The sequence below is a fragment of the Streptomyces sp. NPDC102279 genome, assembly GCF_044766365.1.
Lineage (GTDB): Bacteria > Actinomycetota > Actinomycetes > Streptomycetales > Streptomycetaceae > Streptomyces.
Window position 1 is genome coordinate 1 of sequence record NZ_JBIWLU010000021.1, and the last position, 45423, is coordinate 45423.

Annotated in this window: 41 protein-coding genes and 1 riboswitch; of the genes, 24 read left to right on the forward strand and 17 right to left on the reverse strand. The window is 72.4% G+C overall.

Annotated elements, in window-relative coordinates; translation table 11 throughout:
- Positions 1–1031, reverse strand: a 1031-nt coding sequence (locus ACIRQH_RS38305) for an alpha/beta hydrolase family protein (protein WP_404229980.1), incomplete at its 3' end; no start/stop codon positions are given.
- Between the two features lie 221 nt (positions 1032–1252).
- Entirely contained in the window at positions 1253–2047 is a 795-nt protein-coding gene (locus tag ACIRQH_RS38310) for a class II aldolase/adducin family protein (protein ID WP_404229982.1), read from the reverse strand.
- A gap of 434 nt (positions 2048–2481) precedes the next feature.
- On the opposite strand from ACIRQH_RS38310, the gene ACIRQH_RS38315 reads away from it, so the two are divergent.
- The 10 genes from ACIRQH_RS38315 to cobI all read left to right on the forward strand — a co-directional run bounded on the left by ACIRQH_RS38315 (position 2482) and on the right by cobI (position 16194).
- Complete coding sequence (locus ACIRQH_RS38315) at positions 2482–3204, forward strand: lysozyme (protein ID WP_404229985.1); 723 nt, start codon at positions 2482–2484, stop codon at positions 3202–3204.
- 177 nt (positions 3205–3381) lie between these two features.
- The gene (locus tag ACIRQH_RS38320; protein ID WP_358822733.1) at positions 3382–4620 is read left to right on the forward strand and encodes an inorganic phosphate transporter; all 1239 of its coding nucleotides are present in this window, start codon (positions 3382–3384) and stop codon (positions 4618–4620) included.
- Positions 4621–4640: 20 nt separating this feature from the next.
- A complete protein-coding gene (locus ACIRQH_RS38325) occupies positions 4641–4859 on the forward strand; it encodes a hypothetical protein (RefSeq protein ID WP_358822734.1) in 219 nt (72 codons plus the stop codon).
- 137 nt (positions 4860–4996) lie between these two features.
- Positions 4997–5141, forward strand: a riboswitch (cobalamin riboswitch).
- Positions 5142–5244: 103 nt separating this feature from the next.
- The gene (locus ACIRQH_RS38330; RefSeq protein WP_358822258.1) at positions 5245–6192 is read left to right on the forward strand and encodes a cobalamin biosynthesis protein; all 948 of its coding nucleotides are present in this window, start codon (positions 5245–5247) and stop codon (positions 6190–6192) included.
- Positions 6189–7751: a cobyric acid synthase gene (locus ACIRQH_RS38335; RefSeq protein ID WP_388877639.1), complete on the forward strand. Its 1563-nt coding sequence runs from the start codon at positions 6189–6191 to the stop codon at positions 7749–7751. The genes ACIRQH_RS38330 and ACIRQH_RS38335 overlap by 4 nt, the downstream gene beginning before the upstream one ends.
- Positions 7748–11416, forward strand: a complete 3669-nt coding sequence (gene cobN, locus ACIRQH_RS38340; RefSeq protein WP_404229989.1) for a cobaltochelatase subunit CobN — start codon at positions 7748–7750, stop codon at positions 11414–11416. Before ACIRQH_RS38335 ends, cobN begins: the two co-directional genes overlap by 4 nt.
- Entirely contained in the window at positions 11413–13431 is a 2019-nt protein-coding gene (locus tag ACIRQH_RS38345) for a putative cobaltochelatase (RefSeq protein WP_358822261.1), read from the forward strand. Before cobN ends, ACIRQH_RS38345 begins: the two co-directional genes overlap by 4 nt.
- On the forward strand, positions 13431–14030 hold the full coding sequence (gene cobO, locus ACIRQH_RS38350) for a cob(I)yrinic acid a,c-diamide adenosyltransferase (RefSeq protein ID WP_358822262.1): 600 nt from the start codon (positions 13431–13433) through the stop codon (positions 14028–14030). Before ACIRQH_RS38345 ends, cobO begins: the two co-directional genes overlap by 1 nt.
- Entirely contained in the window at positions 14030–15466 is a 1437-nt protein-coding gene (locus ACIRQH_RS38355; protein ID WP_404229993.1) for a cobyrinate a,c-diamide synthase, read from the forward strand. The genes cobO and ACIRQH_RS38355 overlap by 1 nt, the downstream gene beginning before the upstream one ends.
- Positions 15463–16194: a precorrin-2 C(20)-methyltransferase gene (cobI, locus tag ACIRQH_RS38360; protein WP_358822264.1), complete on the forward strand. Its 732-nt coding sequence runs from the start codon at positions 15463–15465 to the stop codon at positions 16192–16194. Before ACIRQH_RS38355 ends, cobI begins: the two co-directional genes overlap by 4 nt.
- 38 nt (positions 16195–16232) lie before the next feature.
- Here the strand turns inward: cobI and ACIRQH_RS38365 are convergent, their stop codons facing one another.
- Positions 16233–16961 (reverse strand): ZIP family metal transporter, encoded by a 729-nt coding sequence (locus ACIRQH_RS38365; RefSeq protein ID WP_358822265.1) that lies wholly within the window; start codon positions 16959–16961, stop codon positions 16233–16235.
- A 108-nt stretch (positions 16962–17069) separates the two neighbouring features.
- Between ACIRQH_RS38365 and cobM the strand changes: the two genes are divergently transcribed.
- The 6 genes from cobM to cobC all read left to right on the forward strand — a co-directional run bounded on the left by cobM (position 17070) and on the right by cobC (position 23240).
- Positions 17070–17906: a precorrin-4 C(11)-methyltransferase gene (gene cobM / locus ACIRQH_RS38370; protein WP_358822266.1), complete on the forward strand. Its 837-nt coding sequence runs from the start codon at positions 17070–17072 to the stop codon at positions 17904–17906.
- Positions 17907–17968: 62 nt separating this feature from the next.
- A complete protein-coding gene (gene cbiE, locus ACIRQH_RS38375) occupies positions 17969–19228 on the forward strand; it encodes a precorrin-6y C5,15-methyltransferase (decarboxylating) subunit CbiE (RefSeq protein WP_388877763.1) in 1260 nt (419 codons plus the stop codon).
- Positions 19225–20931 (forward strand): precorrin-3B C(17)-methyltransferase, encoded by a 1707-nt coding sequence (gene cobJ / locus ACIRQH_RS38380; protein ID WP_388877625.1) that lies wholly within the window; start codon positions 19225–19227, stop codon positions 20929–20931. Before cbiE ends, cobJ begins: the two co-directional genes overlap by 4 nt.
- Positions 20928–21242 (forward strand): precorrin-8X methylmutase, encoded by a 315-nt coding sequence (locus ACIRQH_RS38385; protein WP_404229997.1) that lies wholly within the window; start codon positions 20928–20930, stop codon positions 21240–21242. Before cobJ ends, ACIRQH_RS38385 begins: the two co-directional genes overlap by 4 nt.
- The gene (locus ACIRQH_RS38390) at positions 21239–22171 is read left to right on the forward strand and encodes a sirohydrochlorin chelatase (RefSeq protein ID WP_388877622.1); all 933 of its coding nucleotides are present in this window, start codon (positions 21239–21241) and stop codon (positions 22169–22171) included. The genes ACIRQH_RS38385 and ACIRQH_RS38390 overlap by 4 nt, the downstream gene beginning before the upstream one ends.
- The gene (gene cobC / locus ACIRQH_RS38395; protein ID WP_388877620.1) at positions 22161–23240 is read left to right on the forward strand and encodes an Rv2231c family pyridoxal phosphate-dependent protein CobC; all 1080 of its coding nucleotides are present in this window, start codon (positions 22161–22163) and stop codon (positions 23238–23240) included. The genes ACIRQH_RS38390 and cobC overlap by 11 nt, the downstream gene beginning before the upstream one ends.
- Positions 23241–23339: 99 nt before the next feature.
- Here cobC and ACIRQH_RS38400 read toward each other — a convergent pair whose 3' ends face one another.
- The 5 genes from ACIRQH_RS38400 to ACIRQH_RS38420 all read right to left on the reverse strand — a co-directional run bounded on the left by ACIRQH_RS38400 (position 23340) and on the right by ACIRQH_RS38420 (position 28190).
- Positions 23340–24254, reverse strand: a complete 915-nt coding sequence (locus ACIRQH_RS38400) for an SCO1860 family LAETG-anchored protein (protein ID WP_404230001.1) — start codon at positions 24252–24254, stop codon at positions 23340–23342.
- A 308-nt stretch (positions 24255–24562) separates the two neighbouring features.
- On the reverse strand, positions 24563–25654 hold the full coding sequence (locus ACIRQH_RS38405; RefSeq protein ID WP_404230005.1) for an amidohydrolase family protein: 1092 nt from the start codon (positions 25652–25654) through the stop codon (positions 24563–24565).
- 78 nt (positions 25655–25732) lie between these two features.
- Entirely contained in the window at positions 25733–26521 is a 789-nt protein-coding gene (locus ACIRQH_RS38410) for an amino acid ABC transporter ATP-binding protein (protein ID WP_388877614.1), read from the reverse strand.
- Complete coding sequence (locus tag ACIRQH_RS38415; protein WP_358822676.1) at positions 26518–27348, reverse strand: amino acid ABC transporter permease; 831 nt, start codon at positions 27346–27348, stop codon at positions 26518–26520. The genes ACIRQH_RS38410 and ACIRQH_RS38415 overlap by 4 nt, the downstream gene beginning before the upstream one ends.
- A complete protein-coding gene (locus tag ACIRQH_RS38420; RefSeq protein ID WP_358822675.1) occupies positions 27345–28190 on the reverse strand; it encodes a basic amino acid ABC transporter substrate-binding protein in 846 nt (281 codons plus the stop codon). The genes ACIRQH_RS38415 and ACIRQH_RS38420 overlap by 4 nt, the downstream gene beginning before the upstream one ends.
- A gap of 174 nt (positions 28191–28364) precedes the next feature.
- On the opposite strand from ACIRQH_RS38420, the gene ACIRQH_RS38425 reads away from it, so the two are divergent.
- The 5 genes from ACIRQH_RS38425 (at position 28365) to thpD (ending at position 33166) form a co-directional block, all read left to right on the forward strand.
- The gene (locus ACIRQH_RS38425; protein WP_388877609.1) at positions 28365–29465 is read left to right on the forward strand and encodes a pyridoxal-phosphate-dependent aminotransferase family protein; all 1101 of its coding nucleotides are present in this window, start codon (positions 28365–28367) and stop codon (positions 29463–29465) included.
- A gap of 482 nt (positions 29466–29947) precedes the next feature.
- The gene (gene ectA / locus ACIRQH_RS38430; RefSeq protein WP_358822673.1) at positions 29948–30487 is read left to right on the forward strand and encodes a diaminobutyrate acetyltransferase; all 540 of its coding nucleotides are present in this window, start codon (positions 29948–29950) and stop codon (positions 30485–30487) included.
- A gap of 57 nt (positions 30488–30544) precedes the next feature.
- Positions 30545–31816, forward strand: a complete 1272-nt coding sequence (ectB, locus tag ACIRQH_RS38435) for a diaminobutyrate--2-oxoglutarate transaminase (protein WP_388877604.1) — start codon at positions 30545–30547, stop codon at positions 31814–31816.
- Between the two features lie 50 nt (positions 31817–31866).
- Positions 31867–32271 (forward strand): ectoine synthase, encoded by a 405-nt coding sequence (locus ACIRQH_RS38440; RefSeq protein WP_356174011.1) that lies wholly within the window; start codon positions 31867–31869, stop codon positions 32269–32271.
- A gap of 7 nt (positions 32272–32278) precedes the next feature.
- Positions 32279–33166, forward strand: coding sequence for an ectoine hydroxylase (thpD, locus tag ACIRQH_RS38445; RefSeq protein WP_358822671.1), 888 nt, complete (start codon positions 32279–32281; stop codon positions 33164–33166).
- Positions 33167–33256: 90 nt separating this feature from the next.
- Here thpD and ACIRQH_RS38450 read toward each other — a convergent pair whose 3' ends face one another.
- The 4 genes from ACIRQH_RS38450 to ACIRQH_RS38465 all read right to left on the reverse strand — a co-directional run bounded on the left by ACIRQH_RS38450 (position 33257) and on the right by ACIRQH_RS38465 (position 35881).
- Positions 33257–34306, reverse strand: coding sequence for an aminotransferase class V-fold PLP-dependent enzyme (locus tag ACIRQH_RS38450; protein ID WP_404230012.1), 1050 nt, complete (start codon positions 34304–34306; stop codon positions 33257–33259).
- A 97-nt stretch (positions 34307–34403) separates the two neighbouring features.
- Positions 34404–35132 (reverse strand): DsbA family oxidoreductase, encoded by a 729-nt coding sequence (locus ACIRQH_RS38455; protein ID WP_388877596.1) that lies wholly within the window; start codon positions 35130–35132, stop codon positions 34404–34406.
- Positions 35133–35210: 78 nt separating this feature from the next.
- Complete coding sequence (locus ACIRQH_RS38460) at positions 35211–35681, reverse strand: GNAT family N-acetyltransferase (protein ID WP_358822602.1); 471 nt, start codon at positions 35679–35681, stop codon at positions 35211–35213.
- Positions 35682–35710: 29 nt separating this feature from the next.
- On the reverse strand, positions 35711–35881 hold the full coding sequence (locus tag ACIRQH_RS38465; protein ID WP_388877592.1) for a hypothetical protein: 171 nt from the start codon (positions 35879–35881) through the stop codon (positions 35711–35713).
- 179 nt (positions 35882–36060) lie between these two features.
- Between ACIRQH_RS38465 and ACIRQH_RS38470 the strand changes: the two genes are divergently transcribed.
- Positions 36061–36402 carry a hypothetical protein gene (locus ACIRQH_RS38470; RefSeq protein ID WP_404230015.1) on the forward strand — a complete coding sequence of 114 codons (342 nt, stop codon included), beginning with the start codon at positions 36061–36063 and terminating at the stop codon, positions 36400–36402.
- A gap of 33 nt (positions 36403–36435) precedes the next feature.
- On the opposite strand, the gene ACIRQH_RS38475 is transcribed toward ACIRQH_RS38470, so the two are convergent.
- Positions 36436–37044 carry a DUF1349 domain-containing protein gene (locus ACIRQH_RS38475; RefSeq protein ID WP_388877587.1) on the reverse strand — a complete coding sequence of 203 codons (609 nt, stop codon included), beginning with the start codon at positions 37042–37044 and terminating at the stop codon, positions 36436–36438.
- Between the two features lie 101 nt (positions 37045–37145).
- Positions 37146–38675 (reverse strand): aldehyde dehydrogenase (NADP(+)), encoded by a 1530-nt coding sequence (locus ACIRQH_RS38480; RefSeq protein WP_404230018.1) that lies wholly within the window; start codon positions 38673–38675, stop codon positions 37146–37148.
- 132 nt (positions 38676–38807) lie between these two features.
- On the opposite strand from ACIRQH_RS38480, the gene ACIRQH_RS38485 reads away from it, so the two are divergent.
- Together ACIRQH_RS38485 and ACIRQH_RS38490 are read left to right on the forward strand one after the other, a co-directional pair.
- Positions 38808–39581 (forward strand): IclR family transcriptional regulator, encoded by a 774-nt coding sequence (locus tag ACIRQH_RS38485; protein ID WP_081223720.1) that lies wholly within the window; start codon positions 38808–38810, stop codon positions 39579–39581.
- A gap of 96 nt (positions 39582–39677) precedes the next feature.
- Positions 39678–41129 carry a peptidoglycan D,D-transpeptidase FtsI family protein gene (locus ACIRQH_RS38490; RefSeq protein WP_388877582.1) on the forward strand — a complete coding sequence of 484 codons (1452 nt, stop codon included), beginning with the start codon at positions 39678–39680 and terminating at the stop codon, positions 41127–41129.
- Between the two features lie 132 nt (positions 41130–41261).
- On the opposite strand, the gene ACIRQH_RS38495 is transcribed toward ACIRQH_RS38490, so the two are convergent.
- The 3 genes from ACIRQH_RS38495 to ACIRQH_RS38505 all read right to left on the reverse strand — a co-directional run bounded on the left by ACIRQH_RS38495 (position 41262) and on the right by ACIRQH_RS38505 (position 45225).
- Complete coding sequence (locus ACIRQH_RS38495) at positions 41262–42713, reverse strand: NCS2 family permease (RefSeq protein ID WP_388934244.1); 1452 nt, start codon at positions 42711–42713, stop codon at positions 41262–41264.
- A gap of 229 nt (positions 42714–42942) precedes the next feature.
- The gene (locus ACIRQH_RS38500) at positions 42943–43737 is read right to left on the reverse strand and encodes an HAD family acid phosphatase (RefSeq protein WP_358822594.1); all 795 of its coding nucleotides are present in this window, start codon (positions 43735–43737) and stop codon (positions 42943–42945) included.
- A 159-nt stretch (positions 43738–43896) separates the two neighbouring features.
- On the reverse strand, positions 43897–45225 hold the full coding sequence (locus tag ACIRQH_RS38505) for a polysaccharide lyase family 1 protein (protein ID WP_404230022.1): 1329 nt from the start codon (positions 45223–45225) through the stop codon (positions 43897–43899).
- Between the last annotated feature and the right edge of the window lie 198 nt (positions 45226–45423).

Below are 45423 nucleotides of genomic sequence, written 5' to 3' on the forward strand. Positions count from 1 at the left end.
GGAGGCCGGGCGCGCCGACAGCGCGCTGGGCGGCCGGGGGGGGGGGGGGGGGGCGGGGGGGGGCGGGCGGGGGGGGGCGGGGGGGGGGGGGGGGGGGGGGGGGGGGGGGGGGGGCCGCCCCCCCCCCCCACCCCGGTGCGGCCCTGGGCGGCGCGTACGGCCAGGGGCAGCAGGAAGTTCGGGGTGTGGCGCGCTCCGGCCAGGGCGCGCAGCGTGGCCTCCCAGTCGAGGACCGGGGAGTCCAGGATCAGGCCGGAGATCCGCTCGCGGAGTGCGGAGTGGGCGGCGGCGCGCAGCGCCATGGTGGCGCCGGTGGACCAGCCGTACAGGATGATCCGCCGGGCGCCGTATCGCACGGCGTAGCGGATGGCCGCGTCGAGGTCGCGCCACTCGGTCTCGCCGAGGTGGTTCAGGCCGTCCGGGGAGCGCGGGGCGCCGAGGTCGCCGCGGTAGGCGAGGTCGAGCACCGGGAAGTGCCGCTCGTTCAGGAACCTCATCACGTTCATCGGGTGTTCCCGGGTGGCGCCCAGGCCGTGCACGGTGATGATCCAGGTGTCGCGCACGGCCGGGACGAACCAGGCGGGCAGTGCGCCGAGTTCGCCGGGTACGTCGACGTCGGCGTGCTCCAGGCCGAGGGCGGACTGCGGGTCACCGACGTACAGGTTCGGGACGAGCCAGACCTTGTCGCCGGGTTCCAGGGAGCCGTGGGTGACGCTGTCCAGTCGGCGGACGACGGTGTCGGCGGTGTGCGGGGTGGCGTCCTGGACCGGGCCGACGACGGCGTGGGTGCCGTCGCCCGCGAGGCCGTAGGTGCCGGGGCGCCGCGAGGCCAGGGCGCGGGTCAGGGTGATCCCGCCGGCCGTCGTGGCGTGCACGGTGAGCCGGGGTTCGGTGGGCAGGGGCTTGCCGGGACGCGTTTTCAGCGCGGCGTCGCTGGCGAACCGGCCCGCGGCCACGGAGGCCGCGCCGGCGGCTGTGGCGACGGCTGTGGCGACAGTTACGGCCGCGGCCGTCGCTCTTAGGGTGCGCACCCGACCAGTCTCCCGGTGGAGCCCGCCATCGGCCAGTGGGAGGGGGCCGGCGGTGACGGCCCTCTCGGGAGTGTTCTCGCGGCGGCCGGTTCGTCCCGAGGGTTCTTCCGGCCCTTGGGTCCCTCGCCTCGCGGCCGGTCCGGATCCGCCCGGTGCGAGGCCTCGTGCGTGCTCCTCGTGCGTGCTCCGCGCACGCGTCCGCCCGGTGCCGCGCAGGCCCGCTAGCCCTGCTGTCCGTAGCCGCGCAGGCGGTCCCCGGCCTCCTGGAGCCGGGCGGGTGAGAGCAGGTGGGGGGTCAGGCCCGGGACCGAGGAGGACAGGAGCCAGACGCGGCACATCCACTCCAGTTGGGCCGTGCGGTCGTAGGCCTGGTCCAGTGAGGCTCCGTGGGCGAGCGTGCCGTGGTTCTGCAGGAGGCAGGCGGTGCGGCCGTCGAGCGCCCGGAGCACGTTCGCGGCCAGCTCCGGGGTGCCGTAGGTCGCGTAGTCGGCGACGCGGACCGGGCCTCCGAGCGCACCGGCCATGTAGTGGATCAGGGGCAGTTCGGGGACGAGGGCCGACACGGCCGTGGCGTGCGCGGCGTGGGTGTGGACGATGGCCCGGGCGTCGGTCTCGCGGTAGACGGTGAGGTGCATCGGCAGCTCGCTGGTCGGACGCAGTGACCCGAGGACCCGGCGGCCGTCGAGGTCGACGCCGACGGCGTCGGAGGGGTTCAGCCGGTCGTAGGGCACGCCGGTGGGGGTGACCAGGACGGTGTCTCCGACGCGGACGGACACGTTCCCCGAGGTTCCGACGACGAGCCCGTCGGCCACCGTGCGGCGGGCCGTCGCGACGAGCTCGTCCCATGCCGCCGCGATCACGGCGTCCCGCCCCTCCCCCGGGACGTCAGTGGCCTCGGTGACCGCGGCCGGCGGGTCGTCCCGCGCGTCACCGCGCTGGAGTCGTTCACCGTGCACGTCAGCCGGGTAGCGCCCGGCCTCATCGCGCCGGTCCTGCCCGTCACGCCGATCCGTCATCCGTGCGTCCTCCCGTCGTCCCGCCCGCATGGCCCGCGGCGCTTGAGCTGTCCGTCTGCCGTCCCGTCCGTCGCCTCGCCGGTCCGTTCGGGCATGCCGCGATCCTGCCAGTCGACGGCGTCAACGCCCCGCGGGCGAACCCACTTCGGAGCGAACGGCGTCCGCGCGCTCGGGAGCCCGGGCACCTGCTCGTGTTCCGTTCGTCACGCCTTGCGCGGCGAGAGAAGGAGATCAGAGGAGATCGGAGGAGATCGGAGGAGATCGTGCGAGATCGACCGGTATGGGAAGCGTCACCCGATATTCGAGTAGCCTCCGGGGGTTTGCCGCGTACGCAGCCGTTCCGGGGGGACGACGCATGGCCCGTGATCACCATCTGTTCCGTCGGCGCGCCCGGGCCGTCGTGACCGCCGTCGCGGCGGCGCTCACCGTCGGGGGTGCCGCTCTCGCCGCCCTCCCCGCCCCAGGCCCAAGCACCCGCCCGTCCCGATGCCGAGCCCCGGTCCCAGAGCCCGAGCCGGCCCGCCGCCGGCGTCGAAGGGCACGACGTCTCCTCGCATCAGAGGGACGTCGACTGGCGGAGCGCGGAGACGAAGGGCGCCCGGTTCGTCTATGTGAAGGCGACCGAGTCCACGGCCTACCGCAACCCCTACTTCGCCCGTCAGTACGACGGAGCGGGAGCGGCCGGCCTGCTGCGGGGCGCCTATCACTTCGCGCTGCCGGACACGTCGTCCGGCAACGCCCAGGCCGCGTACTTCGTGCGCAACGGCGGAGCCTGGCGCGCGGACGGCCGGACGCTGCCGCCCGCGCTGGACATCGAGTACGACCCGTACGCCCGGCGCCGCGCCTGCTACGGGCTGAGCCCGGCCGCCATGGTGCGCTGGATCAAGGACTTCAGCGACGAGGTCGAGCGGGAGACGGGCCGGACGCCGGTCTACGCGACCACGCACTGGTGGAACACCCGCACCGGTTCCAGCCGCGCCTTCGCCGCGCGGCACGCCCTCTGGCCGGCGCGCTACGACGCGGCCGCCCCGGGGGTACTTCCCGCAGGCTGGTCCACCTGGACCTTCTGGCAGCACGACACCACCGGCAGCGTGCCGGGTGACCAGGATCTCTTCCACGGGTCCCCGGCCGGTCTCGACCGACTCGCGCGCGGCTAGCGACCCGTCCTGGAGCCCGACATTCCGCCTCCGTTCGAACCCCGACATCTCCCCCGGAGACAAGCGGAACGCGGATTCGCCGTTCGGGACACCACAAAGCCCGACCCAGTTCACCTTCCGTTCATCCAGGTTGCTTACGGTCCACCTGCCACTGACGTCCAACAGAAGCCTGGGTAAATGGAACACATCACGCTCCTCCTCGGAATCGTGATCGTTACCGCTCTCGTGTTCGATTTCACGAACGGTTTCCACGACACCGCCAACGCGATGGCCACCACCATCTCGACCGGCGCACTCAAGCCCAAGGTCGCGGTGGCCATGTCCGCCGTGCTGAACCTTGTCGGCGCCTTCCTCTCGGTGGAGGTCGCCAACACGATCTCCAAAGGCCTCGTCGACGAGTCCGGCATCCAGCCCGAAGTGATCTTCGCCGCCCTGGTGGGCGCGATCCTCTGGAACCTGGTGACGTGGCTCATCGGACTCCCGTCCAGTTCTTCGCACGCCCTCATGGGTGGCCTGGTCGGCGCCACCATCGCCTCGGCCGGCACCGGCGCGGTGCACGGGGACGTCCTGGTCGGCAAGGTGCTCATACCCGCCGTCGCGGCCCCGATCGTGGCCGGTCTGGCCGCGATGCTGGCCACCCGGCTGTCGTACAAGCTCAGCAGCAACGCCGGTGGCAAGGCCACCGAGAAGGGGTACCGCGCCGGCCAGATAGCCTCCGCGGGCCTGGTCTCGCTGGCCCACGGCACCAACGACGCGCAGAAGACGATGGGCATCATCACCCTGGCGCTGGTCGCCGGTGGCGCCGTCGCCCCCGACTCCGACCCGCCGGTCTGGGTCATCCTCTCCGCCGGTCTCGCGATCGCGCTCGGCACCTACTGGGGCGGCTGGCGCATCATCCGCACCATGGGCAAGGGCCTGACCGACCTCCAGCCGCAGCAGGGCTTCGCCGCCCAGACCAGCGCCGCGACGGTCATCCTCGCCTCCGCACACATCGGCTTCTCCCTCTCCACCACCCACGCCGTCTCCGGCTCCGTGATGGGTGCGGGCCTCGGCCGCAAGGGCGGTGTGGTCCGCTGGTCCACCGCCACCCGGATGTTCGTCGCCTGGGCGCTCACCCTGCCCGCCGCCGCATTGGTCGGCGCGCTCGCCGAGTGGGTCACCGGCTTCGGCGCCTGGGGCACCACGCTCGTCGCCGTCTTCCTGGTCGCCTCCAGCCTCGCGATCTGGCGCCGCTCGCGCCGCGAGGTCATCGACCACACCAACGTGAACGCCGAGGAGCCCGCCGGCGTGGTCACCACGGCCATCGCCGCCGTCACCCCGCCCCCGGCCGGCACCGTGACCGACGAACTCACGGCCACCATCCCCGCACCCGCCGAGCCCACGGCGAACCCGTCGGCGCCGTCGCGCGTGGCCTGAGAACCGAAGGAAGAAACAGCATGCACATCGACTGGTCAGCCCTCGGGTCCGTCTTCGGGGTCAGTCTCGGAGCCACCGTCGTCCTCGTCGGCCTCTTCACCCTCGGCGTCGCCGGACTCTCCAAGAAGGAGTCGGGCCAGGGCGGTTCCGCCGTCGCGGCGGCCACCGGCGCCTACGTCTGCTTCGCGGCCTGCGCCGCGGCGGTGGCGTACGGCATCTCACTGATCATGAGCAAGTAACCCGGCACGAACGGCCCCGAACGGGCCGTTCTCGGGCAGCACTTCACCTGGGGTGCGGGACGGATCTCCGTCCCGCACCCCAGTGCTGTGTGGGGCTTCGCACACTCTCCCTCCGCAGGTCAACAGCAAGTTGACGGCCGTTCTCACCCCGTGGTGGACTGCCGGAGCCAAGTACGGCGGCATGAGAGGAAGCCGGTGCGAATCCGGCGCGGTCCCGCCACTGTCATCGGGGAGGAAACTCCCCGGGAGCCAGGAACTCTCGCCGCCGGTCTCGTCGAACCAGGGCGTGGACACCCTGAGTGAGGACATATCGCCATGCGCGGCTGCCTGTTGCCGGTCCTGACGTCCGTGAGAGTTCTGCCGCACCCCACGGCGGGCTGACCCCGTGCGGGCCGATCGCGTCTTCGCGTACGGTGCCGCCGCCGGCCTCCTCGGCGACCTGCTGCTCGGCGATCCCCGCCGGGCCCATCCGGTCGCCGCGTTCGGCCGGGCTGCCGGGGCCGTCGAGCGAACCCTGTGGCGTGACCACCGCGGGTGGGGCGCGCTGCACACAGCCGTGTGCGTGGGCGGTGCCACCGGCCTCGCCGCGCTCGCCGGCCGTTCCCTGCGTTCCTCGGGCGCCGCGTCCGTCGCCCTGACCGCCGCCGCCACCTGGGCCGTCGTCGGGGGGACCTCACTCGGCCGTGAGGCACGGGCGATCGGCGGCGCGCTCGCGGCCGGGGACATCGACGTCGCGCGGGAGCGGCTGCCGCATCTGTGCGGGCGCGACCCGCAGGCGCTGGACGCCGACGGTGTCGCGCGGGCCGTCGTCGAGTCGGTCGCCGAGAACACCTCCGACGCGGTGGTCGGCGCTCTGGTCTGGGGTGCCGCCGCCGGTGTGCCCGGACTGGTCGCCTTCCGCGCCGTCAACACGCTCGACGCGATGGTCGGGCACCGGTCCCCCAAGTACCGCCGCTACGGCTGGGCTTCAGCACGGCTCGACGACGTCGCCGGCTGGCCCGGAGCCCGGCTGACCGCCGCCCTCGCGACCGTGGCCGGGCCCGACCCGCGGGGCGCCGCTCGGGCCTGGCGGGCCGACGCGCGCAGGCATCCGAGTCCCAACGCCGGTCCGGTGGAGGCCTCCTTCGCCGGCGCGCTCGGCGTGCGGCTGGGCGGGACCCTCTCGTACGGGGGCCGGGTCGAGCACCGGCCCGTGCTGAACGACACCGGGCGCCCCGTCCGGGTCGCCGACATCGAACGGGCCGTACGGCTCTCCCGTCGCGTCGGCTGGCTGGCCCTCGGCGTGAGTGCGGCCGGACGCGTACTGCTGACCAGGAAGGGACGTACGGCATGAGCGGCGGACTGCTGATCGCCGGAACCACCTCCGACGCGGGCAAGAGCGTCGTGACCGCCGGGATCTGCCGGTGGCTGGTGCGCCAGGGCGTGAAGGTCGCGCCGTTCAAGGCGCAGAACATGTCCCTGAACTCGTTCGTCACGCGGGAGGGCGCCGAGATCGGACGGGCGCAGGCCATGCAGGCACAGGCCGCCCGCGTGGAGCCGACGGCGCTGATGAACCCCGTGCTGCTCAAACCGGGCAGCGACCGCACCAGTCAGGTCGTCCTGATGGGAAAGCCGGTGGGCGAGATGAGCGCCCGCGGGTTCTTCGGGGGGCCGCCGGACCCGCGGTCGGCCGGCGCGTCCGGCGGAGACACCCCGCACGGGGGCCGTCGGGAAGCACTGCTCGGGACCGTTCTCGACTGTCTCGCCCAGTTGCGGGGCACGTATGACGCGGTGATCTGTGAGGGGGCCGGCAGTCCGGCCGAGATCAATCTGCGGCGCACCGACATCGTGAACATGGGTGTCGCGCGGAACGCGGGGCTGCCCGTGCTCGTCGTCGGCGACATCGACCGGGGCGGGGTGTTCGCCTCGTTCTTCGGAACCGTCGCCCTGCTGTCGCCCGAGGACCAGGCGCTCGTCGCCGGGTTCCTCGTCAACAAGTTCCGCGGCGACGTCGGGCTGCTGGAACCCGGGCTCGACATGCTGCACGGTCTCACCGGGCGCCGCACCTACGGGGTGCTGCCCTTCCGGCACGGGCTGGGGATCGACGAGGAGGACGGGCTGCGGGTGTCGCTGCGCGGCACGGTCCGTGAATCGGCCGTCTCCTCCCCCGTCGGAGAGGACATCCTGCGGGTCGCCGTGTGCGCGGTCCCGCTGATGTCGAACTTCACCGACGTGGACGCGCTGGCCGCCGAACCGGGCGTCGTCGTGCGCTTCGTGGACCGGGCGGAGGAGCTGGCCGACGCGGACCTGGTCGTCGTGCCGGGGACCCGGGGCACCGTGAAGGCGCTGGCGTGGCTGCGCGAGCGGGGCCTCGCGGACGCGATCGCCCGCCGGGCCGCCGAGGGGCGCCCGGTGCTGGGGATCTGCGGCGGCTTCCAGCTCCTCGGGGAGCACATCGAGGACGAGGTCGAGTCGCGGGCCGGGCAGGTCGACGGGCTCGGACTCCTCCCCGTCCGTGTGCGGTTCGCACGGGAGAAGACCCTGACCCGGCCGGCCGGCGAGGCCCTCGGCGAGCCCGTCGAGGGGTACGAGATCCATCACGGTGTCGCCGAAGTGACCGGCGGTGAGCCCTTCCTGGACGGGTGCCGGGTCGGCGCCGTCTGGGGCACGCACTGGCACGGCTCCCTGGAGTCGGACGGTTTCCGCCGGGCCTTTCTGCGCGCGGTGGCCGCCGCCGCCGGCCGCCGCTTCGTACCGGCGGCCGACACGTCGTTCGCCGCGCTGCGCGAGGAGCAGCTCGACCGGCTCGGCGACCTGATCGAGGAACACGCGGACACGGACGCGCTGTGGCGACTCATCGAGTCGGGCGCGCCGCAAGGACTGCCTTTCATCCCACCGGGAGCGCCCGCATGAGCACAGTGTTGTTGTTGTCGACCGCCGACACGGATCTGCTGGCGGCCCGCGCCTCCGGCGTCGCCTACCGGATCGGCAATCCGACCCGGGTGGACGTCGTGGACGAACTCCCCGCGCTCGCCCGGGGCGCCGACCTCGCCGTCGTACGGCTGCTCGGCGGCAAGCGGGCCTGGGAGGACGGACTGGCCTTCCTGAAGGCGTCCGGCATCCCCACCGTGCTGCTGGGCGGCGAGTCCGTCCCGGACGCCGAGCTGATGGCCGAGTCGTCGGTGCCCGCCGGGGTGGTCGCGGAGGCGCTGCGCTATCTCGTCGAGGGCGGCCCGGCCAACCTCGCCGAGCTGGCCCGGTTCCTCTCCGACACCGTGCTGCTGACGGGTGAGGGGTTCGAGGAGCCGCACAAGACCGCGGAGTTCGGGGTCCACGGCGAACGCGCGTTCGTCGAGGGCCGGCCGACCGTCGGCGTGCTGTTCTACCGGGCGCACGAGCTGTCCGGGAACACCGCGTTCGTCGACACGCTGTGCGACGCGATCGAGGAGCGTGGGGCCAACGCCCTTGCCGTGTACTGCGGTTCGCTGCGCGACGCGGACGCGGGCCTGTACGAGATCCTCGCCCGGGCCGACGCGCTCGTCGCCACCGTCCTCGCGGCGGGCGGCACGCACGCCTCGCAGGCGTCCGCGGGCGGCGACGAGGAGGCCTGGGACATCGGGGCCCTCGCCGACCTCGACATCCCCGTCCTGCAGGGGCTCTGCCTGACCTCGTCGAAGAGCGCCTGGGACGCGTCCGACGCCGCGCTGTCCCCCATGGACGCCGCGATGCAGGTCGCGATCCCGGAGTTCGACGGCCGTCTGATCACCGTGCCGTTCTCCTTCAAGGAACAGGGCCCGGACGACGTCCCGGTGTACGTCGCCGACCCGGAGCGGGCCGCGCGCGTCGCCGGGATCGCCCTGCGGCACGCCCTGTTGAAGCACAAGCCGAACGCGGAGAAGAAGCTCGGGATCGTCTTCACCGCCTACCCGACCAAGCATTCGCGGGTCGGCAACGCGGTCGGCCTCGACACGCCCGCCTCGGCGGTGCGGGTGCTCGACGCACTGCGCGACGCCGGCTACGCCCTCACCGAATACCCGGACAACGGCGACGAGTTGATCCACCGGCTCATCGCGGCCGGCGGCCACGACGTGGAGTGGCTGACCGAGGACCAGCTCGCCGCCGCGTCGGCGCGCGTGCCGCTGGCCGACTACCGGGCCTGGTTCGACACGCTCGACCCCGGCCTGCGCGCCGGCATGCTGGAGGCGTGGGGCGAGCCGCCGGGCTCGCTCTACGTGGACGGCGACGACATCGTGCTGGCGTGCCTGCGGTTCGGGAACGTCGTGGTGATGATCCAGCCGCCGCGCGGCTTCGGCGAGAACCCGATCGCGATCTACCACGACCCGGACATGCCGCCGTCGCACCACTACATGGCGGCCTACCGCTGGCTGGAGGCCGCGACATCGGAGGGGGGCTTCGGCGCGGACGCCGTCGTGCACATGGGCAAGCACGGCACGATGGAGTGGCTGCCGGGCAAGGGTCTCGGGCTCAGCGGTGGCTGCGCGCCCGACGCCGTCCTCGGTGAACTCCCCCTGGTCTACCCGTTCATCGTCAACGACCCGGGCGAGGGCACGCAGGCCAAGCGGCGCGGGCACGCGACCGTCGTCGACCACCTGGTGCCGCCGATGGCCCGCGCGGACACGTACGGGGACCTCGCGAAGCTGGAACAGCTCCTCGACGAGTACGCGCTGGTGTCCGACCTGGACCCGACGAAGGCCCCGGCGGTCCGCGCGCAGATCTGGACCCTGGTCAAGGCGGCCGAGCTCCATCACGACCTGCACCTCGACGAGCAGCCGGACGACGGCGACTTCGACGCGTTCGTGATGCACGTCGACGGCTATCTGTGCGAGATCAAGGACGTGCAGATCCGCGACGGCCTGCACATCCTGGGCGGCGGTCCGGAGGCCGAGCCGCGGGTGAACCTGGTGCTGGCCGTGCTGCGCGCCTCGCAGGTGTGGGGCGGCGCGGCGAACGCGCTGCCCGGTCTGCGGGCCGCTCTCGCCGAGCACTTCGGTCTGGTGGAGAAGGAGTTGCTGGCCGAGCCGGGTGCCCCGGTGAGAGTGCCCGTCGAGCTGAGCGACCTCGTGGAGGGCCCCTGCCGTACGGCGGCCGACGCGATCGACCTGCTGGAGCAGTTGTGCCGGCGGGCGGCGCTGGGCATGGAGGAGCGCGGCTGGGACGCGGCCGCCGTCCCGGCCCTCGCACGGGAGGTACTGGGCGCCGAACTCCCCGACGCCGTGGCCGTGCTGGAGTTCGCGTGCCGCGAGGTCGTGCCGCGGCTCGCCCGGACGACGGACGAGATCGCGCACATCCTCAAGGCGCTGAACGGCGGTTACGTCCCCGCGGGTCCGTCGGGTTCACCGACGCGCGGACTCGTCAACGTGCTGCCGACGGGCCGGAACTTCTACTCCGTCGACCCCAAGGCCATTCCGTCCCGGCTGAGTTGGGAGGTCGGCCAGGCCCTCGCGGACTCGCTCGTGCAGCGCTACCTCCAGGACACCGGTGACTACCCGACGTCCGTCGGGCTGACGGTCTGGGGCACGTCCGCCATGCGTACGCAGGGCGACGACATCGCGGAGATCCTCGCGCTGCTGGGCTGCCGCCCGGTGTGGGACGACGCCTCGCGGCGCGTCACCGGCTTCGAGGTCGTCCCGCTCGACGAGCTGGGCCGCCCCCGCATCGACGTCACGGTCCGTATCTCGGGCTTCTTCCGGGACGCGTTCCCGCACGTCGTCGGGCTGATCGACGACGCGGTGCGCACGGTCGCCGAGCTGGACGAGCCCGCCGACCGCAACTACGTGCGCCGGCACGCCGACGAGGACACCGCGGAGCACGGTGACCGGCGGCGCGCGACCGCCCGTATCTTCGGTTCGAAGCCGGGAGCGTACGGCGCCGGGCTGCTGCCGCTGATCGACGCCCGCAACTGGCGCTCGGACGCGGACCTCGCCGAGGTGTACGCGGTGTGGGGCGGTTACGCCTACGGGCGCGGGCTCGACGGACGGGCGGCGCGCGGCGACATGGAGACCGCGTTCAAGCGCATCGCGGTCGCGGCGAAGAACGTCGACACCCGCGAGCACGACCTCGTCGACGCCGACGACTACTTCCAGTACCACGGCGGCATGGTCGCGATGGTGCGCCATCTGACGGGCGCCAGCCCGGAGGCGTACGTCGGCGACTCGGCCGTGCCCGACCAGGTGAAGACCCGCACGCTCGGCGAAGAGACGCACCGTGTCTTCCGCGCCCGGGTGGTCAACCCGCGCTGGATGGCCGCGATGCGGCGGCACGGCTACAAGGGAGCCTTCGAGATGGCGGCGACGGTCGACTACCTCTTCGGGTACGACGCCACGGCCGGTGTCGTGGACGACTGGATGTACGAGAAGCTCAGCGCGGAGTACGTCTTCGACGCGGAGAACCGGGACTTCATGAAGAAGTCCAACCCGTGGGCGCTGCGCGGTATCACCGAGCGGCTCCTCGAAGCGGCCGACCGCGGTCTGTGGGCCGAGCCGGACGCGGACACGCTGGAGCGGCTGCGCACCACCTATCTGGAGCTCGAAGGCGACTTGGAGGGCGACGACCAGTGAGTACTCCGTTCCCGTTCACGGCGGTGGTCGGCCAGGACGACCTGCGGCTCGCGCTGCTGCTGAACGCCGTGTCACCGGCCGTGGGCGGTGTGCTCGTCCGCGGCGAGAAGGGCACCGCCAAGTCGACGGCCGTACGCGCCCTTTCGGCGCTGCTGCCGGCGGTCGACGTGGTCACCGGCTGCCGTTTCTCCTGCGATCCGGGCGCCCCCGACCCGGCCTGCCCCGACGGGCCGCACGAGGTGGAGGCGACCACGACCCGTCCGGCCCGGATGGTGGAACTGCCCGTCGGCGCGTCCGAGGACCGACTGGTCGGCGCCCTGGACATCGAGCGGGCGCTCTCCGAGGGCGTGAAGGCCTTCGAGCCGGGCCTGCTCGCCGACGCGCACCGCGGCATCCTGTACGTCGACGAGGTGAACCTCCTCCACGACCATCTGGTCGACCTGCTGCTGGACGCGGCGGCGATGGGCGCCTCCTACGTCGAGCGCGAGGGTGTGTCCGTACGGCACGCGGCGCGGTTCCTGCTCGTCGGGACGATGAACCCCGAAGAGGGCGAGCTGCGGCCGCAGTTGCTGGACCGGTTCGGGCTGACCGTCGAGGTCGCCGCGTCGCGGGAGCCCGACCAGCGGGTCGAGGTCGTGCGCCGCAGGCTCGCCCACGACGACGACCCGGCGGCGTTCGTGGCGCGCTGGGCGGACGAGGAGGCGGAGGTGCGGGGCCGGATCGTGGCGGCCCGCGCGCTGCTGCCGTCCGTGCGGCTCGGGGACGGCGCGCTGCGGCAGATCGCGGCGACCTGCGCGGCCTTCGAGGTGGACGGCATGCGCGCCGACATCGTGATGGCGCGTACGGCGACCGCGCTCGCCGCGTGGGCGGGGCGCACCGACGTGCTCGCCGAGGACGTCCGGCAGGCGGCCCTGCTGGCCCTGCCGCACCGCAGGCGGCGCAATCCCTTCGACGCGCCGGGACTCGACGAGGACAAACTCGACGAGACGCTGGAGGAGTTCAGCGGTTCGGACGGCGAGGGCGACGGCGGCCCCGACGACGACCCGGACCCGGACGGGCCGGGCGGCGGCCAGCCGCCGCAGGAGGGGCCGGACGACGGCTCCCCCGCGGGTGACGTGCCCGCGCAGGGCGAGCCGTCAAAGGACGGGCAGGCCCCGGCCGGCCAGGGCGCCGGCGAGCAGTCGCCGGTGCGGTCGGCCGAACCCTTCCGCACGAAGGTGCTGAGCGTGCCCGGCCTCGGTGAGGGCGCGGCCGGCCGGCGTTCGCGCGCGCGGACCGAGCACGGCCGGACGACCGGCTCGCGGCGTCCCCGGGGGACGCTCACCAAGCTGCACCTGGCAGCGACCGTCCAGGCCGCCGCCCCGCACCAGTTGGCGCGGGGGCGGTCGGGACGCGGTCTTGTCGTGCGGCGGGACGATCTGCGGCAGGCGACGCGGGAGGGCCGTGAGGGCAACCTCGTGCTGTTCGTCGTGGACGCCTCCGGTTCCATGGCCGCCCGGCAGCGGATGAGCGCGGTCAAGGGCGCGGTGCTGTCGCTGCTGCTCGACGCCTACCAGCGGCGGGACAAGGTCGGGCTCGTGACGTTCCGCGGTTCGGCCGCCGAGGTCGCGCTGCCGCCCACGTCGTCGGTGGACGCGGCGGCGGCCCGGCTGGAGTCGCTGCCGACGGGTGGCCGCACCCCGCTGTCCGCCGGACTGCTGCGGGCGCACGACGTGCTGCGCGTCGAGCGGCTGCGGGACTCCGCGCGGCGGCCGCTGGTCGTCCTGGTGACCGACGGGCGGGCCACGGGCGGGCCGGAGCCGGTCGCGACGGCCGGGCGCGCGGCGCGGCTGTTCGCGGCCGACGGGGTCGCGTCGGTGGTCGTCGACTGCGAGTCGGGGCCGGTGCGGCTCGGGCTCGCGGGGCAGCTCGCGGGTGAACTGGGAGGTACGGCGGTGACGTTGGACGCGTTGCGGGCGGACTCCCTCGCCGGGCTCGTCCGGGACGTGCAGGGGACTTCGAGGAGGGCCGCGTAGTGCCGCAGGGACAGCCGAGTGTCGTACCGGACGACGGCCTGACGACTCGTCAGCGACGGAACCGTCCGCTGGTCGTCGTGCACACGGGGATCGGCAAGGGCAAGTCGACGGCCGCGTTCGGGCTCGCGCTGCGCGCCTGGAACCAGGGATGGCCCATCGGGGTGTTCCAGTTCGTCAAGTCGGCGAAGTGGAAGGTCGGCGAGGAGAACGCGCTGCGCGTGCTCGGGGCCTCCGGCGAGGGCGGCACCGTCGACTGGCACAAGATGGGCGAGGGCTGGTCCTGGGTCCAGCGCGACGCGCAGATGGACAACGAGGACAAGGCCCGCGAGGGCTGGGAGCAGGTCAAGCGGGACCTCGCCGCGGAGACGTACAAGCTGTACGTGCTCGACGAGTTCGCGTACCCCATGCACTGGGGGTGGGTGGACACCGACGAGGTGGTGGAGGTGCTGCGGGACCGGCCCGGGACCCAGCACGTCGTCATCACCGGCCGCAACGCACCGGAGAAGCTTGTCGGGCTGGCCGATCTGGTGACCGACATGTCCAAGGTCAAGCACCCGATGGACGCGGGCCAGAAGGGCCAGAGGGGCATCGAGTGGTGATGTCCTCCGTCCCCCGGCTGGTCGTCGCCGCGCCCTCCTCGGGCAGCGGCAAGACCACCGTGGCCACCGGGCTGATGGCGGCCTTCGCCGCGCGGGGGCTCGCCGTGTCTCCGCACAAGGTGGGGCCCGACTACATCGATCCCGGCTACCACGCCCTCGCCACCGGGCGCGTGGGACGGAACCTGGACTCCTACCTTTGCGGCACCGAGCTGATCGGGCCGTTGTTCGCGCACGGCGCGCGCGGCTGCGACGTCGCCGTCGTCGAGGGCGTGATGGGCCTCTACGACGGCGCCGCCGGGGAGGGCGAACTCGCGTCCACGGCGCAGGTGGCGAAGCTGCTGCGCGCGCCCGTGGTGCTGGTCGTCGACGCGTCCTCGCAGTCGCGGTCGGTGGCCGCGCTGGTGCACGGCTTCGCCTCCTGGGACCCCGAGGTGCGGGTCGCCGGCGTGATCCTCAACAAGGTGGGCTCCGACCGGCACGAGGCCATGCTCCGCGAGGCGCTGGACGCCTCCGGAGTACCGGTTCTCGGCGCGCTGCGGCGGGCCCCGCAGGTCGGCACCCCGTCACGGCACCTGGGGCTCGTGCCGGTCGCCGAGCGGCGCGCTGAGGCGGTCGACGCGGTCGCCGCGATGGCCGCTCAGGTACGCGCCGGGTGCGACCTGGACGCGCTGTTCGCGCTGGCACGCGGTGCGGGCGACCTGCCGGGCGTCGCGTGGGACGCGGCCGGGGCGATCCGCCCGTCGGCCGCGGCGCATCACACCGCGACGACCGGCCGCGCTCCGACGGCGGACGGCACGGCCCACCCCTCGACGGCGCCGGAACCCGCGTTCGGGATGCGGCGCGTCGCCGTCGCCGGTGGTCCCGCCTTCACCTTCTCCTACGCCGAACACGCCGAACTGCTCACCGCGGCCGGGGCCGAGGTCGTCGTCTTCGACCCGCTCCGGGACGAGCGACTTCCCGACGGGACGGGCGGGTTGGTCATCGGCGGCGGCTTCCCCGAGGTGTACGCGCCCGAGCTGTCCGCCAACGAGCCGCTGCGCAAGGCGGTGGCCGAGCTGGCGTTCGCCGGGGCGCCGGTCGCTGCCGAGTGCGCCGGGCTGCTCTACCTGGCGCGGGAGCTCGACGGGCAGCCCATGTGCGGGGTGATCGACGCCACGGCCCGGATGCACGAGCGGCTCACCCTCGGCTACCGGGACGCCGTGGCCGTCGGCGACAGTGTGCTCGCCGCGGCCGGTACGCGGATGCGCGGGCACGAGTTCCACCGGACCGTCGTCGAGCCCGGCGCCGGTCCGGCCCCCGCCTGGGGGGTGCTCGCGCCCGAGCGGCGCGTCGAAGGTTTCGTGCAGCACGGCGTGCACGCGAGTTATCTGCACACGCACTGGGCGTCCGAGCCCGGTGTGGCCCGTCGGTTCGTGGAGAGGTGCCTGACGTCATGAACAGCAAGCTGATCGGAGTCGGGGTCGGCCCCGGCGACCCCGAGCTGGTGACCGTCAAGGGCGTCAACGCGCTCCGGGCCGCGGAGGTCGTCGTCGTCCCCGTGATGGACACCGGTGAACGGGGGCGCGCCGAGGCGACCGTCCTGCACTACGTGCCGCAGGAGAAGGTCCTGCGGGTGGTCTTCGCGCTCAACGAGCGCAGCGACCACGCGCGGCGCGAGGCCGCCTGGGACGCGGCGGGCGCGCGGGTCGCGGGGCTCCTCGCCCGGCACTCCACGGTCGCCTTCGCGACCATCGGCGACCCCAACGTGTACTCGACGTTCACCTACCTCGCCCACACCATCGGCGAGCTGGTCCCCGGCACGGTCGTGGAGAGCGTGCCCGGCATCACCGCCATGCAGGACCTCGCGGCCCGCTCGGGCGCCGTGCTCACCGAGGGCACCGAGCCGCTCACGCTCGTCCCGGTGACGGCGGGCGCGGCGGTGCTGAAGGACGCGCTGAACGGGCCGGGCACGGTCGTCGCGTACAAGTTCGGGCGGCAGGCGCGGGAGGTCGCCGAGGCGCTGCGGGACAGCGGGCGGATCGACGACGCGGTCTGGGGGTCGGCGCTCGGCCTGGAGGGCGAGTCGATCCGGCGGGCCGACGACCTCGATGGTGCGCCGCTGCCGTACCTCTCGACGCTCATCGCGCCCGCGCCCCGCGACGGGAAACGCGGCGGGAAGCTGTGAGCCGCACCCCGCCGGCACGTCCGGCGGGCGGCGCGGGCTCAGCTCGCGATGCCCACCACCAGCCAGATGAAGCCCACTCCCGCGACCGTGAACAGCAGGGTCGAGCGGGCCGGGTGGTCGTGGTGCGCCTCGGGGAGGATCTCGGCGGCCGCGAGGTAGAGGAGCACGCCGCCGAAGAGCCCGAGATAGCCGCCGAGCAGGCCCTCGGGGATCGTGAACAGGAGCGTGGAGGCGGCGCCCACCACCGGGGCCGCCGCGTCCGCGAACAGCATGAACAGGGCCTTGCGGCGGGCGTTCCCGTACAGGCTGGTGATCGTGTAGGTGTTGAATCCGTCCGCGAAGTCGTGGGCGACGACGGCGAGGCCGACCGCGAGGGCCATGCCGCCGCCGACCTGGAAGGCCGCGCCGATCGCGACGCCGTCCATCGCGCTGTGTCCGACCATGGCGCCCGCCGCCGTCAGACCCACCTCGGGCGCGCGTCCGTCGTGCTCGTCACCGCCGTGCGCGGCCTGCCGGTGGGCGAGCAGCCGTTCGACCAGATGGGCCAGCAGGAAGCCGGCCACGAACAGCAGCAGCGCGGCCGGTACGCCGAACACCTCCCGGCCCGCCGTGGCGAGTGCCTCCGGCAGCAGGTCGAGGCCGACCACGCCGAGCATCAGACCGCCGGCCAGTCCGAGGACCAGATGACGACGGTCGGTCACCCGCTGTGCCGTCCAGCCGCCGGCCAGCGTCATCAGGAACGCGCCGAGCGCGACGAGGACCGCCATAGGCCCTTGCTATCCGATCAACCCCCGTTCGCGCACCTTCGGCGACGGCCCCGTGCCCACTGATGTGCCACATCACCCCAGTTTTTCCGTAGGAGAGGACCGATTCCCATGGCCGATGCCCCCACCGGCAAAGTGACCTTCGTCGGTGCCGGCCCCGGCGCCGCCGACCTGCTGACCTTCCGTGCCGCACGCGCCATCGCCGAGGCCGACGTGGTGATCTGGGCGGCCAGCCTGGTGCAGGCCGAGGTCCTCGACCACGCGCGCGAGGGCGCCGAGATCCTCGACTCGGCGACGATGTCGCTGGAGGACGTCGTCGCCGTGTACGAGCGGGCCCGTGAGCACGGTCTGCGGGTGGCGCGGATCCACTCCGGCGACCCGGCGCTGTGGGGCGGTACGCAGGAGCAGATGGACCGGTGCGCGTCCCTCGGCATCGCGACCGAGATCGTGCCGGGTGTCTCGTCCTTCTCGGCGGTGGCGGCACTCGCGGGACGCGAGCTGACGATCCCCGAGGTCGCGCAGTCGGTGATCCTCACCCGGCTCGGCGGCGGCAAGACGCCGATGCCGCCCGGCGAGGAGGTCCGTGAGTTCGCCAAGCACGGCACGACGATGGCGCTGTTCCTGTCGGCGGCCCGCAGCGGCCAGCTCGTACGGGAGCTGCTGGAGGGCGGCTATCCGACGTCCACGCCGGTCGTCGTCGCCCATCAGGCGACCTGGCCGGAGGAGCTGATCGTCACGTGCACGATCGGCACGCTGGAGGAGACCGTCAAGGAGCACAAGCTCTGGAAGCACACCCTCTTCCTGGTCGGCCCGGCGCTGGACGCGAGCGGAACCCGCTCGCACCTCTACCACCCCGGCCACTTCCACGGGTTCCGCAAGGCCGACCCGCAGGCGCGCGCGGAGCTGCGCGCGGCACGCCGGAGCGCCGCGCAGGGGCCCGCGTCGTGAGCGTGGAGGTCCTCGGCGCGGAGGACGGAGCCGTGCGGCCCGCGTCGGCGGACCGCTCCGCGGTGATCACCGTCGTCGGTACGGGCACGGGCGCGCCGCTTTCCGAGGAGGCGCGGGCGGTGCTCGCCGGGGCCGGTCTTGTCGTGGGCGGCCGGCGGCATCTGGCGGCGGCCCCGCTCGCGGGCCGGACCGGGCGGATCGTGCTCGGCCCGCTGGCACCGGCGCTCGACGACATCGAGCGGTACACGGACGCCGGGGCGCCCGAGGGGCCGGTCGTGGTGCTCGCCTCGGGCGACCCCGGGTTCTTCGGGATCGTCCGGGCGCTGGCCGAACGGTTCGGGGCCGAGCGGCTGGACGTGCGGCCCGGTGTCTCCTCGGTGGCGGCCGCCTTCGCGCGGGCCGGGCTGCCCTGGGACGACGCGGTGGTCGTCAGCGCGCACGGCCGCGACCTGCGTACGGCCGTCCAGGTCTGCCGGTCGCAGCCGAAGGTGGGCGTGCTGACCGGCCCCGGGGCCGGGCCGGCCGAACTGGGCGCCGCCCTCGTCCACCGCGGCGCCGACCGCGTCCTGGTCGTGGCGAGCGCGCTCGGCGACCCGGAGCACGAGCGCGTCGAGCGGGTCACGCCCGCCGAGGCGGCCGCCCGCGACTGGGGCGCTGCGGTCAGCGTCGTTCTCTGCCTGGACCCCGCCCGTGCCCTCGCCGCCGTGCGGACCGTCGCCGGGCCGCCGGCCGGACCGGCCCGATGGGCCCTGGAGGAGGGCGAGTTCGCCCACCGCGACTCGATGATCAGCAAGTTCGAGGTCCGCGCGCTGGCCCTGGCCCGGATCGGACCGCGGCTCGGCGAGCTGGTCTGGGACGTCGGGGCGGGCTCCGGCTCAGTGGCCGTCGAGTGCGCGCGGTTCGGCGCGGCCGTGACCGCGGTCGAGAAGACCCTGGACGGTTGCGAACGCATCCGCGCCAACGCCGCCGCGCACGGCGTCGATGTGCACGTCGTGCACGGGGCCGCGCCGACCGTGCTCTCCGACCTCGACGATCCGGACGCCGTCTTCATCGGTGGTGGCGGACGTGAACTGCCCGCCATCGTCGCGGCGTCGGCCCGCCGGGCGCGGCGCGCCGTCGTCATCGCGATGGCCTCGCTCGACCGGGTGCCGGCCGCCCGCGACGCCTTGACGGCGGCCGGGTTCCACTGCGACGGCGTGCTGCTCCAGTCGTCGCGGCTCGCCCCGCTGCCGGGTGAGGTCTCCCGGCTCGCGGCGACCAATCCCGTTTTCGTGCTGTGGGGCGTCCGGCCCCCGGCCCGTACCGAAGGAGTTCCCCAGTGATCGGCCTGATCTCCGCCACGGCGGCGGGCGCGGCGGCCCGCGACCGGCTGGCCGCGGCATGGCCCGCGCGTACCCGGGTGTACGACGGGACCGTGGCGGACGCCGTACGGCGGGCCTTCGCCGAGTGCGACCAGCTGGTGTGCTTCCTCGCCACCGGCGCGGTCGTACGGCTCGTCGCGCCGCTGCTCGCGGACAAGGCGTCCGACCCCGGAGTGGTGTGCGTCGACGAGGCGGGCCGCTTCGCCGTGTCGCTGGTCGGGGGCCACACGGGCGGGGCCAACGAACTGGCCCGGGAGGTGGGCGGGTTGCTGGGCGCGGAGCCGGTGGTGACGACGGCGACCGACGCGGTCGGCATGCCCGGCCTGGACACGCTCGGCCTGCCCGTGGAGGGTGACGTCGCCGGGGTCTCGCGGGCGGTGCTCGACGGCGAACCGGTGGTGCTGGACACGGAGACGGTCTGGCCGCTGCCCGCGCTGCCGCCGAACGTCGGGTCCCCCGCCCGGGACGGCGCGGCCGTGATCCGCGTCTCCGACCGCGCTCAGGGTCCCGCCGCGCGCGAGGTGGTCCTGCGTCCGCCGTCCCTCGTGGTCGGCGTCGGCGCCTCGCGGGGCGCACCCGTGGAGGAGGTCCTCGGGCTCGTCGAGGAGGCCTTGGCGGACGCCGGTCTCTGCGTCCGGTCGGTCGCCGAACTCGCCACCGTGGACGCCAAGTCGGAGGAGCCCGGCATCCTCGGAGCCGCCGCCCGGCTCGGCGTCCCCCTCGTCACCCGCACCGCCGGGGAACTGGCGGCGGTCACGGTCCCGAACCCCTCCGACGCGCCGCTCGCCGCGGTGGGCACCCCGTCCGTGGCGGAGGCCGCCGCGCTCGTGGGCGGCGGCGAACTCCTCGTCCCCAAGCGGAAGTCGGTGCGCGCGGACGGCCGGCCCGCGATGGCGACCGTCGCGGTGGTGCGCCGGCCGGTCCGTGGACGGCTCGCCGTCGTGGGCCTCGGCCCCGGCGCCCGCGACCTGCTCACCCCGCGCGCCACAAGGGAGTTGCGCCGGGCGGCGGTGCTCGTCGGGCTCGACCAGTACGTCGACCAGATCCGCGATCTGTTGCGGCCCGGCACCCTCGTCCTGGAGTCGGGGCTCGGCGCCGAGGAGGAGCGGGCGCGCACGGCGGTGGCCGAGGCCCGGCGCGGTCAGGCCGTGGCGCTGATCGGCAGCGGCGACGCGGGCGTGTACGCGATGGCGTCGCCCGCGCTGGCCGAGGCGTCCGACGACATCGACGTGGTCGGGGTGCCGGGGGTGACCGCCGCGCTGGCCGCGGGAGCGATCCTGGGCGCGCCGCTCGGCCACGACCACGTGTCGATCAGCCTGTCCGACCTGCACACGCCGTGGGAGGTCATCGAGCGTCGGGTCCGCGCGGCGGCCGAGGCCGACATCGTCGTGACGTTCTACAACCCGCGCAGCCGGGGCCGGGACTGGCAGTTGCCGAAGGCCCTCTCGATCCTCGCCGGGTACCGGGAGCCGGTGACGCCCGTCGGGGTCGTCCGCAACGCCTCCCGGCCGGACGAGTCGAGCCGGGTGACGACGTTGGGGTCCCTGGATCCGGCGATCGTCGACATGATGACCGTGGTGACCGTGGGCAACACGGCGACGCGTGAGATCGCCGGGCGCATGGTCACGCCGCGCGGTTACCGCTGGCAGGAGGAGCCGGAGTGAGCCAGGTGTTCCCCGAGAGCCGGGTCGTGCACCCCGTCGAGCAGGAGTCGTTCCGGCGGCCGCGCCCGCGGCTGGACGCCGACCCCGTGCTCGTCATCGGTCCGCCCGCCCGTTTCGTCGGTGCGGCCGGACCCGAGGCGGCACTCCGCGCGAGCCGGCCGCCCGCCGTCAACAGCGTGTCCGAGAAGGGTGTTTCGGCGGTAACGGCCACCGCTGTCGACCCCCTGCCGTACCACCCCACCCCCACCCCCCTGGCCGCCGAGGCCTCGACGACCACCGAGGCCACCGCGCCTGTCAAGGAGACATCGTGACCACCCCTGCCCCCGCGCTGCTCATCGCCGGCCACGGCACCCGGGACGAGGCCGGAGCCGAGGCGTTCCGGTCCTTCGTACGGGAGTTGGGCCGTCGCCATCCCGAACTGCCGGTCGCCGGCGGGTTCATCGAGCTGTCGCCGCCTCCGCTGGGCGACGCCGTCACCGAACTGGTGGAGCGGGGGGTGCGCCGGTTCGCCGCCGTCCCGCTGATGCTGGTGTCCGCCGGGCACGCCAAGGGCGACATCCCGGCGGCGCTGAACCGCGAGAAGGAACGGCACCCCGGCATCTCGTACACGTACGGGCGTCCGCTGGGCCCGCACCCCTCGCTGCTCGCGGTCCTGGAGCGTCGGCTGGACGAGGCGCTCGGCGGTACGGCCCGCACGCCCGCGGACCGCGCCGACGTGACGGTGCTGCTCGTCGGGCGCGGTTCCACCGACCCGGACGCCAACGCCGAGGTGCACAAGGCGGCCCGACTGCTGTGGGAGGGCCGCGGATACGCGGGCGTCGAGACGGCGTTCGTGTCGCTGGCGGCCCCGGACGTGCCGTCCGGCCTCGACCGCTGCGTGAAGCTGGGCGCGCGCCGGATCGTGGTGCTGCCCTACTTCCTGTTCACCGGCATCCTCCCGGAGCGGGTGCGGCAGCAGACCGAGGGCTGGGCCTCCGCCCACCCGGACGTCGAGGTGCGCTCCGCCGACGTGATCGGCCCCGAGCCGGAGCTCCTCGACCTGGTCATGGAACGCTACCGGGAGGCCGTCCGGGGCGACCTGCGGATGAACTGCGACTCCTGCGTCTACCGCATCGCGCTGCCCGGCTTCGAGGACAAGGTGGGGCTCCCCCAGCAGCCGCACTTCCACCCGGACGACGACGGCGACCACGACGGGCACGGGCACCACCACGGCGGCCACACACACTCCCATGCGCACTGACGAGGCCGCCGAGGGCGGGCACGATCTGCGGCACCACGGGGACGCCGAGGTGCGTGACGACGGCTCCGCGCTCACCGACCTCGCCGTGAACGTCCGCGCGGACACCCCTCCCCGGTGGCTGCGTGAACGGATCGCCGGGTCGCTGACCGGCCTCGCGGCCTATCCGGACGGCCGGGCAGCGCGGGCCGCGGTGGCCGCGCGGCACGCGCTGCCGACGGAGCGGGTGCTGCTCACGGCGGGCGCCGCCGAGGCCTTCGTGCTGCTCGCCCGCGCCCTGAAGGTACGGCGGCCGGTCGTCGTGCACCCGCAGTTCACCGAGCCGGAGGCCGCGCTGCGGGACGCCGGGCACACGGTCGGCCGCGTCCTGCTGCGCGCGGAGGACGGTTTCCGGCTCGACCCGGCCGCCGTTCCCGAGGACGCCGACCTCGTCGTGATCGGCAACCCCACCAACCCGACGTCGGTGCTGCACCCGGCCGCCGCCGTCGCCGGACTGGCTCGCCCCGGGCGGGTGCTGGTGGTCGACGAGGCGTTCATGGACGCGGTGCCCGGGGAGCGCGAGGCGCTGGCCGGCCGCACCGACGTACCCGGGCTGGTCGTGCTGCGCAGCCTCACGAAGACCTGGGGACTGGCCGGCCTGCGGATCGGGTACGCGCTCGCCGATCCGGAGACGATCGGCGCGCTGGAGCGCGCGCAGCCGCTCTGGCCGGTGTCCACTCCGGCGCTCGCGGCCGCCGAGGCGTGCATGTCCTCGCAGGCGCTCGCGGAGGCGGCGCACGCGGCGCATCGCATCGCCACGGACCGGGCCCATCTCGTGGCGGGGCTGCGGGAGTTCGGCTGCTCCGACGGGCTGCGGGTGGTGGAGCCCGCGGAGGGCCCCTTCGTGCTGATCCGGCTGCCGCGGGCCGCGGGCGTGCGGCGGAGCCTTCGCCGGCTCGGTTTCGCGGTGCGCCGCGGGGACACGTTTCCCGGGCTCGGCGAGGAGTGGCTGCGGATCGCGGTGCGGGACCGTGCGACGGTCAACCGCTTCCTCCAGGCCCTGGACCGGGCGGTGACGGCCGGCGGGGACTGATCCCGGACGGTTCCCGCTCCCCGATCGCCGCGGCGGCCGGGTTCGGCCTCTTCGGCGTTCGGGGAGCGGGTCCGGGGCCGAGCCCCCGTGCGGGGAAGGTCAGCCGCGCCGACGGCGGGCGAGGACGACCGCTCCGCCGCCCGCGGCGAGCAGCGCCACCGCGCCGCCCGCGATGTACGGCGTCGTCGAGCTGCCGCCGGTCTCGGCGAGCCCGGCCTCGGCGGGAGCGCCCTGCGGCTTCACCTCGGTCACCGGCTCGGCGGAGTCCGCGGGCTCGGCGGGTTCGGAGGGCTCCGCCTGCTGGGCGGCCGGCGCCGCGGGCGTCTCGCAGGTGGCCCCGGCCAGCGTCAGGGTGCCCTCGACCTCGGCCACGTTCAGCTTCAACGGATTGATGGACACCTTGAGTTCGAGCGCCGACGCGGCGGCCGTACGGGTCGTGGTCTCCGTCTTGGACAGGTCGAGCCGCACCTCACCGACGCCCGGGACCTTCACCTCCGTCGGGCCGCCCGCGGTCAACGTCACCTTCTTGCCGAGGACGTTGACGGACCCCAGCAGGTTGGCGGTGGCCACGGGCTTCTTGCCCACCTCGCAGGTCGCCTTCGAGGAGACGGCCTCCAGCTCGATGAGCGACAGGAGCGGCAGTCCGGGGACATGGACCGCGGCGTGGGCGAGGCGGGTGGAGCCCTCGGCCCTGCCGTCCGCGACGGTGGCCTTGGCACTGGCGACGTCCGCGCGCAGCACGCTGAACGGGCGTCCGCGGTCGACGCCGTCCAACTGGGCTGTGAGCGCGGTCTTCTCGGCGCTCCGCGGCGCCTGCACCTCGTTCAGCGAGACCGCGAGCGGGACGTTCACGGTCTTGTTGAGGAGGGAGACGTCGAGTCCGGTACGGAGCACGACGGCGCTCGCGCGACCCTGGTCGGTGGTCGCGTGGGCGGAACCCGCGCCGGCCAGCGCGGTGGGACCCGCGGCGAGGACGGTGGCCGCCGCCGTGACGGCGAAACGGCGTGCGGGCATACGGTAGTTGATGCTGTTCAAGGGTGGGACCCCCATAAGAGAAAGCCTGGGACCCGGAAAGAATTACGCACTGAGAGTGAACAGTCAGCGACCTGGCGTGAGTTCACCCGGACGTGGGTTTCCCGCGCAAGTCTTCGAATCCGACGGCACGGCTGTTCCCCACCGTCACTCGATCAACGGCACTGGACGAACACGCTGGTTGACGCGCCGCGCCGCGCGCCGGAGCGGCCGTGGAGTGCGTAACGAGCGCGGCGTCCGGATCGTCACGTTCCGTCAACCGCGCCCGCGTGTCGGTCGCATGATCCCCGTCAGCCGACGATCCGTCCGTCGAGGACCACCCGTCGGGGAGCCGCCAGGACCCGTACGTCGGCGCGCGGGTCCTCGCCGTAGACCACGAGGTCCGCGGGCGCGCCCTCGTCGAGTCCCGGGCGGCCGAGCCAGCGCCTCGCTCCCCAGGCGGTGGCGGACAGCGCCTCGACGGGCGGGATGCCGGCGGTGACGAGCTCGGCGACCTCGGCCGCGACGAGGCCGTGCGGAAGGGTGCCGCCCGCGTCCGTGCCGACGTAGACCGGGATCCCGGCGTCGTAGGCGGCGCGCACGGTGTCGTAGCGGCGTTCGTACAGCCGGCGCATGTGGGCCGACCACGTCGGGTACTTGGACTCGCCGCCGTCCGCGAGCCGCGGGAACGTGGCGATGTTCACGAGGGTGGGCACGATCGCGACGCCGCGTTCGGCGAAGAGCGGGATGGTGTCCTCGGTGAGGCCGGTGGCGTGCTCGATGCAGTCGATGCCCGCCTCGACCAGGTCGCGCAGGGAGTCCTCGGCGAAGCAGTGCGCGGTGACGCGGGCGCCGAGCCGGTGGGCCTCGGCGATGGCCGCCTCGACGGCATCGCGCGGCCAGCACGCGCTCAGGTCGCCGGTGCCGCGGTCGATCCAGTCCCCCACCAGCTTCACCCAGCCGTCGCCGCGCCGGGCTTCCCGGGCGACGTACGCGACGAGGTCTTCGGGCTCGATCTCGTGGGCGTAGTTGCGGATGTAGCGGCGGGTGCGCGCGATGTGCCGGCCGGCTCTGATGATCTTCGGGAGGTCGTCGCGGTCGTCGATCCAGCGGGTGTCGGAGGGGGAGCCGGCGTCCCGCACGAGAAGGGTGCCGACGTCGCGGTCGGTCAGCGCCTGCTTCTCGGAGACCTCGTCCGGGACCGGACCGTGCGCGTCGAGCCCGACGTGGCAGTGCGCGTCGACCAGACCCGGCAGGACCCAGCCCTCGACGGTGCGGACATCACGGGCGCCGCCGGGACGCTCGTACGCGATCCGGCCGCCGACGACCCACAGCTCGTCGCGGACGTCGTCCGGTCCGACGAGGACCCGCCCCTTCACGTGCAGCACAGCGTCTTCGCTCATGCACTGCACCTTAGTGAGGCCGCATCCCGGCGCGGCGGCTCGCCCCCGGGAGGGTCCCCTTCGGCGAGGCGGCTCCCCCTAGGGCGTGTCCGACGGGTCCTTCGCGTCCTCCTCGACGTCGGCCATCGCCGGGTCGAGCAGCCGGGACAGGAAGTGCCGCGTCCGCTCGTGGGCCGGGTCTCCGATGACCTGCGCCGGGGTGCCGTCCTCGACGATCACGCCGCCGTCCATGAAGACGACGCGGTCGGCGACCTCGCGCGCGAACGACATCTCGTGGGTGACGACCATCATCGTCATGCCCTCGTTCGCGAGCATCCGCATGACGGCGAGCACCTCTCCGACGAGTTCGGGGTCGAGGGCGGAGGTCGGCTCGTCGAAGAGCATCACCTGGGGGCCCATGGCGAGGGCCCGGGCGATGGCGACGCGCTGCTGCTGACCTCCGGAGAGCGAGGCCGGGTACGCGTCGGCCTTCGCCGCGAGCCCCACCCGCTCGAGGTTCTCGGCGGCGACTCGGGCCGCCTCCGCCTTGCCCCGGCGGAGCACCCGGCGCTGCGGCAGCGTGAGGTTCTCGGTCACCGACAGGTGGGGGAAGAGGTTGAACTGCTGGAAGACCATGCCGATGCGGCGGCGTACGGCGTCGATGTCGACGTCGGGGTCGGTGACCTCCGCGCCGCCGACGAACACCCGGCCCCTGGTGGGTTCCTCCAGGAGGTTCACACAGCGCAGCAGGGTCGACTTGCCGGAGCCGGACGGGCCGATGACACAGATGACCTCGCCCTGTCCGACCTCCAGGTCGATGCCGCGCAGGACCTCGTTGTCGCCGAAGGACTTGTGGAGGTCCTTGACCTGGATCTCGGGTGTGCTCACTTGGCCTCCCCGGCCTTGGCCTCAAGACGCCGGACGACGAATCCGAGCGGCACGGTCACCAGCAGGTAGCACAGGCCGGCGACGAGGATGGGCGTGGAATTGGCCGACGTGCTCGCCAGGTCGCGGCCGAACTTGGAGAGTTCGCGCTCCTCCAGCGTGACGCCGAGGATCAGCACCAGCGAGGAGTCCTTGAAGAGGGTCACGAGCTCGTTGGTGAGCGGCGGGAGAATGATCCGGAAGGCCTGCGGGATGATGATCGAGACCATGGCCCGGCCGTGCGAGAAGCCCAGTGAACGGGCCGCCTCCATCTGCCCCTTGGGCACCGCCTGGATGCCGGCGCGAAACGTCTCCGCCATGTACGCGGCCCCCACCACACCGAGCGCGATGGCGACCTTGCCGTACGTTCCGCCGGGGATCTCCGTGCCCGGGAACGCGAGAGGTACCGCGACGCCCACGAAGACGAAGATCAGCAGGGTGGGCAGGCCGCGGAAGATCTCGATGTAGACCCCGGCGACCCAGCGGTAGGGGCCCACCGACGACAGCCGCATCAGGGCGATGACCATGCCCAGCACGAGACCGACGGCGAAGCCGGACACCGTGTAGAGGACGGTGTTCTTCAGCGCCAGCGTGATGACGTCCGGGAACATCTGCTTGACCAGGTCCCACTGGGCGAACTGGTTCTTCAGACGGCCCCAGTCCGCCGTGACCGCGAAGGCGACCACGACGGCGACGAAGACCACGTACTGGGCGCCGCGCGACAGCGAGCGCTTCTGCCGCCTGCTGAGACCCGAGCGGCGGGGCTGGACCTGGGTGTCGGTATCACTCATGAGGCGGAGGGCGAAGCCGAGGCCGCGGCGGCGTCGTACGGGCCGATCCACTTCTCGTACAACTTCTTGTAGGTCCCGTCGGCCTTCGCGTCCTTGATCGCCTTGTTGATGGCGGCGGTGAGCTTGGTGTTGCCCTTCTTCACCGTGAAGCCGTACTGCTCACCGGTGTTGAGGTTGTCCACCACCTTGAAGGCGTCCGCGTTGGCCTTGTCCTTCAGCCAGCTCTGGACGACCGGGTAGTCGATGACGACAGCCTGGACCTGGCCGGTACGCAGGCCGTTGAGGACGGCGTCGGAGGACTCGAAGGACACGGGGTCGAGTCCCTTGCTCTTCGCGTACTCCTCGCCGGTGGTCTGCGCCTGGGCGCCGACCTTCTTGCCCTTGAGGTCCGCGAAGGATCCGATGCCGCTCTTCTTGTCGACCAGGACGGCCTGGGTGGCGTTGAAGTACGGGTCGGAGAAGTCGACGTTCTTCGCGCGCTCGGGCGTGATCGTCATGCCGGCCGCGGCGAGGTCGCACTGCTCGGAGTTGAGGAAGGCGCCCGTCTTGAAGTTCTCGAAGGGGGTGTCGACGATGTCCTGCTTCACACCGAGGTCCTTGGCGACCAGGTCGATGAGGGACACGTCGAAGCCTTGCACCTTGCCGTCGACCTCCGACTGGAAGGGCGGGTACGGGAGGTGGGTGCAGGTCGTGAGCTGACCTGCCTTGACGAGCGGGACCCCGTCGGCGGTGGTGGACTTGCCGCCCCCGCCGCCCGAGGAGCAGCCGGCCACGAGCAGCAGCCCTGCCGTGGCGGTGGTGGCGGCCAGAATGCGGGGCCTGCGTCCGAGGACGGGGTTCACGGGGACCTCCTGTGGGGGGAGCGGAGGGTTCCGATTATAAGAAGATGTTTGGGTTCCTCAAATCAATCCGTTGGCCACTGGGCTGTACGGCCTCAGAACTCGCCGGTCCGAGCGCTGCGAGAGCCGCCGGATACGCTCTGATCGTCGACCCCTGAGAGCGAAGAGAGCACCGCCGTGACCCACCCCTTTCTTGACCTGGCGCCGCTGAGCGCCGCGCACTTCGCGTCGATCGAGGACCGCGTCGCCCGGCTGCTCTGCACCGAGCAGGACGTCGTGATCATGCAGGGCGAGGCGCTGCTGCCCCTGGAGGGTGCCATTCGCGGCACCGCGGGAGCCGGCACCACCGCCCTCAACGTCATCACCGGGCCGTACGGGCAGACCTTCGGGAACTGGCTGCGGGACTGCGGAGCCACCGTGATCGACCTGGCGGTGCCCTTCCACACCGCGGTCACCGCCGGACAGATCCGTGACGCGTTCGCCGAGCACCCGGAGATCGACTTCGTCTCGCTCGTGCACGCCGAGGCCGCCACCGGGAACACCAACCCGGTCGCGGAGATCGGCGAGGTCGTGCGGGAGCACGGCGCGCTCTTCTACCTGGACGCCGTCGCGTCGATCGGCGCGGAGCCCGTGCTGCCGGACGCCTGGGGCGTCGACCTGTGCGTGATCGGGGCGCAGAAGGCGATGGGTGGCCCGGCCGGCGTGTCCGCGGTGTCGGTGAGCGAGCGGGCGTGGGCGCGGATGGCCGCGAACCCCGCCGCGCCGCGGCGTTCCTACCTCTCCCTGCTGGACTGGAAGGAGCGCTGGGTCGACGGGGGCCGCAAGGCGCTGCTGCACGCGCCGGCGCAGCTGGAGATGCTGGCGCTCGAGGCGTGCGTCGAGCGGATCGAGGGTGAGGGCCTCGACGCGGTGATGAGCCGGCACGCCTCGGCCGCCGCGGCGACCCGTGCGGGCGCCGTGGCCCTCGGCGGCGGCCTGGAGCCGTACGTCCACGACGCCTCCGACGCCGCGCCCGTCGCGACGACGCTGCGGGTGCCGGCGGGCGCGGACGCGTCCGCGCTGGTCGCCAAGGCCCTCGCGGCCGATCCGGTGCTGCCGCTCGCCGCGGGCGGCGGCGCGCTCGCGCAGTCGATGATCCGCGTGAACCACTACGGCCCGGACGCCACCCGGGGCGCCGTCCACTCCAGCCTCGCGGGCCTGGGCGCCGCGCTGGCCGAGTCCGGCTTCCCGGTGGATCTGGAGGGCGCGCGCCGCGCCGTGGCGCAGGCCTGGGGCTGATCCCGGCCCGGGACGCCCGGCGGGGGCGTGCGCGCCTCCGCCGGCGCTCCGGCACCCTCGGGCGCCGCGCCGCGAGCACGCGGGGCCGTGCGGCGCGCACGCGAGTGGTCCGCGCGCACGGCGATCCGAACCAACGGCGCCCCGGGAATTGCACATCCTCTCCACGCGCTTATCCTGCCGTTAATTCGGATGCCGAATTGCTCCGGAATAGCATCCCGTATTCTTCTGCCCGCGATCTCCGTACCTAAACGCAAAGATTTCGCGAACGCCAACCGGCGTAATTCGGGCGGATCTCCGGCACATTACGTTGCTGTGACGCACTCCACAACGCGCCCGTTTTCTGTGGTATTTTCCGTGCAAAACTGGTCATAAAGCTGTGCGCGCGGCCACTCTCTCACGGGCGCGTGATAACACACGAAGGCGCTGTACGTAACCCCGTCCGACGATGCAATTTCAGCTTTCCGTCGGTAAATTCAATCCGCATGACCGCCGCACACCCAGACCTGTCAGCGGAATTCCTGGAAATGCCGGAGGGCCTTCGGATCGACCGTCCGGAGGTGGCCGACGGGGCCGCCCTCTGGCGCATCGCCAAGGACTCCCGAACTCTCGACCTGAACTCCTCGTACAGCTACCTGCTGTGGTGCCGTGACTTCGCCGGCACCTCCGCGGTGGCACGTGACGCCGATGGGCGCCCCGTCGGTTTCGTGACCGCGTACGTACGCCCGGAGCGTCCGCGCACCCTGCTCGTGTGGCAGGTGGCCGTCGACGCCGCGTACCGCGGACGCGGACTGGCCGCGCGGCTGCTCGACGGGCTGACGGCACGGGTGGCCGCCGAGCGCGGACTGTCCGTCCTCGAGACGACCATCTCCCCGGGCAACACCGCCTCCGAGCGCCTGTTCCTGTCGTACGCACAGCGTCATGGCGCGGCCGTCGAGCGCGAGGTGCTGTTCGAGACGGACCAGTTCCCCGACGGACCGCACGACCCCGAGGTGCTCTACCGCATCGGGCCGTTCTCCCTCTGAACTTCTTCTCCCCTCGCCCCCTTGTTCTTCCGCCCCCCACGCTTCGAGGAGCGATCCGTGACCATCACCCAGCCCGACCTGAGCGTCTTCGAGACCCTGGAGTCGGAGGTGCGCAGCTACTGCCGCAACTGGCCCACCGTCTTCGACCGCGCCCAGGGCAGCCGCATGTACGACGAGGACGGCCACGCGTACCTCGACTTCTTCGCCGGTGCCGGGTCGCTGAACTACGGGCACAACAACCCCGTGCTCAAACGGGCCCTGATCGACTACCTGGAGCGTGACGGGGTCACCCACGGTCTCGACATGTCGACGACCGCGAAGCGCGGCTTCCTGGAGGCCTTCCAGAACCTGGTGCTGCGGCCCCGCGACCTGCCGTACAAGGTGATGTTCCCCGGCCCGACGGGCACCAACGCCGTCGAGTCCGCGCTCAAGCTCGCGCGGAAGGTGAAGGGCCGCGAGTCGATCGTGTCGTTCACCAACGCGTTCCACGGCATGTCGCTCGGCTCGCTCGCCGTGACCGGCAACGCCTTCAAGCGGGCCGGCGCCGGTATCCCGCTGGTGCACGGCACCCCGATGCCGTTCGACAACTACTTCGACGGCCAGGTCCCGGACTTCCTGTGGTTCGAGCGGCTCCTGGAGGACCAGGGCTCGGGCCTCAACCAGCCCGCCGCGGTGATCGTCGAGACCGTGCAGGGCGAGGGCGGCATCAACGTCGCGCGGCCCGAGTGGCTGCGCGCGCTCGCCGACCTGTGCAAGCGCCGCGACATGCTGCTGATCGTCGACGACATCCAGATGGGCTGCGGCCGGACCGGCGCGTTCTTCTCCTTCGAGGAGGCCGGGGTCGTGCCCGACATCGTGACGGTCTCCAAGTCCATCAGCGGGTACGGGCTGCCGATGTCGCTGTGCCTGTTCAAGCCGGAGCTGGACATCTGGGAGCCGGGCGAGCACAACGGCACCTTCCGAGGCAACAACCCGGCGTTCGTCACGGCCGCCGCAGCGCTGGAGGCCTACTGGGCCGACGGCTCCGCCATGGAGAAGCAGACCCGCTCCCGCGGCGAGCAGATCGAGCAGGCGATGATCTCCATCACCGAGGAGAACCTCGCCGACGTCAAGGAGTACCGGGGCCGCGGCCTCGTCTGGGGCCTGGAGTTCAAGGACAAGGCCCGCGCCGGGCGTGTGGCCAAGCGTGCCTTCGAACTCGGCCTGCTCATCGAGACGTCCGGCCCCGAGAGCGAGGTCGTGAAACTGCTGCCCGCGCTCACCATCACCCCCGACGAGCTCGACGAGGGCCTGCGCACCCTCGCCCGGGCCGTCCGCGAGACCGTCTGACCAGAGCGCCGCACACCACGAGAAGCACGAGAGAGAGGCATCGCACCACCGTGATAGTCCGTTCGTTCAAGGATGTTGAAGGCACCGACCGGCATGTGAAGGCGGCGACCGGCACCTGGGAGAGCAAGCGCATCGTCCTCGCCAAGGAGAAGGTCGGCTTCTCGCTGCACGAGACGATCCTGTACGCGGGTACGGAGACGCAGATGTGGTACGCGAACCACATCGAGGCCGTGCTCTGCGTGGAGGGCGAAGCCGAGCTCACCAACGAGGAGACCGGCGAGAAGCACTGGATCTCGCCCGGGACGATGTACCTGCTGGACGGCCACGAGCGCCACACCATGCGTCCCAAGACCGACTTCCGGTGCGTCTGCGTCTTCAACCCGCCCGTCACCGGGCGGGAGGACCACGACGAGAACGGCGTCTACCCGCTGCTCACCGAACCCGAGGAGGTGTGACACACCGATGACCACGCTCACCGATCTGTACCCCAGCCGAGGCACCACCGAAGTGGCCGTGCCCCGACAGGACCCGGTCCTGTGGGGTGCGCCGGGTGGACCCGGCCCCATCACCGTGCCCGAACTCCAGACGTACGAGCGCGACGGCTTCCTCCCCGTCGAGGAGCTGATCACCGGGGACGAGGTCGCCGTCTACCGGCAGGAGCTGGAACGGCTCGTCACCGACCCCGCGATCCGTGCCGACGACCGCTCGATCATCGAGCCCCGGACGCAGGAGATCCGGTCCGTCTTCGAGGTGCACCGGATCAGCGAGATCTTCGCCGAGCTCGTCCGTGACGAGCGGGTCGTGGGCCGCGCCCGGCAGATCCTCGGCTCCGACGTGTACGTCCACCAGTCGCGGATCAACGTCAAGCCCGGCTTCGGCGCCAGCGGCTTCTACTGGCATTCGGACTTCGAGACCTGGCACGCCGAGGACGGTCTGCCGAACATGCGGACGGTGTCCGTCTCGATCGCGCTGACCGAGAACTACGACACCAACGGCGGTCTCATGATCATGCCGGGGTCGCACAAGACCTTCCTCGGCTGTTCGGGCGAGACCCCGAAGGACAACTACAAGAAGTCGCTGCAGATGCAGGACGCGGGCACGCCCTCGGACGAGGCGCTCACCCGCCTCGCGACCCAGCACGGCATCAAGCTCTTCACGGGCAAGGCCGGTTCGGCGACCTGGTTCGACTGCAACTGCATGCACGGTTCGGGCGACAACATCACGCCGTTCCCGCGCAGCAACGTCTTCATCGTGTTCAACAGCGTGGAGAACACCGCGGTGGAGCCCTTCTCGGCTCCGGTGCGCAGGCCGGAGTTCATCGGCGCGCGGGACTTCACGCCGGTGGGCTGACCCCCTTCGCCGCCCGGCCATGGGCCGGGGCCCCTCCTCCCGTACGTGATGCGTACGGGAGGAGGGGCCCCGGCCCTCGCCGCGTGCGGGTCAGCGGGGCAGGACGTCGAGGAGCCGGTCGACGTCGCCCGGAGTGTTGTACAGGTGGAACGCGGCCCGCAGGTTGCCCGCGCGGTCGGAGACCTCCACCCCGGCGCGGCTCAAATCGCCCTGGAGGCCGCCGAGTCCCGGCACGGAGACGATCGGGGAGTCCGGGGCGGGGACGGGTGTGTGTCCGCGCTCGCGCAGTCCGGTGCGGAACCGGTCGGCGAGCGCGAGGTCGTGGTCGTGGATCCGCTCCACGCCCAGTTCCTCGAGGAGTTCCAGCGAACGGCGGGCTCCGGCGTACGCGAAGAGGCCGGGACTCTCGTCGAACCGCCGTGCGGAGTGGGCCAGTTCCTCGACCGGGCCGTAGCAGCTGTCCCAGGGCGCCTCGCCCGCCACCCAGCCGGCGAACACGGGGGTGAGTCCGCCGAAGTCCTCCGGGACGACGAGGAAGGCGACGCCGCGCGGGCAGACCAGCCACTTGAAGGCGACGGAGGAGACGAAGTCGTAGGCGCCGGCGCGCAGCGGCAGCCATCCGGCGGCCTGGGAGGCGTCCACGTACGTCCGGGCGCCGTGTTCCCGCGCGGCCTCCCGGATCGCGTCCAGGTCGGCGGTCCGGCCGTCGGCGGACTGGGCGGCGCTGACGGCGACGAGCGCGGTGCCGGAGTGCACGGACTCGGCCATCCGCTCCAGCGGTACGGCGCGGACCTTGAGGTCACCGCGGACGTGGAAGGGGGTCACGACCGAGCTGAACTCGGCCTCGGCGGTGAGGACTTCGACGCCCGGCGGCAGCGAGGCCGCGATCAGTCCGCTGTATACCGCGACCGAGGCGCCCGCCGCGACCCGGCGCCCGGGCACTCCGACGAGCCGCGCGAACGACGCGCGGGCCGCCTCGACGTCGGCGAACATGTCGGCGGGCTGCCCCGCCGCCACGGAGTCCACGGCACTCCGCATCGCGGTCACCGTGCGGGCCGGCAGCAGACCGGTGCTCGCGGTGTTCAGATAGGTGTTCTTCGCGGCGAACTCGGCACGGACGAGGGTCTCGAAGGTCTCCATGGGGACCACTCTGGGCCCGGAGGATGTCCAGGTCCATTGCTGATTTCTGCGTGGTTCACCCAAGAAGCGCTTATGGATCGCCCCCGACCTGCGTCTTTCAGTTCTGGGGTACGGCGCAGCCGTCCGGGCCGCAGGCCTCGGCAGCGTCCTCGCCGCTCTTCCCGTCCTGGATGAGGGTGAGCTGCGGGCGCTCGCCCCAGGCCTGGGTCAGCGCCTGGGCGAAGACCTCGGCGGGCTGGGCGCCGGACACGCCGTAGGTGCGGTCGAGGACGAAGAAGGGGACGCCGTTCGCGCCCAGCTCGGCGGCCTCGCGCTCGTCGGCGCGGACCTCGGCGGCGTAGGCGGACGGGTCGGCGAGGACGCGGCGGGCGTCGTCCGCGTCCAGCCCGGCGGCGACGGCCAGTTCGACGAGCCGCTCGTCGTCGCCGAAGACGGTCCGCTCCTCGGCGAAGTTGGCCTGGTAGAACAGGCCGATCAGCTCGTCCTGGCGGCCCTTCTCCTTGGCGAGGTGCAGCAGGCGGTGCATGTCGAAGGTGTTGCCGTGGTCGCGGTCCCGGGTGCGGTAGTCCAGGCCCTCGGCGGCGGCCTGCGTGCCGAGGTTCTCCTCGCCGGCCTGGGCCTGCGCCTCGCTCATGCCGTACTTCTTGGTCAGCATGGTGAGCACGGGCTGGATGTCGCCCTTGGCACGGCCGGGGTCCAGCTCGAACGAGCGGTGCACGACCTCGACCTCGTCACGGTGCGGAAAGGCGTCGAGCGCCTTCTCGAAGCGGGCCTTCCCGACGTAGCACCACGGGCAGGCGATGTCGGACCAGATCTCGACGCGCATTCTTCGGCTCTCTCCAGGTCGTGCGGATACGGGACACCCTCCCGGGCCGTCGATGTGTGAACGTTCAATCGGCGGGCTTCATTCCCCGACCGCGTACCGCAGAGACAGGTGGCGATCGGCCTCGGCGGGCGGCCGCTCCGGGTCCGGGCTCCAGCCGAGGCGGGTGTAGAAGGCCCGGGCGCGCCGGTTGTCGCCCCGCACGTCGAGCGTCGCCGTACGCTTCCCGTCCGCCTGCCACTCCTCCACGCAGGCCGCGTGCAGCGCGGAGCCGAGGCCGGCCCGCCACCGGTCCGGTTCGACGTGGAACTGGAAGAGCCTGACGGTGTCGGAGGGTGCGCCCTCGGCCGTGCGGAACGCAGCGATGCCGACGATCCGGCTGTCCAGCACGAGACACAGGACATGTCCCTGGGGCCGCTCGATCGCGCCCCGCCAGGCCTCCGGCCAGTCCGTGCCGTCCTCCGGCACGCCCTCGGGGTGGTACGTCGCCCGGGCCCGAGCGTGCAACCCGGCGACGACGGCCGCCTCTGCGGGCAGCACGGTCCTGATCATCCGTCGCGCGCGGTTCACACGGTCCTCGATCACACAGCCGAGGACGTCCGGGCGGACGACGCGGTTCCGCGGCGGTCGAACCGGACGCGGAACGGGCTGGGGGTGAGGCCGGTGCGGCGGACCAGCTGGCCGCGCAGCGAGTCGGCGGTGCCGAGTCCGCAGGCCCGGGCCACCTGGTCCTGGCGGGGAATCCTCTTCATCAACGTGCCGCTGGGGGTCGTGGCTCTCGCGCTGCCGGTCCGGACGCCGCGCACACGGCCCCGGCCTGCGCCACTCGACCCGCCGGGCCGGCTGACGGCGGTGCCGGCGCTCACCGCCCCGACCTTCGCGGTCATCGAGGGCGGCGCGACAGGGCTGACGGCTGCCGCTCCTGCTGTTCGTGGACGCGTCGACGCCGACCGTCCTGGTCGCGCTGCTGCTGGTTTCGATGGCCCCGGGCCGCGCCCTGACCGTTCCGCCGCTGACCACGGCGATGATGGACGCGGTGTCCGCCGACCGGGCAGGTCTCGCGGCGGCCGTCCTCAACTCGGCCCGCCGGGTGGCGGGCGGACTCGCCATCGCCGTGTTCGGTTTCCTCGTCTCGGACGGTTTCGAGACGGGCCTGCGGGTGGGCCTGGTCCTCGGTTCGGCCCTGCTCGCCCTCACGGCGACGGCTGCCCCGGGCCTCCGGACGCGCCGCCGCGTGGAAGGAGACCAGCCGCCGCCGAGGACCGTCCCGTGACGGACGGCGCCGCACCCGGTACGCGGGCGGCCCTCAGCTGCCGTCCCGCAGGTCGCGGGGCCAGGTCGGCCGGAACTCGATGTCGTCGTACGTGACCACGCAGCCCTCCCCCATCGGGGACTGCGTCATGAAGCCCACCAGTGCCGCCCCGGTCTCCTTCTCGTCGGCCAGGGTGAAGAGGCGGATGAACGTCCAGCGCTTGCCGTCGCGCGAGGCGTGGAAGGCGAAGGCGCGGCCCGTGCGGCTCACCCGGAGCCACACGGAACTGCCGTCCACCGTGAAGGAGTTGGCGTCGTCGGAGTGGCCGCGGGTGACGACCGTGCAGACGGTGGCCACGTCCGGGGAGTACTCCAGGCACAGCTTCGCCCAGGCCCGCTCGCCGACATGGACGTAGAGCACGCCGGCGTCGAACGAGGCCCCGAAGCCGACCGTCACGCGGGCGATGAGCTGGAAGTCGCCCTCCGGGGAGCCGAGCAGCCGGGGTGCGTCGGACGCCGGGTCGAGCCCTTCACCGGTGGGCGGAACGAAGCGGTCCTGCCGCGGGCCGGCCCAGCCGGTGAGCACGTCGTCCTCGTACGACCAGTGGCCGTCGGGGCCGTACGTGCGCAGGGGAAAGGGCAGTTCGGGGAGTGAGACGTCCATGGTGCGAGTCTCTCAGGTGGGCCGCGGCGCCGGGGAAGGGGCGGCGGGTACGGGCCGGGCACAGGCGCGGGGACGGGCGTGCACCCGTCCCCGCGTGGTTCTCAGCGCTCCAGGTGTCCGTCGTAACGCCGGGGAAGGCCCAGCGGGTTGTCGTCGCGCAGCTCGGGCGGCAGCAGCGCCTCGGGCACGCCCTGGTAGGCCACCGGCCGCATCCACCGCTCGATGGCGGTACCGCCGACGGACGTGGACGTCGAGGTCGTCGCGGGGTAGGGACCACCGTGGTGCTGGGCGGGGGCGACGGCGACGCCGGTCGGCCAGCCGTTGACCAGCACCCGGCCCGCGAGCGGCGTCAGCTCGGCGAGGATCTCGGCGCCGCGGCCCTCACCCGCGGCCTCCTCGGCGGAGAGCTGCACCGTGGCCGTGAGGTTGCCGGGCAGCCGGGCCAGGACGGCACCCGCCTCGGTCGCGTCGGTGTAGCGCGCCACGACCGTGAGCGGCCCGAAGCACTCCTCCAGGAGCAGGTCGTGCTCGCCCTCCGCCGTGAGCCGCTCGGCGGGCACGGTCAGGAAGCCGGGGCTCACCGTGTGCTCGCCGCCGGCACCCGGCGTCACGGGCGACTCCACGTCCGGCAGCGCGGCCCGCTCGGCGACCCCGGCGATGAAGTTGTCGCGCATCCGATGGTCCAGCAGGACGCCGGAGTCGGTGTCGCTCACCGCGTCGGTCAGGGACTTCAGGAACCGGTCGCCCGCCGCGCCGGCCGGTGCGAGCACCAGGCCCGGCTTCACGCAGAACTGGCCGACGCCGAGGGTCATCGAGCCGGCGAGGCCCGCGCCGATCTCCTCGGCTCGCTCGGCGGCCGCGGCCTCGGTGACCACGACGGGGTTGAGGGAGCCCAGCTCGCCGTGGAACGGGATCGGCACCGGACGCTGTGCCGCCGCGTCGAAGAGGGCCCGGCCGCCCCGGACCGAACCGGTGAACCCGGCTGCCGCGATCAGCGGGTGCCGGACCAGTTCGACGCCCGCCTCGAAGCCGTGGACGAGGCCGACGGCCCCGGCGGGGATGTCGTGCCGGGCGGCGGCCCGGCGCAGCACGGAGGCGACCAGTTCCGACAGGCCGGGGTGGTCGGGGTGCGCCTTGACGACGACGGGGCAGCCCGCGGCCAGCGCGCTCGCGGTGTCGCCGCCCGCGACGGAGAAGGCGAAGGGGAAGTTGGAGGCCGAGTACACGGCCACGACGCCCAGGGACACCTTGTAGCGGCGCAGGTCCGGGATCGGCGGGGTCGCCGTGGCGTCGGGGTGGTCGATGACGACGTCGAGGAAGGCGCCCTCGTCGACGATCCCGGCGAAGGCGCGCAACTGGTAGCAGGTGCGGGCGAGTTCGCCGTTCAGCCGGACGGGGCCGAGCGCGGACTCCGCGTCGGCGACCTCGACGAGGTGCTCCTTGGAGCCTTCGAGCAGGTCGGCGGCGGTGCGCAGGAACGCGGCGCGGACGGTGCGGTCGGCGAGGGTGGGGCGCGCGGCGTGTGCGGCACGGACGGCCTCGTCCACCTCCTGGGCTGTGGCTTCCACCGCAACCTGTTCCCGCTGCTTCCCGGTACGGGGGTCGACACTCCAGACTGGTGCTGCTGCCACCGCGGGTCCCTCCAGATGTGATGCCGCATTTCTTGTGTCACTCACCAGGGGCGTTCGATATGCTGAACGCTGTCTCTGATGGTGAATATGCTGTTGGAGACTATTTCCCGTCCAACGAAGGGGTCAAGGGCGATGTCGGCAGGCGAGACAGGCGGCGGGGCACAGGTCAAGTCCGCGGTACGGACCGTGGAATTGCTCGAGTACTTCGCCGGCCGCCCCGGAATGCACTCCCTCGCCGCGGTCCAGGAGGCCGTCGGCTACCCCAAGTCCAGCCTGTACATGTTGCTGCGCACGCTCGTCGAACTCGGCTGGGTCGAGACGGACGCGACGGGCACGCGGTACGGCATCGGCGTACGGGCCCTGCTGGTCGGCACCTCGTACATCGACGGCGACGAGGTGGTCGCCGCGGCACGCCCCACCCTCGACCGGCTCTCCGACGACACCACGGAGACCATCCACCTCGCGCGCCTGGACGGCACGAACGTCGTCTACCTCGCCACCCGCCAGTCGCAGCACTACCTGCGCCCCTTCACCCGGGTCGGCCGCAGGCTCCCCGCCCACTCCACCTCGCTCGGCAAGGCGCTGCTGGCCACGCACACCGACGAGCAGGTCCGCAAGATGCTGCCCGAGACGCTGCCCGCGCTGACCGAGCACACGATCACGGACCGGGAGAAGCTCATCGAGGAGCTGCGCCAGGTGCGCGAGCAGGGCTTCGCCGTGGACCGCGAGGAGAACACGCTGGGCCTGCGCTGCTTCGGCGTGGCGATCCCGTACCGCACGCCGGCCCGTGACGCGATCAGCTGTTCGGTGCCGGTGGCACGGCTCACACCCGCGCACGAGCAGATGGTCAAGGACGCGCTGTTCGACGCCCGTGACCGGCTCACCCTGGCCACGCGCCGGCTCTGACGGCTCCCCGCGCGGGTGCCCGTTCGATGAAGGGCACATGAGAAGTGAGTGCGGACGGGAACGAATCAGGCCCTTCCGCTCGTCTTTCTGTGCGGCATGAACAAGACGATCAGGCGTGCCGCCGTCTTCACACTGCTGCTCGTCCTCTCACTGCTGGTGAGGGCGACCTGGGTGCAGTTCTACGACGGCAAGGCACTGGCGGACGGCAAGGACAACCGACGGAACGCGATCTCTCTGTACGCGAACCCGCTCGGGAACATCATCGTGGCCGGCGACGCGATCACCGGTTCCGCGCAGACGAAAGGCAGCGACCTCAAGTACAAGCGGACGTACAAGGACGGCAGCCTGTACGCGGCGGTCACCGGCTACAGCTCGCAGGTGTACGGGGCGACCCAGCTGGAGGGCATCTACCAGGACCTCCTGGACGGCTCGGACATCCAGCTGAAGAACCCCCTGGACAGTCTGACCAACAAGCGCGCCGACCCCGGTGACGTGGTCACGACGATCGACCCCGCGGTACAGAAGGCCGGGTTCGAGGCGCTCGGGGACAAGAAGGGCGCGGCCGTCGCGATCGACCCGAAGACGGGCAGGATCCTCGGCGTCGTCTCCACCCCGTCGTACGACCCGACGTCGATCAGCGCGGGCAACGGCAGCGTCTGGGAGAAGCTCACCAAGGACCCCGACAAGCCGCTGGTCAACCGCGCGCTGCGGCAGCCGTTGCCGCCGGGTTCGACGTTCAAGCTGGTCGTGGCGTCCGCCGCGCTGGAGAGCGGTCTGTACGACGACGTGGACGCGAAGACGGACAGCCCGAATCCGTACACCCTGCCGAACACGCACACCCCCCTGAGGAACGAGAGCGCGTCCGCCCCGTGCGAGAACGCCTCGATCCGGGTCGCCCTCCAGTACTCCTGCAACAACGTCTTCGGCAAGATGGCCGTCGACCTCGGGCAGGACAAGGTGAAGGCGATGGCGGAGAAGTTCGGGTTCAACGACACGGAGCAGGACGTGCCGGTGCGGGCGTACACCAGCGTGTACCCCTCGGACATGGACAAGTCGTCCACGGCGCTGACCGGCATCGGCCAGTACGACGTCACCGCGACCCCGCTCCAGATGGCGATGGTGTCCGCCGCCATCGCCAACGACGGCAAGCTCGTCTCGCCGCACATGGTGTCGCAGACCAGTGACGCCGACGGCGACGTGCTGAAGAACTACGACGACGACACGCAGAGCAAGCGGATCGTCACCTCGGACACCGCCCAACAGCTCCGGTCGGCGATGCAGACGGTCATCGAGCAGGGCACGGGCACGAACGCCCGGATCCCCGGCGTGACCGTGGGCGGCAAGACGGGTACGGCCCAGCACGGCGAGAAGAACAGCAAGACGCCGTACGCCTGGTTCACGTCGTACGGCACGTCCGACTCCACCGGCAAGGAGGTCGCCGTCGCGGTGATGGTCGAGCAGTCCGACGCGGCCCGCTCCGAGGTCAGCGGCAACGGTCTGGCGGCCCCGGTCGCCAAGGCGATGATGCAGGCGGCCCTGAAGAACTGAGCCGGCGGCCACAGCGGCGCGCGACAGGTCCGTACGGCGAACGGCCCCGCACCTCCTCGGTGCGGGGCCGTCCCGTCGTCGGGGCGGCCTGTCGTCAGGGCGTCCCCGCGTGTGTCGTACCGCGCGCTGCGGTCACTTCACCCCGAGCAGCTGCTCGATCGGGTCGATCGCGAAGTAGACGAGGAACAGCGCGGAGGCCGCCCACAGCAGCCAGTGGACCTCCTTGGCCTTGCCGAGCACCGTCTTGATCAGCACGTACGCGAGGAAGCCCGCGCCGATGCCGTTGGTGATCGAGTACGTGAACGGCATCACGGCGATGGTCAGGAACGCGGGGATGGCGATCTCGTACTTGTCCCAGTCGATGTGCTTGACCTGGGTCATCATCAGGAAGCCGACGGCGACGAGCGCGGGCGCGGCGGCCTGGAGCGGGACGATCGTGAGGATCGGCGTCAGGAACAGCGCGAGCGCGAACATGCCACCGGTGATCAGGTTGGCGAAGCCGGTGCGCGCGCCCTCGCCGACGCCTGCCGCCGACTCGATGTACGACGTCGAGGAGGAGGCGGAGGCCGCGCCGCCGGCGACCGCGGCGGCGCCGTCGATGAGCAGCACCCGCCCGAGGTTGGGCACCTTGCCCTCCTCGTCGAGCAGACCGGCCTCGGCGCTGATGCCGACGACCGTGCCCATCGTGTCGAAGAAGTCGGACAGGATGAGGGTGAAGACCAGCAGGACGACGGTGATCGCGCTGGTCTCGCCGAACGCGCCGAACAGGCTGAAGTGGCCGAGCAGTCCGAAGTCCGGTGAGGCCACGATGTCGTCGGGCACCTTCGGGGTGGTCAGGCCCCAGCTCTTGACGTCGGCCGCGGCGTTGATGACGACGGCGACGACCGTCATGGTGACGATGCTGATCAGGATCGCGCCCTTGACCTTGCGCGCGAGCAGTCCGATGGTCAGCAGGACGCCGAGGCAGAAGACGAGAATCGGCCACCCGGCGAGCGCGCCGGTGCCGCCGAGCTGGACCGGCACCGTGGTGTTCGCGGCGTCCGGGATGCGGGTGGCGAAGCCGGCGTCCACGAAGCCGATGAAGGCGATGAACAGGCCGATGCCGACGCTGATCGCCTGTTTCATCGCCTGGGGTATCGCGTGCATGACGGCCTCGCGCAGACCGGTCACGACCAGGACGCAAATGAGCAGGCCCTCCAGGACGATCAGGCCCATCGCGTCGTCCCAGCTCATCAGCGGGGCGATCTGGAAGGCGACGACCGCGTTGAGGCCGAGGCCAGCGGCGAGCGCGAGCGGGAGGTTGCCGCCGACGCCCATGATGATGGTCATGACCGCGGCCACCAGGGCGGTGGCGGTGGTGAGTTGGACGGCGTCGAGCTGGTGACCGAACTTGTCCTTGGCGCTGCCGAGGATGATCGGGTTCAGGACGAGGATGTAGGCCATCGTGAAGAACGTGGCGAATCCGCCGCGTATCTCCCGGCCGAGGGTGGAGCCCCTCGCGGATATCTTGAAGAACCCGTCGATCCCGTCTGCCGCCGGTGGTGCGGCACTTGGCCGGTCGTCGACCTTCTGCGCTTCGGACATGACCATACTCCTCGGTACCTGCGTGCCTGGTGTGCGGATGCTGGCTGGATTGTTCCCTTCATCAACCACTCTCAGGTTTTCGCTGTGTTACGGAACCCGGGAAACAACCACATGTTCGTTTTCGACGTCCTTCACGGTGTGGACCTGCCGGCCTGAGCCCCCCTCGCGGCCGGCAGCACAACGCCCCCGCCGGTGACGACCGGCGGGGGCGTTCCTGAGCGGCGGTGGATCAGCTCACGAAGTACGTCGGGTTCGGGAGCTTGTACGTCTTGTCGGCGTAGCCGCCGTCGAGGTCCGAGTACTGGTCGCCGAAGTTGCCGACGATGTCGTAGCCGAGGTCCTCGATGTGCTTGCGGGTGCCGGCCTTGTACTGCACGGTCGTGCAGTTCCAGGCGGTGGCGGTGGCGCAACCGCTCAGATAGGCGGGCGGGTTGGCGGCGTCCTTGAGGAACATGTGGGCGGAGTCGAGGTTGACGTCGACGCCGACCTTCTTCAGGTTCTCGACCGCGGAGGCGCGCTGCGACTCCTTCAGGCCCGAGTTGTAGAACACCTCGACGCCCTTGGACTCGGCGTACTCGACGAGTTCGGGACTGCCGAAGACGGCGGGACGGTCCGCCTTCGCGACGTAGTCGGCCCAGGTCGTCGAGTTGTACGTGTAGTTGGTCTTCCTCTCGTAGTCGAAGGAGAGCAGCAGGGTGTCGTCGATGTCGAAGACGACGGCGGGCTTCTGACCCCGGTGGTGGGCCGTGTGGGCCGCCTTGTCGATGTCCCTCCTGGCAGCGGCGTCGATGCGCGCGAGGTCCTTGGCGTACTGGCTGCTCGGGGACGCCTGGTACACCCCGTCGCTGTCGAGCGCGGCACCGTAGTAGGTGTCGATGTCCTTGACCAGGACCCCGATGTTGTAGGGCTCGTGCGTCGAGTTGGCCGTCGACTGATGGGCGGTGGCGGCACCGGACCCGAACAGGGCGGCACCGGCGACGGCACAGGTGGCGGCGACGGCCGCGATACGCAGTGGCTTATGCATGGCAAGTTTCTACGCGCGTCACCCCCGTGGATGCGAGGCCCGTTGCCCGATCGATACACACTCCACAGGTGACGTACGTCGCGGTGGGTACGGGAGCCGCGCCGGCTTCCGCACCCACCGCGACGAACAGGCCACGGACAAAGGGGAGTTCGCTCGGGGTCAGTGGATTCCTCCGGCGCCCGCGCCGTGGTCGACGATGCCGGGAACGGCCTGCGGGCGATCGACCTTCGTCCGCAGGACGGGTGTCCAGCCCGCGCCGGACCGAAGGGTCTCGGCGGGGATCTCCGCGTTGTGCACGGCGATCAGATCGGTGCGTACGCCGTTGACGAAGTTGTCGGCGGCGGTCAGCGGCGCGTCCTTCCACTTCTTCAGGACGGTCCCGGTTCCGATGCCGTCCGCCAGGGTGAACGCGTTGTGCTCGGTGACGAGTTGGGACTCCATGCCGATGCCGTAGCTGTAGGCGTATCCGGCTTCCGCCACGAAGTGGTTGTTGTAGGAGTCGACCTGGCCGAAGCGCACCCGCGGCGCGCGCTCGACGAGACCGGTGAACAGGTTGTGGTGGAAGGTGACCTTCAAATGGCCCCGGTCCACGGCCGCGGTCGCCGCGCTGTCGCTGTTGCCGACCAGGATGGTCTTGTCGTGGTCCGCGAACACGTTCCAGGACGCGGTCACGTAGTCGGCGCCCTGGACGATGTCCAGCTCGCCGTCGTGCTGTTCGTAGATCCGGCCGAAGTACGTCGGCAGCGAGCTGTCCGGGTGGGCGCCGTCGGTGAACGTGTTGTGGTCGAGCCAGACGTGCGTGGCACCGTGGACGACGGCGCTGTCGTACTCGGAGTTCCAGTTCCCGGTGTCGCCGTCGGTCGGGTCCCACTGCGGGAAGCAGTCCAGGGGGCTCTCGAAGGAGAGGTTGCGGACGATGACGTTGTCGACGCCCTTGATCTGCAGGCTCACCCCCTTGAGCCCCGCGTCGCGCCCGACACCGACGATGGTGGTGTTCGCGGGGACGTTGGCCTTGATGGCGGTGTCCTGGCGGGCGGCCGAAGCGGCCCGCAGGTCCTCCTGCTCCCCGCTGACCACCTGGTCGTAGCCCCACACCGCCGGGTCGTAGTCGGCGAGGTACCGGGCGAAGTCGTAGCCCGGCGCGGCGAAGGTGTCGCAGCCGTCGGCGTTGGCGTCGATCGTGCCCCTCACCTTGATGATCTTCGACGCGCTGCCGCCCGCCGCGAGCGCGGCCTTGAACTGCGCCCACGTCGTGACCGTGCGGACCTGCGCCGGCGCGGCGGCCGAGCCGCCGGTGGTGCCGGCCCCCTGGGACGCCCACCCGTCCCGGGCGGCGAGCGCCTGCCGGGCGGGGTCGCGGGGCCGGGCCTGGGCGGTGGCGCCGGTGACGGCGCAGACGAGAGCGGTGCAGCCGATCAGTGCGGCGGTCCGCCGCAGGGCGGTCGTACGCCAATTTTTGCCATGTGCATGCCATGCATGGGTGTTCATGATGCGGCTCTCTCTTTCCTTCGGCTCGGTGGATTGGACGGGATGGGCGCAGGGCTGCGCCGTGGGGGACGCGGGAGGGGGGGGGGGGGGGGGGGCCCCCCCCCCCCCCGCCCCCCGGGGGGGGGGCCCCCCCCGCGGCCGCCGGGGCTGGCGGGGGTGGCCCCCCGGCCCCCAGAGGCCGGCCCTCCACGAGGCGGG

Bases quoted from the DNA above. Each gene is read 5' to 3' on its own strand.
- ACIRQH_RS38310 (WP_404229982.1), bottom strand. From the start codon at position 2,047: ATGACGGATCGGCGTGACGGGCAGGACCGGCGCGATGAGGCCGGGCGC.
- ACIRQH_RS38320 (WP_358822733.1), top strand. From the start codon at position 3,382: ATGGAACACATCACGCTCCTCCTCGGAATCGTGATCGTTACCGCTCTC.
- ACIRQH_RS38325 (WP_358822734.1), top strand. From the start codon at position 4,641: ATGCACATCGACTGGTCAGCCCTCGGGTCCGTCTTCGGGGTCAGTCTC.
- ACIRQH_RS38335 (WP_388877639.1), top strand. From the start codon at position 6,189: ATGAGCGGCGGACTGCTGATCGCCGGAACCACCTCCGACGCGGGCAAG.
- cobN (WP_404229989.1), top strand. From the start codon at position 7,748: ATGAGCACAGTGTTGTTGTTGTCGACCGCCGACACGGATCTGCTGGCG.
- ACIRQH_RS38355 (WP_404229993.1), top strand. From the start codon at position 14,030: ATGTCCTCCGTCCCCCGGCTGGTCGTCGCCGCGCCCTCCTCGGGCAGC.
- cobI (WP_358822264.1), top strand. From the start codon at position 15,463: ATGAACAGCAAGCTGATCGGAGTCGGGGTCGGCCCCGGCGACCCCGAG.
- ACIRQH_RS38365 (WP_358822265.1), bottom strand. From the start codon at position 16,961: ATGGCGGTCCTCGTCGCGCTCGGCGCGTTCCTGATGACGCTGGCCGGC.
- cobM (WP_358822266.1), top strand. From the start codon at position 17,070: ATGGCCGATGCCCCCACCGGCAAAGTGACCTTCGTCGGTGCCGGCCCC.
- cobC (WP_388877620.1), top strand. From the start codon at position 22,161: ATGCGCACTGACGAGGCCGCCGAGGGCGGGCACGATCTGCGGCACCAC.
- ACIRQH_RS38400 (WP_404230001.1), bottom strand. From the start codon at position 24,254: ATGCCCGCACGCCGTTTCGCCGTCACGGCGGCGGCCACCGTCCTCGCC.
- ACIRQH_RS38405 (WP_404230005.1), bottom strand. From the start codon at position 25,654: ATGAGCGAAGACGCTGTGCTGCACGTGAAGGGGCGGGTCCTCGTCGGA.
- ACIRQH_RS38415 (WP_358822676.1), bottom strand. From the start codon at position 27,348: ATGAGTGATACCGACACCCAGGTCCAGCCCCGCCGCTCGGGTCTCAGC.
- ectA (WP_358822673.1), top strand. From the start codon at position 29,948: ATGACCGCCGCACACCCAGACCTGTCAGCGGAATTCCTGGAAATGCCG.
- thpD (WP_358822671.1), top strand. From the start codon at position 32,279: ATGACCACGCTCACCGATCTGTACCCCAGCCGAGGCACCACCGAAGTG.
- ACIRQH_RS38450 (WP_404230012.1), bottom strand. From the start codon at position 34,306: ATGGAGACCTTCGAGACCCTCGTCCGTGCCGAGTTCGCCGCGAAGAAC.
- ACIRQH_RS38455 (WP_388877596.1), bottom strand. From the start codon at position 35,132: ATGCGCGTCGAGATCTGGTCCGACATCGCCTGCCCGTGGTGCTACGTC.
- ACIRQH_RS38460 (WP_358822602.1), bottom strand. From the start codon at position 35,681: ATGATCAGGACCGTGCTGCCCGCAGAGGCGGCCGTCGTCGCCGGGTTG.
- ACIRQH_RS38465 (WP_388877592.1), bottom strand. From the start codon at position 35,881: ATGAAGAGGATTCCCCGCCAGGACCAGGTGGCCCGGGCCTGCGGACTC.
- ACIRQH_RS38475 (WP_388877587.1), bottom strand. From the start codon at position 37,044: ATGGACGTCTCACTCCCCGAACTGCCCTTTCCCCTGCGCACGTACGGC.
- ACIRQH_RS38485 (WP_081223720.1), top strand. From the start codon at position 38,808: ATGTCGGCAGGCGAGACAGGCGGCGGGGCACAGGTCAAGTCCGCGGTA.
- ACIRQH_RS38490 (WP_388877582.1), top strand. From the start codon at position 39,678: ATGAACAAGACGATCAGGCGTGCCGCCGTCTTCACACTGCTGCTCGTC.
- ACIRQH_RS38495 (WP_388934244.1), bottom strand. From the start codon at position 42,713: ATGTCCGAAGCGCAGAAGGTCGACGACCGGCCAAGTGCCGCACCACCG.
- ACIRQH_RS38500 (WP_358822594.1), bottom strand. From the start codon at position 43,737: ATGCATAAGCCACTGCGTATCGCGGCCGTCGCCGCCACCTGTGCCGTC.
- ACIRQH_RS38505 (WP_404230022.1), bottom strand. From the start codon at position 45,225: ATGAACACCCATGCATGGCATGCACATGGCAAAAATTGGCGTACGACC.